At 45.9% G+C, this 57,218-nt stretch carries 59 protein-coding genes and 1 pseudogene (2 of these 60 cut by a window edge); 43 read left to right on the top strand and 17 right to left on the bottom strand.

Annotation, left to right across the window (positions count from 1 at the left end):
• The 3 genes in view from dxs to xseB are tightly spaced (at most 21 nt apart) and all read right to left on the bottom strand, a layout consistent with a single transcriptional unit that may run on beyond the window.
• On the bottom strand, positions 1–1,182 hold the 5' portion of the coding sequence (gene dxs / locus CDZ87_RS09075; RefSeq protein ID WP_100753257.1) for a 1-deoxy-D-xylulose-5-phosphate synthase. Its footprint begins 684 nt before the window's first position; the window shows 1,182 of its 1,866 coding nt (coding positions 1–1,182); the start codon lies at positions 1,180–1,182; its stop codon lies off the left edge, out of view.
• Between the two features lie 20 nt (positions 1,183–1,202).
• Positions 1,203–2,087: a (2E,6E)-farnesyl diphosphate synthase gene (gene ispA / locus CDZ87_RS09080; protein WP_100753315.1), complete on the bottom strand. Its 885-nt coding sequence runs from the start codon at positions 2,085–2,087 to the stop codon at positions 1,203–1,205.
• Positions 2,088–2,108: 21 nt separating this feature from the next.
• Entirely contained in the window at positions 2,109–2,351 is a 243-nt protein-coding gene (gene xseB / locus CDZ87_RS09085) for an exodeoxyribonuclease VII small subunit (RefSeq protein WP_100753258.1), read from the bottom strand.
• Between the two features lie 261 nt (positions 2,352–2,612).
• On the opposite strand from xseB, the gene pomA reads away from it, so the two are divergent.
• From pomA to rlmM, 7 genes are all read left to right on the top strand, one after another.
• Positions 2,613–3,377 carry a flagellar motor protein PomA gene (pomA, locus tag CDZ87_RS09090; protein WP_100753259.1) on the top strand — a complete coding sequence of 255 codons (765 nt, stop codon included), beginning with the start codon at positions 2,613–2,615 and terminating at the stop codon, positions 3,375–3,377.
• Positions 3,378–3,387: 10 nt separating this feature from the next.
• Positions 3,388–4,338 (top strand): flagellar motor protein MotB, encoded by a 951-nt coding sequence (locus CDZ87_RS09095; protein WP_100753260.1) that lies wholly within the window; start codon positions 3,388–3,390, stop codon positions 4,336–4,338.
• A gap of 166 nt (positions 4,339–4,504) precedes the next feature.
• Positions 4,505–5,953, top strand: a complete 1,449-nt coding sequence (gene thiI, locus CDZ87_RS09100) for a tRNA uracil 4-sulfurtransferase ThiI (protein WP_100753261.1) — start codon at positions 4,505–4,507, stop codon at positions 5,951–5,953.
• 418 nt (positions 5,954–6,371) lie between these two features.
• On the top strand, positions 6,372–7,280 hold the full coding sequence (locus CDZ87_RS09105) for a transcriptional regulator GcvA (protein ID WP_100753262.1): 909 nt from the start codon (positions 6,372–6,374) through the stop codon (positions 7,278–7,280).
• On the top strand, positions 7,273–7,902 hold the full coding sequence (locus CDZ87_RS09110; RefSeq protein WP_100753263.1) for an alpha/beta fold hydrolase: 630 nt from the start codon (positions 7,273–7,275) through the stop codon (positions 7,900–7,902). Before CDZ87_RS09105 ends, CDZ87_RS09110 begins: the two co-directional genes overlap by 8 nt.
• On the top strand, positions 7,892–8,290 hold the full coding sequence (locus CDZ87_RS09115) for a DUF423 domain-containing protein (RefSeq protein WP_100753264.1): 399 nt from the start codon (positions 7,892–7,894) through the stop codon (positions 8,288–8,290). Before CDZ87_RS09110 ends, CDZ87_RS09115 begins: the two co-directional genes overlap by 11 nt.
• On the top strand, positions 8,287–9,378 hold the full coding sequence (rlmM, locus tag CDZ87_RS09120; RefSeq protein ID WP_100753265.1) for a 23S rRNA (cytidine(2498)-2'-O)-methyltransferase RlmM: 1,092 nt from the start codon (positions 8,287–8,289) through the stop codon (positions 9,376–9,378). Before CDZ87_RS09115 ends, rlmM begins: the two co-directional genes overlap by 4 nt.
• A 107-nt stretch (positions 9,379–9,485) precedes the next feature.
• On the opposite strand, the gene xni is transcribed toward rlmM, so the two are convergent.
• The 5 genes from xni to queF form a co-directional block, all read right to left on the bottom strand.
• The gene (gene xni / locus CDZ87_RS09125) at positions 9,486–10,262 is read right to left on the bottom strand and encodes a flap endonuclease Xni (protein ID WP_100753266.1); all 777 of its coding nucleotides are present in this window, start codon (positions 10,260–10,262) and stop codon (positions 9,486–9,488) included.
• A 59-nt stretch (positions 10,263–10,321) separates the two neighbouring features.
• Positions 10,322–11,686, bottom strand: coding sequence for a nucleotide 5'-monophosphate nucleosidase PpnN (gene ppnN / locus CDZ87_RS09130; RefSeq protein WP_100753267.1), 1,365 nt, complete (start codon positions 11,684–11,686; stop codon positions 10,322–10,324).
• A 264-nt stretch (positions 11,687–11,950) separates the two neighbouring features.
• Complete coding sequence (locus CDZ87_RS09135; RefSeq protein WP_100753268.1) at positions 11,951–13,516, bottom strand: GGDEF domain-containing protein; 1,566 nt, start codon at positions 13,514–13,516, stop codon at positions 11,951–11,953.
• Positions 13,517–13,615: 99 nt separating this feature from the next.
• Positions 13,616–15,886, bottom strand: a complete 2,271-nt coding sequence (locus CDZ87_RS09140; RefSeq protein ID WP_100753269.1) for a tetratricopeptide repeat protein — start codon at positions 15,884–15,886, stop codon at positions 13,616–13,618.
• Between the two features lie 13 nt (positions 15,887–15,899).
• On the bottom strand, positions 15,900–16,745 hold the full coding sequence (gene queF, locus CDZ87_RS09145; protein ID WP_100753270.1) for an NADPH-dependent 7-cyano-7-deazaguanine reductase QueF: 846 nt from the start codon (positions 16,743–16,745) through the stop codon (positions 15,900–15,902).
• Positions 16,746–16,828: 83 nt separating this feature from the next.
• Here queF and syd point away from each other — a divergent pair, with 83 nt between their 5' ends.
• Entirely contained in the window at positions 16,829–17,377 is a 549-nt protein-coding gene (gene syd, locus CDZ87_RS09150) for a SecY-interacting protein (RefSeq protein ID WP_100753271.1), read from the top strand.
• On the top strand, positions 17,377–18,153 hold the full coding sequence (locus CDZ87_RS09155) for a Zn-ribbon-containing protein (protein WP_100753272.1): 777 nt from the start codon (positions 17,377–17,379) through the stop codon (positions 18,151–18,153). Before syd ends, CDZ87_RS09155 begins: the two co-directional genes overlap by 1 nt.
• A gap of 52 nt (positions 18,154–18,205) precedes the next feature.
• On the opposite strand, the gene CDZ87_RS09160 is transcribed toward CDZ87_RS09155, so the two are convergent.
• The 4 genes from CDZ87_RS09160 to CDZ87_RS09175 are packed head-to-tail and all read right to left on the bottom strand — an operon-like array spanning position 18,206 to position 20,577.
• Positions 18,206–18,385 carry a DUF2897 family protein gene (locus tag CDZ87_RS09160; protein WP_172953572.1) on the bottom strand — a complete coding sequence of 60 codons (180 nt, stop codon included), beginning with the start codon at positions 18,383–18,385 and terminating at the stop codon, positions 18,206–18,208.
• 11 nt (positions 18,386–18,396) lie between these two features.
• A complete protein-coding gene (locus CDZ87_RS09165; RefSeq protein WP_100753274.1) occupies positions 18,397–19,071 on the bottom strand; it encodes a M15 family metallopeptidase in 675 nt (224 codons plus the stop codon).
• Positions 19,071–20,207: a succinyl-diaminopimelate desuccinylase gene (gene dapE / locus CDZ87_RS09170; protein WP_100753275.1), complete on the bottom strand. Its 1,137-nt coding sequence runs from the start codon at positions 20,205–20,207 to the stop codon at positions 19,071–19,073. Before dapE ends, CDZ87_RS09165 begins: the two co-directional genes overlap by 1 nt.
• A 22-nt stretch (positions 20,208–20,229) precedes the next feature.
• A complete protein-coding gene (locus CDZ87_RS09175) occupies positions 20,230–20,577 on the bottom strand; it encodes an ArsC family reductase (RefSeq protein ID WP_100753276.1) in 348 nt (115 codons plus the stop codon).
• Positions 20,578–20,781: 204 nt separating this feature from the next.
• On the opposite strand from CDZ87_RS09175, the gene CDZ87_RS09180 reads away from it, so the two are divergent.
• Positions 20,782–21,069 (top strand): winged helix-turn-helix domain-containing protein, encoded by a 288-nt coding sequence (locus tag CDZ87_RS09180; RefSeq protein WP_100753277.1) that lies wholly within the window; start codon positions 20,782–20,784, stop codon positions 21,067–21,069.
• Between the two features lie 59 nt (positions 21,070–21,128).
• On the opposite strand, the gene CDZ87_RS09185 is transcribed toward CDZ87_RS09180, so the two are convergent.
• Both CDZ87_RS09185 and CDZ87_RS09190 read right to left on the bottom strand, forming a co-directional pair.
• Positions 21,129–21,476, bottom strand: coding sequence for a DUF4156 domain-containing protein (locus tag CDZ87_RS09185; RefSeq protein WP_100753278.1), 348 nt, complete (start codon positions 21,474–21,476; stop codon positions 21,129–21,131).
• A complete protein-coding gene (locus CDZ87_RS09190) occupies positions 21,460–21,801 on the bottom strand; it encodes a DUF2956 domain-containing protein (protein ID WP_100753279.1) in 342 nt (113 codons plus the stop codon). Before CDZ87_RS09190 ends, CDZ87_RS09185 begins: the two co-directional genes overlap by 17 nt.
• A 199-nt stretch (positions 21,802–22,000) precedes the next feature.
• On the opposite strand from CDZ87_RS09190, the gene CDZ87_RS09195 reads away from it, so the two are divergent.
• From CDZ87_RS09195 to flhB, 27 genes are all read left to right on the top strand, one after another.
• Complete coding sequence (locus CDZ87_RS09195; protein WP_100753280.1) at positions 22,001–22,459, top strand: DUF2919 domain-containing protein; 459 nt, start codon at positions 22,001–22,003, stop codon at positions 22,457–22,459.
• Between the two features lie 82 nt (positions 22,460–22,541).
• Positions 22,542–23,444: a Dyp-type peroxidase gene (locus CDZ87_RS09200; protein WP_100753281.1), complete on the top strand. Its 903-nt coding sequence runs from the start codon at positions 22,542–22,544 to the stop codon at positions 23,442–23,444.
• Positions 23,445–23,567: 123 nt separating this feature from the next.
• Positions 23,568–24,701, top strand: a complete 1,134-nt coding sequence (locus tag CDZ87_RS09205; RefSeq protein ID WP_100753282.1) for a flagellin — start codon at positions 23,568–23,570, stop codon at positions 24,699–24,701.
• Between the two features lie 244 nt (positions 24,702–24,945).
• Positions 24,946–26,079, top strand: coding sequence for a flagellin (locus CDZ87_RS09210; protein ID WP_100753283.1), 1,134 nt, complete (start codon positions 24,946–24,948; stop codon positions 26,077–26,079).
• A gap of 226 nt (positions 26,080–26,305) precedes the next feature.
• Positions 26,306–27,439, top strand: coding sequence for a flagellin (locus tag CDZ87_RS09215; RefSeq protein WP_100753284.1), 1,134 nt, complete (start codon positions 26,306–26,308; stop codon positions 27,437–27,439).
• 71 nt (positions 27,440–27,510) lie between these two features.
• Complete coding sequence (flaG, locus tag CDZ87_RS09220; RefSeq protein ID WP_038177103.1) at positions 27,511–27,939, top strand: flagellar protein FlaG; 429 nt, start codon at positions 27,511–27,513, stop codon at positions 27,937–27,939.
• A gap of 19 nt (positions 27,940–27,958) precedes the next feature.
• A complete protein-coding gene (gene fliD / locus CDZ87_RS09225) occupies positions 27,959–29,977 on the top strand; it encodes a flagellar filament capping protein FliD (RefSeq protein WP_100753285.1) in 2,019 nt (672 codons plus the stop codon).
• Positions 29,967–30,290 (top strand): flagellar protein FliT, encoded by a 324-nt coding sequence (gene fliT / locus CDZ87_RS09230; protein ID WP_100753286.1) that lies wholly within the window; start codon positions 29,967–29,969, stop codon positions 30,288–30,290. Before fliD ends, fliT begins: the two co-directional genes overlap by 11 nt.
• Before the next feature lie 15 nt (positions 30,291–30,305).
• Positions 30,306–30,716, top strand: coding sequence for a flagellar export chaperone FliS (gene fliS / locus CDZ87_RS09235; protein ID WP_038177100.1), 411 nt, complete (start codon positions 30,306–30,308; stop codon positions 30,714–30,716).
• Between the two features lie 266 nt (positions 30,717–30,982).
• On the top strand, positions 30,983–32,449 hold the full coding sequence (locus CDZ87_RS09240) for a sigma-54 dependent transcriptional regulator (RefSeq protein WP_100753287.1): 1,467 nt from the start codon (positions 30,983–30,985) through the stop codon (positions 32,447–32,449).
• 121 nt (positions 32,450–32,570) lie between these two features.
• Positions 32,571–33,629: a sensor histidine kinase gene (locus CDZ87_RS09245; protein WP_100753288.1), complete on the top strand. Its 1,059-nt coding sequence runs from the start codon at positions 32,571–32,573 to the stop codon at positions 33,627–33,629.
• A gap of 2 nt (positions 33,630–33,631) precedes the next feature.
• Positions 33,632–35,035 carry a sigma-54-dependent transcriptional regulator gene (locus tag CDZ87_RS09250; protein WP_100753289.1) on the top strand — a complete coding sequence of 468 codons (1,404 nt, stop codon included), beginning with the start codon at positions 33,632–33,634 and terminating at the stop codon, positions 35,033–35,035.
• Between the two features lie 97 nt (positions 35,036–35,132).
• Positions 35,133–35,444, top strand: a complete 312-nt coding sequence (gene fliE, locus CDZ87_RS09255; protein WP_100753290.1) for a flagellar hook-basal body complex protein FliE — start codon at positions 35,133–35,135, stop codon at positions 35,442–35,444.
• Positions 35,445–35,461: 17 nt separating this feature from the next.
• The gene (gene fliF, locus CDZ87_RS09260) at positions 35,462–37,207 is read left to right on the top strand and encodes a flagellar basal-body MS-ring/collar protein FliF (RefSeq protein WP_100753291.1); all 1,746 of its coding nucleotides are present in this window, start codon (positions 35,462–35,464) and stop codon (positions 37,205–37,207) included.
• A complete protein-coding gene (gene fliG, locus CDZ87_RS09265) occupies positions 37,200–38,255 on the top strand; it encodes a flagellar motor switch protein FliG (RefSeq protein WP_100753292.1) in 1,056 nt (351 codons plus the stop codon). Before fliF ends, fliG begins: the two co-directional genes overlap by 8 nt.
• A gap of 21 nt (positions 38,256–38,276) precedes the next feature.
• Positions 38,277–39,077: a flagellar assembly protein FliH gene (fliH, locus tag CDZ87_RS09270; protein ID WP_100753293.1), complete on the top strand. Its 801-nt coding sequence runs from the start codon at positions 38,277–38,279 to the stop codon at positions 39,075–39,077.
• Positions 39,077–40,399 (top strand): flagellar protein export ATPase FliI, encoded by a 1,323-nt coding sequence (gene fliI, locus CDZ87_RS09275; RefSeq protein ID WP_100753294.1) that lies wholly within the window; start codon positions 39,077–39,079, stop codon positions 40,397–40,399. Before fliH ends, fliI begins: the two co-directional genes overlap by 1 nt.
• Positions 40,400–40,405: 6 nt before the next feature.
• The gene (fliJ, locus tag CDZ87_RS09280) at positions 40,406–40,846 is read left to right on the top strand and encodes a flagellar export protein FliJ (protein ID WP_100753295.1); all 441 of its coding nucleotides are present in this window, start codon (positions 40,406–40,408) and stop codon (positions 40,844–40,846) included.
• Positions 40,847–41,044: 198 nt separating this feature from the next.
• Complete coding sequence (locus tag CDZ87_RS09285; RefSeq protein ID WP_100753296.1) at positions 41,045–43,021, top strand: flagellar hook-length control protein FliK; 1,977 nt, start codon at positions 41,045–41,047, stop codon at positions 43,019–43,021.
• A 34-nt stretch (positions 43,022–43,055) separates the two neighbouring features.
• Positions 43,056–43,556, top strand: a complete 501-nt coding sequence (fliL, locus tag CDZ87_RS09290) for a flagellar basal body-associated protein FliL (protein ID WP_100753297.1) — start codon at positions 43,056–43,058, stop codon at positions 43,554–43,556.
• 7 nt (positions 43,557–43,563) lie between these two features.
• Positions 43,564–44,613, top strand: a complete 1,050-nt coding sequence (fliM, locus tag CDZ87_RS09295; RefSeq protein WP_100753298.1) for a flagellar motor switch protein FliM — start codon at positions 43,564–43,566, stop codon at positions 44,611–44,613.
• A 20-nt stretch (positions 44,614–44,633) separates the two neighbouring features.
• Positions 44,634–45,044, top strand: a complete 411-nt coding sequence (fliN, locus tag CDZ87_RS09300; protein WP_100753299.1) for a flagellar motor switch protein FliN — start codon at positions 44,634–44,636, stop codon at positions 45,042–45,044.
• A gap of 13 nt (positions 45,045–45,057) precedes the next feature.
• The gene (gene fliO, locus CDZ87_RS09305; protein ID WP_100753300.1) at positions 45,058–45,462 is read left to right on the top strand and encodes a flagellar biosynthetic protein FliO; all 405 of its coding nucleotides are present in this window, start codon (positions 45,058–45,060) and stop codon (positions 45,460–45,462) included.
• A complete protein-coding gene (gene fliP / locus CDZ87_RS09310; protein WP_100753301.1) occupies positions 45,446–46,321 on the top strand; it encodes a flagellar type III secretion system pore protein FliP in 876 nt (291 codons plus the stop codon). The genes fliO and fliP overlap by 17 nt, the downstream gene beginning before the upstream one ends.
• 13 nt (positions 46,322–46,334) lie before the next feature.
• The gene (gene fliQ / locus CDZ87_RS09315) at positions 46,335–46,604 is read left to right on the top strand and encodes a flagellar biosynthesis protein FliQ (protein ID WP_100753302.1); all 270 of its coding nucleotides are present in this window, start codon (positions 46,335–46,337) and stop codon (positions 46,602–46,604) included.
• An 8-nt stretch (positions 46,605–46,612) separates the two neighbouring features.
• On the top strand, positions 46,613–47,395 hold the full coding sequence (gene fliR, locus CDZ87_RS09320) for a flagellar biosynthetic protein FliR (RefSeq protein WP_100753303.1): 783 nt from the start codon (positions 46,613–46,615) through the stop codon (positions 47,393–47,395).
• An 8-nt stretch (positions 47,396–47,403) separates the two neighbouring features.
• Entirely contained in the window at positions 47,404–48,534 is a 1,131-nt protein-coding gene (flhB, locus tag CDZ87_RS09325; protein ID WP_100753304.1) for a flagellar biosynthesis protein FlhB, read from the top strand.
• A 24-nt stretch (positions 48,535–48,558) separates the two neighbouring features.
• Here flhB and smrB read toward each other — a convergent pair whose 3' ends face one another.
• Complete coding sequence (smrB, locus tag CDZ87_RS09330; protein ID WP_100753305.1) at positions 48,559–49,089, bottom strand: endonuclease SmrB; 531 nt, start codon at positions 49,087–49,089, stop codon at positions 48,559–48,561.
• 63 nt (positions 49,090–49,152) lie between these two features.
• Here smrB and prmB point away from each other — a divergent pair, with 63 nt between their 5' ends.
• On the top strand, positions 49,153–50,085 hold the full coding sequence (prmB, locus tag CDZ87_RS09335; protein WP_100753306.1) for a 50S ribosomal protein L3 N(5)-glutamine methyltransferase: 933 nt from the start codon (positions 49,153–49,155) through the stop codon (positions 50,083–50,085).
• 190 nt (positions 50,086–50,275) lie between these two features.
• Complete coding sequence (gene aroC / locus CDZ87_RS09340) at positions 50,276–51,361, top strand: chorismate synthase (protein WP_100753307.1); 1,086 nt, start codon at positions 50,276–50,278, stop codon at positions 51,359–51,361.
• 53 nt (positions 51,362–51,414) lie between these two features.
• Here the strand turns inward: aroC and CDZ87_RS17020 are convergent.
• Positions 51,415–51,552, bottom strand: a pseudogene (locus CDZ87_RS17020) (trimeric intracellular cation channel family protein); the annotation flags it as partial.
• A 169-nt stretch (positions 51,553–51,721) separates the two neighbouring features.
• Here CDZ87_RS17020 and CDZ87_RS09350 point away from each other — a divergent pair.
• Both CDZ87_RS09350 and CDZ87_RS09355 read left to right on the top strand, forming a co-directional pair.
• On the top strand, positions 51,722–52,252 hold the full coding sequence (locus CDZ87_RS09350; protein WP_100753309.1) for an elongation factor P hydroxylase: 531 nt from the start codon (positions 51,722–51,724) through the stop codon (positions 52,250–52,252).
• Positions 52,253–52,422: 170 nt separating this feature from the next.
• Positions 52,423–52,686, top strand: coding sequence for a YfcL family protein (locus CDZ87_RS09355; RefSeq protein WP_100753310.1), 264 nt, complete (start codon positions 52,423–52,425; stop codon positions 52,684–52,686).
• Positions 52,687–52,745: 59 nt separating this feature from the next.
• Here CDZ87_RS09355 and mnmC read toward each other — a convergent pair whose 3' ends face one another.
• Positions 52,746–54,761 carry a bifunctional tRNA (5-methylaminomethyl-2-thiouridine)(34)-methyltransferase MnmC2/FAD-dependent 5-carboxymethylaminomethyl-2-thiouridine(34) oxidoreductase MnmC1 gene (gene mnmC, locus CDZ87_RS09360; RefSeq protein WP_100753311.1) on the bottom strand — a complete coding sequence of 672 codons (2,016 nt, stop codon included), beginning with the start codon at positions 54,759–54,761 and terminating at the stop codon, positions 52,746–52,748.
• A 128-nt stretch (positions 54,762–54,889) separates the two neighbouring features.
• Between mnmC and fabB the strand changes: the two genes are divergently transcribed.
• Both fabB and CDZ87_RS09370 read left to right on the top strand, forming a co-directional pair.
• Positions 54,890–56,101, top strand: a complete 1,212-nt coding sequence (gene fabB, locus CDZ87_RS09365) for a beta-ketoacyl-ACP synthase I (RefSeq protein WP_100753312.1) — start codon at positions 54,890–54,892, stop codon at positions 56,099–56,101.
• Positions 56,102–56,352: 251 nt separating this feature from the next.
• Positions 56,353–57,218: the 5' portion of a 4-phosphoerythronate dehydrogenase gene (locus CDZ87_RS09370; RefSeq protein WP_100753313.1), read on the top strand. 268 nt of this gene lie beyond the right edge of the window; 866 of the gene's 1,134 nt are visible here — the first part of the coding sequence; it begins with the start codon at positions 56,353–56,355; the stop codon falls past the right edge of the window.

Raw genomic sequence — 57,218 nt, forward strand, 5'->3', positions numbered from 1 at the left:
AGTCGAATAAATGGCGACAATGGGGTGGTTGCCGGAGATGGCCATTCCTGCCGCCAGTGTTACCGCGTGCTGTTCTGCAATCGCCACATCGAAGTATTGCTCTGGATATTCTTTGGAAAAACGCACCATTCCTGAGCCTTCGCGCATCGCTGGCGTAATCGCCATTAACTTTGGATCTTGCGCGGCCATATCACATAAGAAATCACCGAAGATTTTGGAGAAGCTTGGTTTTCCGCCGCTGCTTTTTGGCAGCGAATTATGGCTTGGATCGAATTTTGGCACGCCATGATAACCAATCGGATCTTTTTCCGCTGGCTCGTAGCCTTTACCTTTCTTGGTCATAATGTGCAAAAACTGCGGGCCTTTCAACTCACGCATGTTTTTGAGCGTTTTTACTAACTCATTGACATCATGTCCATCCACAGGACCAATATAGTTAAAGCCGAGCTCTTCAAATAATGTCCCCGGAACCACCATCCCTTTCAGATGTTCTTCGGTGCGACGAACTAATTCTTTAATTGGCGGAACGCCAGAAAGTACTTTCTTACTACCTTCACGAATAGAGGTGTATAGATGACCTGATAGCAATTGAGCAAGATGATTGTTCAGCGCGCCAACGTTCTCGGATATCGACATTTCATTGTCGTTCAAAATCACCAGCATATCAGGGTGAACATCACCAGCGTGGTTCATCGCTTCAAACGCCATACCTGCGGTTATCGCGCCATCGCCGATGACACTGACCACTTTACGACCTTGCGCTTCTTGTGCGGCACTAATCGCCATTCCAAGTGCGGCACTGATTGAGGTAGAAGAGTGACCAACTGATAAGGTGTCGTATTCACTCTCGCCACGCCAAGGAAAGGGGTGCAGTCCGCCTTTTTGACGAATAGTTGGCATCTGATCGCGACGACCAGTTAAAATTTTATGTGGGTACGCTTGGTGGCCGACATCCCACACCAACTGGTCAAAGGGTGTGTTATAGACGTAGTGTAGAGCGGCAGTTAGCTCTACGGTTCCTAAGCCTGAGGCTAGGTGACCACTTGACTGGCTAACTGAATTAAGTAGATAGGTGCGTAGCTCATCACACAGTTTAGGCAGTATCTCTCTTGGGAGGCTGCGCAGCTCCTCAGGGGTATCTGCTAGAGCCAGTGTTGGGTACTTTGAAATATCAAGAGTCATATAATTGCGCGCTTATAGTGTTAGTTCTTGCGCTCGATGACATATCGGGCGAACTCTTCGAGTAACTCTGTATTGTATGGGATTGCATTCAATGCTTGAAGTGCTTCATTTAACAGAGTGTGAGCTTTGTTAACAGCTCCGTCTAATCCAAGCAGAGCTGGATACGTGCTTTTATTGGCTTGTTGGTCAGAACCTTGCGGCTTGCCTAAGGTTTTTGTGTCACTAATAATATCCAGAATGTCATCTTGAACCTGAAATGCCAGGCCAATGGCGTCGGCATATTTGTCTAAGTGAGGCATCACCTCTACCCCTTTACTACCTGCGGCAAGGGCCCCCAAACGTATGGCGGCCTTCATAAGCGCCCCCGTTTTATTGCGATGAATTTCTTTGAGTTCATCTAAGGTGACTTGTCTGTTTTCTGCAGCAAGGTCGAGAGCTTGTCCCATACACATCCCATTAGCACCTGACGCTTGTGCGAGCACTTTTACCATTTTTATACGGTTAATTTCTGCTCGTGGGTTCAATGGCCCGTCAGCTAAAATAGTAAAGGCTAGCGTTTGCAGTGCATCACCAGTAAGAATCGCGGTCGCTTCATCAAATTTAATGTGGCATGTTGGTTGACCACGACGTAACTCGTCGTCGTCCATGGCTGGCAGATCGTCATGAATCAAAGAATAAGCATGAATACACTCTACTGCACTGGCAGGAGTGTCGAGCTCTTCGAGTTCACAACCGAGCATTTGGCCAGTAATGTAAACCAAAAATGGACGTGCACGCTTGCCTCCGAGTAGCAAACCGTAACGCATTGCCTCGATCAGAGGCAGGTTCTGATGAGGTAGAGATTGCAACCACTGCTCTAATTGAGCATTATTTCGTTGTTGAAGTAAGGACAAGGCCTCATGCATAACAGCCATAGGTGTAATTAATTAATCCGTCGTGGTGTCAAAGTCACTGAGAGCTGAGTCGTCATCATTTTGCAGTAGAATACTGACGCGTTGCTCGGCATCGTTGAGTTTAGCCTGACCTGCACGAGCAAGGGTAATCCCACGTTCAAATTTTTTCAGTGCGTCGTCTAGTGCTAAATCACCATTTTCAAGGTTTTCAACAATCACATCGAGTTCCTCAATGGTTGCCTCGAAAGTCATGTTTTCTGGTTTTTTGCTCGCCATAACGGTTCTACTTTGACAAAGATGGACGAAAGTTACCTTAGCCGATAATGATGGTCAAATTTAACCGAGTAAATTTGTTAGAAAAATCGAGATAAAGCGGTCTATGGTGTGTGTCGGTAAGTGATAACGCTAAAGTTTAGTTATGTGTTACGTGCCAAACAACTATAGTTATGTGAAAGCGGTATCAATAAAAGACTAAAGATCTGAAGATGTTGCCGATATAATTTGATAGAAGCTTATAGATAGCATGAGGATTGTTTTGTGGATTTAGCGACACTGCTGGGACTGATTGGCGGATTGGCTTTCGTTATCATGGCGATGGTGCTTGGCGGAAGCATCATGATGTTTGTCGACGTCACGTCGATTCTTATCGTGGTTGGCGGCTCGACGTTCGTGGTGCTGATGAAGTTCACTATTGGACAATTTTTTAGTGCCGCAAAGATCGCGGGAAAAGCCTTCATGTTCAAGTCTGACGAGCCAGAGGATTTGATCGCTAAAGTGGTTGAAATGGCCGATGCCGCGCGTAAGGGCGGCTTTCTTGCCCTAGAAGAGATGGAAATTACGAATAGTTTTATGCAAAAAGGTATCGATCTATTAGTGGATGGCCATGACGCTGATGTAGTACGTGCTGCCTTGCAAAAAGACATCTCTTTGACTGATGAACGTCACGAGTTTGGCGCTGCAGTGTTTCGTGCTTTTGGTGATGTAACTCCTGCTATGGGGATGATTGGTACTTTGGTCGGTCTTGTCGCCATGCTATCTAACATGGATGACCCTAAGGCTATTGGCCCGGCCATGGCGGTGGCTCTTTTGACAACCTTGTATGGTGCGATTTTGTCTAACATGGTGTTTTTCCCCATTGCTGACAAATTATCGTTACGCCGTGAACAAGAAAAACTCAATCGTCGTTTGATTATGGATGGTGTGCTTGCTATTCAAGATGGTCAAAACCCGCGTGTCATTGACAGTTATCTTAAGAATTATCTCAATGAAGGTAAGCGCGTACTTGACGTAGATAACGAGTAGGGAAATGACAATGGAAGAAGAGAATGAGTGCAAATGTCCGCCCCCAGGCCTGCCGTTATGGATGGGAACTTTTGCTGACTTGATGTCTCTGTTGATGTGTTTCTTTGTTCTTTTGTTATCGTTTTCTGAAATGGACGTGCTTAAGTTCAAGCAGATCGCAGGTTCGATGAAGTTTGCTTTTGGTGTGCAAAATCGCCTAGAGGTCAAAGATATTCCCAAAGGCACCAGTATTATTGCCCAAGAGTTTAGACCGGGCAGACCAGAGCCAACGCCGATTGATGTCATCATGCAACAGACCATTGATATTACTCAGCAAACCTTAGAATTTCATGAAGGCGAGTCAGATCGCGCTGGGGGCACCCAACGCGACCAAGGTACGTTAACTGGGGGGCAGTCGCCCGAGACATCGACCCAAAACAACCAAAATACTGAATCGGATAATCAACAGCAGCAAGCAGCGCAAATGTCTGAAGAGCTTGAAACGCTGGTCGAAAGTATTAAGAAAGCGCTTGAGCGCGAAATTGAACAAGGTGCCATTGAGGTGGAAAATCTTGGTCAGCAAATTGATATTCGTATTCGTGAAAAAGGAGCGTTCCCTGAAGGCTCTGCGTTCTTACAACCTAAATTCCGTCCATTGGTGCGCCAGATAGCCGATTTAGTCAAAGATATTCCGGGCGTAGTCCGAGTGTCTGGGCACACCGATAATCAGCGCCTAGACTCGCAGTTATACCGTTCGAACTGGGATCTGTCCGCACAGCGCGCCGTCTCCGTGGCGCAAGAGATGGAAAAAGTGCGCGGCTTTAATCACGAACGGCTGCAGGTTCGGGGTATGGCGGATACGGTGCCGTTAGGCCCGAATGATACCGAAGCACAACGCTCGCGTAATCGCCGAGTTGAAATCAGCATTATGCAAGGCGAAGCGTTACTCAGTGATGAGGTGCCGGCATTGCTACCTGAATAAAAGTAAATCAAACCAAAGACTAAGACGAGCTTTAAACGCTCGTCTTTTTTATGGCCATTGCTTCATGTATAATCTTGCGCCCTTAGCGGCAGCTTAGTGTTAAAACTAACTGCTACGCTCTCTAGAGCAGCAAAATCAGCGAAACAGTTAACTTGTGAAGTGAATTATGAAATTTATCGTCAAGCCCCATCCAGAAATTTTTGTAAAAAGTGAGTCTGTGCGTAAGCGCTTCACAAAGATTCTTGAATGTAATATCCGTAACATCATCAAGAGTCGTACAGAGTCTGTTGCTGTTTTTAACCGTCGTGATCACATTGAGGTGACATCAGAGTCTTCTCAATACCATCAAGAAGTGCTAGACGTTTTGACTCACACGTCTGGTATTCACCATGTGCTGGAAGTTCAGCAGTCTGAATTTACTGATTTGCATAATATTTTTGAGCAGGTTTTAGAGCTTAATCGTCCTCGCATCGAAGGTAAAACCTTTGTTGTTCGGGCTAAGCGCCGTGGTAAGCATGACTTTACCTCGATTGAACTTGAACGTTATGTCGGTGGTGGTATTAATCAATCGATTGAAAGCGCCAGCGTAAAACTGCGTCGCCCTGATGTAACGATTAATCTAGAAGTGGTCAATGAAAAGCTGAACCAAGTGATCGCACGTTATAAAGGTTTGGGCGGTTTCCCTTTAGGTACTCAAGAAGATGTACTTAGCCTTATTTCTGGCGGTTTTGACTCTGGCGTTTCTAGCTACTTGCACATCAAACGTGGTTCAAAAGTCCATTACTGTTTCTTTAATCTTGGGGGCCCAGCACATGAAATCGGCGTAAAGCAGGTCTCGCACTACCTTTGGAATAAATATGGTTCATCGGCCAAGGTACGTTTTATCTCGGTTGACTTTGAACCCGTTGTGGCTGAAATTTTAGAAAAAGTCGATGACGGTCAGATGGGTGTGGTATTAAAACGTATGTTTATGCGCGCCGCTGGCATGGTGGCAGATAAGTTTGGTATTCAAGCGTTAGTGACGGGTGAGGCGATTGGCCAAGTTTCAAGCCAGACACTGACCAACTTGCGTCATATCGATGGTGTCACCGATACATTAATCTTGCGCCCACTGATTAACTGGGACAAGGAAGACATCATTAATCTTGCGCGTGATATCGGTACTGAAGATTTCGCGAAAACCATGCCTGAATATTGTGGTGTCATTTCTAAAAAGCCAACGGTCAAAGCAGTAAAAGCGAAACTAGAAGCGGAAGAAGCCAAATTCGACTTTGCTCTGCTTGAGCAAGTGGTCAATGATGCGCGCGTGATGGATATTCGCGATATTGCCAAAGAGACAGAGCAAGCGGCGCCAGAGGTGGAGCAAGTTCAAGCGGTGGAACAAGATGCCATCGTGCTCGATATTCGCAGCGCTGAAGAGCAAGAAGATAACCCACTAGTGATTGATGATGTCGAAGTGAAACACTTGCCTTTCTTCAAGCTTGGCACTCAGTTTGGTGACCTAGACCAGTCTAAAATGTATCTGCTTTACTGTGATCGTGGGGTAATGAGTCGTCTGCAGGCGCTATATCTGCAAGAACAAGGCTTTAGTAACGTCAAAGTTTACCGCCCTTAAAACAAGACGTTAATCTGATTAGAAAGCGCAAATCGTTGATTCGATTTGTGCTTTTTTTTCAAAAAACAGGTGAGGTTATTGGATTTAGCGATCGGCAATAAATGGTATTATAACCTTAGCGGCATAAAAAAACACCGCCATAGAGGCGGTGCTAAAAAAATTGACAGACAGGTCAAAATAAATACAGGAAGTATATGTTTCGTTTCTGCTTGAAACAAAACTGGTAGAAACCTACCGAACTCGAAATACGAGTTTGCAAACACAACATCGCAAAGAGTAGTCAATTGATTCCCAAAGGAATCAAGCCGTTCTGACTTCTCTTTGCGGGGTGAAATATAGAATTTCTCTGGTCGTCAGGCAATGGACATTTTATAATGTTTCAGATAAAAAAAACTAATCCAATATATAGAAGGCCACCATGTCCAGAAGATTGCCTCCACTAAACTCTTTAAAAGTGTTTGAAGCTGCGGCGCGCCATTTGAGTTTTACTCGCGCAGCAGAGGAACTGTTTGTGACGCAAGCTGCGGTCAGTCATCAAATAAAAGCCCTAGAAGAATTTCTCAGTTTAAAGCTATTTCGCCGTCGAAATCGCTCCTTGTTATTAACCGAAGAAGGTCAAAGCTACTTTCTTGATATTAAAGATATTTTTTCATCACTGGCAGAAGCTACAGATAAAGTTCTAGAGCGTAGTGAAAAAGGGGCGCTAACGATAAGTTTGCCACCTAGTTTTGCTATCCAGTGGTTAGTGCCGCGGCTGGCGGACTTTAATCAGCAAGAGCCTGATATTGATGTGCGCATCAAGGCGGTTGATATGGATGAGGGATCATTAACCGATGATGTTGATGTGGCGATTTATTATGGCCGAGGCAATTGGCCGGGACTGCGCGCCGATAAGTTATACCAAGAATTTTTAATCCCACTTTGTTCACCTTCATTACTTTTAGGTAACAAACCATTAGAAACTCTAAGTGATTTGAAACAACATACCCTGCTGCACGACACCTCACGTAAAGACTGGAAACAGTTTGCCAAACAGACCGGAATCGAGGGGTTAAATGTCAATCATGGACCAATCTTCAGTCACTCAACCATGGTACTGCAGGCTGCAGCGCATGGTCAGGGTGTGGCGCTCGGTAACAATGTATTGGCTCAGCCAGAGTTAGAGGCGGGACGATTGATTGCACCGTTTGATGAAGTGCTGCTATCCAAGAATGCTTTTTACGTCGTGTGTCATGAGAAGCAAGCGGATATGGGACGCATTGCCACTTTCCGTGATTGGATGCTTGCTAAAGCGCAAAGCGAACAAGAGGATCTGCTTGATGAGTAGTTATCTGATAGAAGGTCAAGCAGGTAATCCGGTGTTTGTTTTTGCCCATGGCGCTGGAGCGGGTATGGATCACGCTTTTATGCAGGCGGTGGCAACCGGTTTAGTCGACAAGGGCATTCAAGTGGTGCGTTTTAATTTTCCGTATATGGTCAAACGTGCTGAAGATGGCAAAAAGCGCCCACCAGACAGAGCGCCAAAACTGCTTGAGGCGTTCCAAGCGGTGATCCAGGATGTCGCTAAAGGGCAGCCTGTGGTTATTGGTGGTAAATCGATGGGTGGACGCATGGCGAGTCTGCTTGCTGACGACGCCTTGGTTGCTGGTGTGGCCTGTCTCGGTTTTCCCTTCCACCCGCCTGGTAAGCCTGAGAACTACAAAGGTGATCATCTTGCTAAACTGAGCAAACCTTGCCTTATTTTGCAAGGTGAGCGAGATACGTTCGGTAAGCGCGAAGAATTTAGCGAGTTTGCCCTAGCGGAAAGTGTGACTACGACGTTTATTCCCGATGGTGATCACAGCTTTAAGCCACGTAAAGTCTCAGGTCATACTGAACTTGGCAACATCGCGCGGGCAGTCGATGTGTTGGCGGCGTTTATTTTTGAGGTTTATTTCGATGCAAAGTAGGCAATTACTCGCTATTGGCGGACTATTGAGTGGGCTAGGTGTTGCTCTGGGGGCCCTTGGTGCTCACGGATTAAAAACGCTGTTATCACCCTATCTCATAGAGGTGTTTAACACTGGTGTGTTGTATCAATTAATTCATGCGCTGGCGATTTTACTTTGTGGTCTGTTGCTCCAGCTAAAATTATCGTCTAAGTCACAAAAATATTTCGCCCTTGCGGCAATTTGCTTTATCATCGGCGTCTTTTGTTTTAGCGGCAGTCTCTACGCACTCGCGTTGACCAGTATTAAGTGGTTTGGGCCAATTACGCCATTAGGTGGTTTGAGCTTTATGCTGGGTTGGGGACTGTTTGTCTACGCAGCATTGCAAATTAAAGAGGTGAAACAGTGAAACAGTTAATGCTCTACTGCCGCAGTGGCTTTGAGAAAGAGTGTGCCGGTGAAATTCAAGATCGTGCCACTCAGCTAGAAGTATTTGGTTTCCCTCGCCTTAAAAAGAACAGTGGTTTTGTTATCTTTGAGTGCTATCAAGAGGGCGATGCGCAAAAATTGGTCAAAGAGATCGATTTTAAATCCTTAATTTTTGCCCGCCAAATGTTTGCCGTTGCAGTGGAAATTGATGATCTACCTCGTGAAGACCGTATTTCCCCTATCTTGCAGCAGCTCGCCAATATTGACGGATTGCCGCGCTGTGGGGATCTTCGCATTGAAACCCCGGATACTAACGAAGCGAAAGAGCTGCTTAAGTTCTGTCGTAAGTTCACTGTACCTATGCGTCAGGCACTTCGCGGTAAAGAGATTTTATTTACCAAAGATAGCCCGAAAAAGCCGGTTCTGCACCTTTGTTTTGTCGAACCAGGACATTGTTATATAGGTTACTCGCTGACGACAAATAACTCACAGTTTTTCATGGGCATTCCGCGTCTTAAATTTCCGTCTGATGCACCGAGTCGTTCGACGTTAAAGCTAGAAGAGGCTTTCCACGTCTTTATTCCTCGTGAAGAGTGGGATGAACGTTTAGCGCCAGGTATGTGGGGCGTTGACCTAGGTGCTTGTCCTGGTGGTTGGACTTATCAACTGGTGAAGCGTTCGATGTTTGTACACTCGGTCGATAACGGCATGATGGCCGACAGTTTGATGGAAACGGGTCAGGTTAAACACCATCAAGAAGATGGTTTTAAGTTTGAACCTGCGCGTAAGAATATCACTTGGCTGATATGTGACATGATTGAAAAGCCGTCACGTGTGGCTCAGTTGATGGGGGAATGGATCATTAGTGGTTGGGCAAAAGAAGCGATCTTTAACCTGAAACTGCCGATGAAAGGGCGCTATGACGAAGTGCTAGAAGATATTGATAACCTGAAAATTTTCCTTAAGGAAAACGGGGTTAAGTTTAAGCTACAAGCTAAACACCTTTATCACGACCGTGAGGAAATTACTGTGCACATTCAATGTCTGTCTAACATATCGCCGCACTAAACCGATAAATGTTGCGCTCTTGGAGACAAGAGCGCTGCTTACTACTAGGCATTTTACAATCTTATCAAAGCACGCGATCACAACTGGCAGCGATGCAAAGTTTCTTGTTACTCATTTGGCCCATTAAAGCGTAAATCTTGCAAATTGAAGCCGAGCTCTATGTCGGTCTTTAAGGCCGCTATTTGCTTACATCGCCGAGCTGAGTCGATGTGTTGTTCAAGTTTTTTCCGATATTTAGCGGCTAATTCATCACTCGCGTATGCCTGCTCAATATCGTTAAACTGAGTTAATATTTCTTTGGCTGCTTTAGGCCCAATTCCCACCACGCCAGGCACTTGACTAGAGCTAATGCCAGTGAGTCCCCAGTAATCAGACAATTGATGGGGTTTAACGCCAAACTCTTTGGCAATAAAGGGTTCATCTAGCCAACGATGCTGGAAGTAGTCACGGATCTGCAAAGTTGGTGACAATAACTGACAATAGCCTTTGTCGGTTGAGATAATAGTGACTTTCTCATGATGCTCTGCCACCTTGATGGCGAGTGTCGCAACTAAATCATCAGCCTCATCACCTTCAGAAAGCAGCGAGTCAATCCCCATTTTCCACCAGGCGTCTTGTATCGCTTCAAGGCCATTAAGCAGTGGCTCTGGCATAGGTTTACGGTTTTGTTTGTATTCAGGCAGGATCTCCGCTCGCCAGCCGCGCTCTTGCAGGTGATGATCGAATACGGCGATGATATGCGTCGGTTGCGCCTCATTAAGAATTCGCTGCAAGGTGCGCGAAGTCGTGGTGATCGTTCTGGCTATATCGGTCGGATCGGGTTGTGCTGAGTGAACTCGGCGAATCAGATTTAAAGCGTCAATAATGACCAAGTGAATAGACATAACAAGCAAAAAATAAGGGCATCAAGCCCTTATTGTATCGGATGAGTGATAGATTACCACTAGTTGCTGGTTTTGATTCGGTAGCAAGGGTCGTATGCCGTGCCGCCGGGCAGCTTCATTCTATCTTGGGCAACAAAATCTTTGAGCAATTTGTCCATCTTAGCCATTAAGCGAGGATCGCCATCTAATTGATACGGACCATGCTGTTCGATCTCTTGAATCCCCTCTGATTTTACGTTACCTGCAACAATGCCTGAGAAAGCACGTCGCAGCGCTGCTGCTAACGCTTCCGGTGGTTGATCGAGATGTAAGTCAAGGCTCGCCATATTAGCGTGGCTTGGTTCAAAGGGCATCTGGAATTCAGGTTCAATATTGAGCGACCAACTAAAGCTGTAGGCATCGCCATGGTCTTTGCGGTGTTGGCGTACATCGACCATTCCTTGCTTCATAATTTTGGCTACTTTTGCTGGATCATCGATGACAATTTGATAGTGTTTTTGCGCTTCACTGCCTAGTGTTTCACCAATGAACTGGTCAATCGAAAAGAAATACGCTTCACTTTCTTTTGGCCCGGTTAGAACAATTTTGAGTGGCTGTTCGGCATTCTCTGGGTGCATCATAATGCCGAGAATGTAGAGCAGCTCTTCGGCTGTACCTGCACCGCCAGGGAAGATGACTATACCGTGCGCCATACGAACAAACGCTTCGAGTCGCTTCTCAATATCGGGCATGATCACCAGTTCATTGACGATAGGGTTGGGCGGCTCAGCAGCAATGATGGATGGTTCGGTTAAGCCGAGATAACGTTGATCATAGTAGCGCTGCTTAGCGTGACCAATCGCGGCCCCTTTCATTGGCCCTTCCATTGCACCAGGTCCACAGCCGGTACAGATGTTCATTTCACGCAGCCCAAGCTCATTGCCGACTTCACGGGTGTATTGGTATTCGGTGGCGTTAATGGAGTGACCGCCCCAACAGACAACAAGATTGGGCTCAATCCTTGGTGTCAGGGCACCGGCATTGCGCAATATACCAAACACCAAGTTAGTGATATGGCTCGGGTTCGTTAAGTTAAGGCGTTGATTGTCGGCCAGATGCATATTGACGTAGACAATGTCACGCAAGACCGAAAAGAGGTGCTCTTGGATCCCTTTGATGATCTCTCCATCGACAAAAGCATGCTCAGGGGCATTGATGAGTTCTAATTTGATGCCACGTTCACGGCGCATCACATTGACATCAAAATCTTGATATTTGTCTAATAGTTCTTTGGAATTGTCAGTATGCGCACCAGAGTTGAGCACCGCGAGAGTACAGTTGCGGTAGAGTTGGTACAGATCACTGGTAGCGGTTTTTTTAAGACGCTCAACTTCAAGTTGAGAAAGTAAGTCCATACTACCCGCTGGACTGATATGAGTAATCATGGGGCCCCCTAGGCGATGAGCGCAATCGAGCTTCATCGCTGTTATCACTTATTGTTATCGTTTTGTATTGCTTTTATTCTTCTTTATTATTGTGACCGTTTGCATTGGTATTGTTTTACGTTGCTTAACGTGAGTATTCATCGAGCAAAGATAGCTTAAGCTTAGCAGCTAATCATAAATAATAAAGTTAAATTATTGATATATATAGAGCAATACAAAGAGAACGCAGAGAGGCGAAGTGTGGCGAGGTGGAATAAATGGCTCTTAACGCCAAACCAGTTGGCTGTTACCGAGTGTTTTCGCTTCGTTGAGACACAGATTCAAACGTTCGAGTATCTCTTCTGGCGTATCGGAGTCTTTAAAGGCGGTGCTTGCTGCCGAAAGAGTAATAGTAAGGTGGCGATCGCGGAACTTGAATGGCAGTTTAGCCACTTGTTTTTGAATGGCTTGAATGACATTAAACGCATCGCTATCACTGACCTCTGGGAGCAGTAAAATAAACTCTTCCCCAGAAAAACGAGCCACAGTATCGGTATCTTGCAGCTCTTTTTTAATCGTACGTGCAATAATCTTCAGCGCTTTGTCACCAGCGGTGTAACCAAAACTATCGTTAATCGATTTAAAACCATCAATGTCTAGTATCACAACGCGTAAAGGGTGTTGAGTACGAATCCAGCGTCGGTACTCTAGCTCTAAACGGTCGCTAAATGCGGCGCGGTTGTAAACCTTAGTCAGTGGATCCAACAACATGCGTTGCGCTTGATCTTCAAGACGACGGCGATAATCTTGGGTGACTTCAAATAGGGCTTCAAGTTGGTTTTTGCCATAACTCATCCGTTCAAGTAGGGATTGTTCACGTTGCTCTGCGTGCTTTAATCGCTCTGAAAGTGAATTCAGTTGAGTGAGTAAAGGATTCACTTCAGTTTTGAGTTCATCGAGTGTTGTGGCTTGCGTTACTTGTGATTGAGTGCTGTTAATTAGATCGGCGAGTTCGCCGCTCATCTCTTGTCTATGCTGAAAATAACTGTGCGACTGCTGTACGTTTTGCGTTGAGCTTTTTAAAGAAGAAGAGAGGCTTGCGTTGACTTGTTCTAAGAACTGCTCTGAGGTTTTACGCTCATAATTTGTGCCATCAATGACCAGTTTCAGCGTTTGTAGGGTTAATTCAAGCAGCACATGGCTATTAACTCCAATCAGAAGCTTGGCACGAATATCGGACAACAATTCTCCCGACTCACCTTCGAAATCCAGTTCGGTGATTAAATGCTGAAGTTCATCAGAAAGTCTTAGTAGTAATTCTCGATCTGAGCTATTTGCGATTTGATTGATGGTGTGTTCAGGGTTGGCAGTGATAATTTTAACAGAACGTTCATACAGGCTTAGTAAGCGCACGGCCTGTTCAGTCTTTGGGTGCTTAAGGCCATTAGAATAGCTCAGCAAATCGCGTAAATCGCGTTTGACCTTGGCCGGTAAACCCGTCAACCTCAATAAGGTTTCACCGCTGTGTTTTATTTGCGAGTCAAGATGATCGGTGTGTTTATCCATAGCCAAGCCTTGTTGTTTAAGCAAGCGCTCCAAAACGGCTAGTTTTGGAATTAGAGTACTGACGTCTTGCTGTTGCTCGATAGCTTGTTTTAGCTCAGTTAACCCTGCGTTTAAACGCGGGTTTTCAGTTTTATAGGCACAACTTAGTGACGCAATAATGCGCTGAAGAACCTTCTGTTCTCTTTTAAATTTGAACGAGGTGTCGCGCTGTGTCAATCGAACTTGTTCCAATTGAGATTTCAGCTTGTGCAGCTGTGACTGAAGATTTTGCTCAAGAACACCCATGAATAAACTTAAGTTGGATTCTAATGCTATTTATTAATCTGTCGATAATATCAAATAAATCAGGCCCGTCACGACTTAGTAAGTGCGATTGTCGAGCTTTTACTCATCTTTTAATAGTTTTTTGATACTGTCCTCATTCTTGAACGAAGAGTGGACTTTGATCAAGCCTTGATTTATCGAATGTTTACATGCTTTGCGGATATTTCCGGTGGCTAAACTGGCGGCTGGAGCGTTTTCAATCGCCCGTAAATAGACCCATTGACTGCAATGTTCTTTCATACTGAGTGTGCGTGCAGTGCTGGTTGACATAAGTAGCACATCAATCAGTTCCTTATCATTGACCGCGGTGTAAGCTCTTGGTAGGAATGGGTAATCCGCCATGCCGATCCGAATAATTCGATTGATGTGACGTTCAGGTTCAAACTCTAAGATCCATTGTTGGATTTTTTCAAACACTTGCTCAGGTTGTGTGTTCTGTTCACTGTTCGGTTCGATATAAAGCAAATTAGCATCTGAGAAGTGGTAGATTCGCGCCGGATGCGTCACTCGCTCTTTTAGAAAATCACCAAAAGCACGCTCCAGTTTTAGCCCTTCTTGATAGCCATGTTGCAAGTACATGTTGCGTAAGAAAGGGATATCGATCATCACAAAACGCAATCGATCGTTGAGCGGCTCATGAATAAGTTCACCCACATGCCACTTTTCAAACTTGTGATTACTCTCTTCGAGTGAAGCGGGCAAACGCGCGTTCAGCATGCGTAAGTTCTTTAAACCTGAACGCGAGTGGGTGTAAAGATCTTCATTGAGTGCGTCGAGTTCTTCATTTTGCAAACCGATGATATGGCCGCGTCTCATCAGGAAAAGAAATAAAATCGCACTGAGGATAAACAGCGTTAAGGTAATATTTTGAAACTTACGGTGATCGCTTTGTGTCTGCTCAAGTTCTTGTCTTTGACTATTTAAGTGCAGCGTTTGCTCGACAAACTCTTTCTGCTGACGAAAAGCATCTTCACTGATCAGATCGAGTTCTTGTTGCTCAATGGTTGCTAGTGAGTCGTACTGCTTTAGGCTCTCAAGAGCCAGTTGATACTGGTTGTCTAATTCATAGCCCAAGTAGAGCATCTTGTAGGCCATCTTTTCGAGGCTTACATCTTGCTCTTCGCGTGCAATATTAAGGGCTTGTTTGGCTCGGTCGATTGCTTGCTGTGGTTGGTTTTGATATTGGACTAACTCAGCTTCAAGTAATAGTGCATAACACTTTAAGCGTGGAATATTGGCAAATTGGAGTAGCTCTTGGGCTCGTTCCAGATATTGTTCGGCCAAGGGGTAGTTGACCAGCTTAAGGTAAGTGGAGGCAAGGGCGATATGCAATTCGATAATATTATCGATATTGTTATTGAGCCGGTCGTGATCCATGGCATTGAAGTAATGAACCAAAGCGAGATTGTATTTGCCTTGATGGTAATAAATGTCGCCCATACTTTTTAGTATTGGTGGCAGTGCCGGTGAGCCCTGGTAATTATCGTAGTAGTCGGCAGCTTGTGAGTAATGGCCATTGGCTTGGTCTAACACCTTGCGCTCGTAAAAAAGCTGACCGAGTAGGCGGTTGACTTGTGCTAGTTGAGTTGCGGAGTCTTTCTCTATCGCCTTCCAATAACTGATCAGTAATTCAGATAAAGCGCGGTTGTATTGTTTGTTCGCCAGTAGGTGTTGCCCGACCGTGGTGTGGTAGTCGATAAAGATAGCAGTGGTATCGGTACTATCAACATAGTCTTTGGCTTGTAAATAAAGATCGTCTGCCAAAGCGATATCGCCTTGTTTTGATGCAATGCGCGCTTTAAACATCAATATTCGATAGCCGAGTCCACGCAACAATTGTTGCGGATTTTCAATACTAGAGAAACTTTTTTCTATTTGAACCAATTTGTTACGTGCTTTATCACTATCGTGTTCGATAAGCCAAGTTAATTCGGTTTGCTGCAAATCGACACTAATAGACAGATATGGGAGATGATAATTTTCAGCGATATTGTGCGCTTCCCGTAAATGTTTCAGCGCTTGAAGGGGGTTGCCTAAGTTGTATTCTGCTTGAGCAAGAATGCGCAGAGCATCTATGGTACTGCTTGGAGTACGAATACGACTATCGGCTTCATCACGTGACATCGCTGAGGGGCTTTGTTCCGTATTATTCGATAAAGTACGCTGATCGAGGTAGTCGCTGACCAATTGTTTGGCCTGATGCGGCACGACATTAACCAAGTTGTTCGCTTCACTTAAGCGTGCTGATACGTAAATCTTATTGGCCATCAGCGGCCAAGAGAGCAGTAACAACAATGCGCCAATAATGCCTTTACAGCGTACTTTCATCATGGAGATGTGTTCCTTATTGACGAGCCATACGTTGGTTGTAATTAGGCTGACTGCTGATGTTTGAGCGATATGGATTAATATCGAGTCCACCACGACGTGTATAACGCGCATAAACGGTTAAGGATTGAGGCTGGCAAAACTGCACAATGTCCGTAAAAATGCGCTCTACACACTGTTCGTGGAATTCATTGTGTTCACGGAAAGAGACGATATAACGCAGTAGCGCTTCACGATCGATCTGTTGACCCGTGTAGTGAATCTCAACACTGCCCCAATCAGGCTGGTTAGTGATAAGACAGTTGGATTTTAACAGATGGCTATGAAGACTTTCTGTGACCCACTCACCGCTTGCGGCGCCCACTAATAGATTACGGTCAAAATCATAACTGGTGATTTCGATATCTTGAGCATCAATACAGTCACCATCCATCGTGACGATCACGCTATCGGTATAGTCGTCAACTGAGCGTAAAGTTACATCGACCGTTTCACCCGCGCAGGCTGACAGATCGTTGATCAGTCTGTTTTCAACATCATCCCAGCCTGAAAAACGAGTTTGGTTAAAACTGTTGAGGTAGAGCTTAAATGATTTTGATTCGATTAAGTTAGCGCTGGTGACTGGAATTGACACTTCACCAATCGCCACCTGTGGCAAACCTTTATCATTTAGCCAAGAGAGCTCATATAATGTCCAAATGTCGCAACCTACGAAAGGCAGATCTTGACCTAAATTGAGGTCGTCTCGGTTGAGGCTACGAGGTACAGGTTGCAGCAGGCTTGGGTCATATTGGTGTGCATATTCGGTTTTCTGCCCCAAGGTTAGGCCAGTTAACTCTTTCGCATCAGAATATTTGCTCATACTTTTTGTTCATTTTCTATTAGAATGTCGAGAATTTTACGCAATCCTGCCATTAAAAGCGACTACTCATGTTGGAGAATCTAATGACTGATAATGCCTTACAAGCGTTGCTCTCATTCAGTGCAAAATACCGCCAAGCACACTTAGATGCTTTGGGACACTTACCAAAAAGCGCAGAGTTGGTTGATCTTGTCTCTCCATGTGTGGAGAAAAAGACCGATCAAGCGGTCGAATGGCAAGCCTGTCAACGTGAGGTGGCAGCCGATTTTACCAACGTTGAAAACGGGATCGAGCTCGAGCTCCATGATGATATCAAACTCTTTTATGGCACCCAGTATAGCGCCGATATGGAAGCGACCTGGCAAGGTAATCCACTGTGGCTGTTGCAAGTATGGAGTGATGAGGACTTTGTTCGTTTGCAAGAGAACATTCTTGGTCACTTAGTGACTCAGCGTCGTTTGAAATTAAAACCGACGGTCTTTATCGCCGCAACAGATACAGATATGGATGTTATCTCTATCTGTAATTTAACTGGCAACGTTGTGTTGGAACGCCTTGGGACCGATAAGCGTGACCTATTAGCGGATAATCTCGGCCAGTTTATCAACCAACTTGACGTCGTGGTGCGGTAATGTACGTTGTTGAACTGCAATTTGAATGTTTCGATAACACCACCGTCTCTGCGGTAGATAAAGCGATCAACAGCTTGATGGACGCTTTACGTTATAACGGCCAGGTATTGGGACGTGAGTTTCCTATTGTCATGGGTGATGGTGAATTTTTTGTTCGCGTCGTGTGCCCCGAGCAAGATAGTCTTCACCCAAGTTATCACTCCGATTTTGTCAACGTATGCGTAAACCGCTTAGTCGATGCCAGTCTATTGGCACCTAAAATACGTTTGCTTGGGCGAGACCTCAATTCAGAAGAGGCCGCAGAGTCAACGTCGCCAAGTTGGCAAGTGTTGTATACCACGTATGTTCATACTTGCTCTCCGCTGCGCAGCGGTGAAACCTTATTACCGATACCACTGTATCGAAATGGACCGACGCTCAACGGGGATCACAAGGCGGTGATCAAATGGCAAACCGAGTGGCAAGCGTGTGATGAAATTCAGATGGCGGGCGGATGTCGCGCCGAGCATGCGGCGCTGCATGAAATTTGTGATGTCGACAGTGTACTTTTTAAACGAGGGTGGGATTTGCGTGGACGCATTGAGTACATAAGCCAGATCCCTACTTACTACTACCAGTATCGGGTCGGTGGCCAGAACTTAGCCGCTGAAAAAGCACGAAAGTGCCCTAAATGTGGTGGTGATTGGTTACTTGATGAGCCTGTCCACGATATCTTCTATTTTAAGTGCGAACCATGCCGAATTGTGTCGAATATTTCGTGGGATCACCTTAAGTAAGGCAGACGTCGCGATGGATTCCTGGTTTTCGCTGAGATAACAAAGACTCGCACTATTGCGAGTCTTTGTCGTTTTGGTCTGAGGAATTTTTGTCGTTATCTTGAGCCGGTGGCGTTTTTTTGTCGGTCTGACCAAATTTCATATTGGCGGTGTACTTTAAGGCGGCGATGTTGCCGATAACGACACTAAGGACAATCGCGATAATCACCCAAGGGTTGGTTAGAAAGTCCATCATGACGATACCTACTGGTCAATATTATGTATAAATTGATTGTAGATCGTTTCGAGCTTAGCTAATACCACTTGTTGACCTAAAATAGGCGAGCGCTGCAGAACTTGTCGCAAAAGCGGTAAAGTGAGCTGTTCTGAACAACCTTGGCTGACCTGCTTGTGGCTGATATGCCAAGGCTCGGGAGCGACGCCACCTAAATCTTGCGCATAGGGGAAAAAGAACCCGAATTTACTCAGGTGGGTCTGTAACCACAGATAAAACTCATGCTGATGGCCCGTTAAGTACTCCCATGGCTCAAGTTTAAGCGTGTCGCCTTTGGGCAAGCGATCCCGAGCAAAAATGTCGAAGTCCGTTCCCCAATGGTGGCGACTGGCTCCCGGAAGGGCTGACCAACGCAATATCGCCTCAATTTTCTGTTCGTCACTGAGGGTGTCATTTGCTAACGCTTGGCTGTCGCTGTCGAGTATCACACTGCGTCCAGCCATTTTATTATTCCAAATCGTCGCTTGACGTTCAAAATCGCGAAAGCCACTGGCGATATTAAGAGTAAAGCCAGCCTTGGCAGCGGCTTGTTTTAGCATCAGCAGATCTTGACTCACACTAGGGTGAACCAAAAATGCTTTTTGCCCCACCACAGTGTCAACTAAGTGGCTGGTGACTTGGCCGGTAAGCTGCTCAGGAGTCATTACTGCGCCAACAAGTTCTCAAGGGTTTTTTGGTACATAGCAGTGAGCTTCTCCAGATCGGCAACCTTAACGCACTCATTCACTTTATGGATGGTCGCGTTGACAGGTCCAAGTTCGACAACTTGCCCCCCCATACGAGCAATAAAGCGACCGTCAGACGTACCGCCGGTGGTCAGCAACGCAGGTTTGGTTTGGTTAACGTTATCGACTGCACCAACAACGGCATCAAGCAAGGCGCCAGTATCGGTTAAGAATGGGTCGCCATTAAAAGTCCAGTGCAGGTCATAGTCAAGATCGTGCTTAGCCAAAATGTCGTTGATACGCGCCATGATCGTCTCGTTATTGAGCTCGGTGCTAAATCGTAGGTTGAACTGAACCTTAAATTCGCCCGGTATCACGTTAGAGGCCCCCGTGCCAGCGTGCACGTTTGGAATTTGGAAACTGGTCGGCGGAAAATAATCGTTGCCTTGATCCCACTCGGTTGTTGCCAACTCATGCATCGCGAGCAGTGACTGATGAACCGGATTTTTTGCCAGATGCGGATAAGCGACATGACCCTGAATACCTTTCACGGTCAAATCACCTGTGATCGAACCTCGGCGGCCATTTTTGACAACATCACCAACCACTTCGGTACTGGAAGGTTCACCGACAATACACATGTCGATGTTTTCACCGCGTGCCATTAATGCTTCAACCACACGCACTGTGCCGTTGATAAATGGACCTTCTTCATCCGAGGTAATCAAAAAGCCAATCGAACCTTTGTGATTTGGGTGATAAGTAATGAACTGCTCTACCGCAACCACCATACTGGCTAATGAGCCTTTCATATCAGCGGCCCCACGTCCGTAGAGAAAACCATCGACAATGGTGGGCTCAAAAGGAGCGGTGTGCCAATGATCTAAGTTTCCAGCAGGCACCACATCGGTGTGACCTGCAAAAGCAAACAGTGGCGATTCGCTGCCGCGTCGTGCCCAAAAGTTGGTGGTATCTTCAAACACCATGACTTCTATCTCAAAGCCAAGCGCTTTCAATCGTTCAATCATCACCTGCTGACAACCCGCGTCTTCAGGGGTTACCGATTGGCGGCTAATTAAATCTTTTGCCAGAGCCAGAGTAGGGCTGTCTGTCATCCTTGAAATCCTTACGAAAAAGTTATGAAAAAAGAGCGGCGTATTGATCCGCTTTAAAACCAATATGGTACTCGTTACCTGATGCGATAATCGGGCGTTTGATCATTGCAGGTTGCTCAACCAAGAGCGCGATGACATTGTCTTGGTTAAGTTTGTCTTTTTGCTCTTGTGGCAGTTGGCGATAGGTTGTGCCGCGTTTGTTGAGTACGTTTTCCCAACCAAGCTGTTGGCAGAAAACTTCGACCATTTTAGTATCGATACCCTGTTTGCGGTAATCATGAAATTGGTAGTCGATGTTCTGCGCATTAAGCCATTTTTTGGCCTTTTTAATTGTGTCGCAGTTGGGAATACCGTACATGGTGATTGTCATAGTGAAACCTTTACAAGTGACTTTTTATGTCTGATTTTTGCATCCTAGCAGGAAGTGAACAACGAGACAAAAGTGTGATGTATATATTTCAACGAATAAAAAAAATCATTATCAAGCCATAGCGATCGTAGAGTTTTTGATCAAACGCAACACATAGCTGCGCAAAACAGAAATAATGACCCTAGAAATTTATAGGAGGTATCAATGGAATTGAGTCCTGTTTTTGCGAGGCGCTTGTATCTTGCACTGCTTGTTGAAAATTTAGAAAGACCGAATGTGCCAAAACTTATCGAGCAGACGGGTTGGCCCCGTCGCACGATTCAAGACGTGATCAAGGCCTTGCCGGGAATCGGTATTGAGCTGATGTTTGTTCAAGATGGTCGACGTCATAATGATGGCTACTATCAATTGTCAGATTGGGGACCTTTTGATAGCCAGTGGGTTATCGAGAGAAAAACCGTGATCGCTGCCAGTTTAGGCTTTAGCGCATAGTGCAAGGCAACGAACCATAAAACCTAGCGTTTATCGCTAGGTTTTTTATGCGCTCGGCTCTACTTAGTACTGCAAAGGTACGCATTGCCCATCACGGTGAATGAAGTGACAAAATCTTGTGGGTGGACCAAAAATACGGTATTGCCCCCCAGACTGTAGGCTTGATTTTTGATATCGTTAAATGCTCCACGTATCATCACATCATTAGGAAACAATAAATAGCTGTACCAATGGCCCTCGTTGCCAGTCACTTCGCCTAACCATTGGCAATCGTTAGCATCAAATTGAGCATCCATTCTGAGATGAACGTTAGTCGCGTCTGGGTCAACTTTGGTATAGGGTGACGTGCAGCCAACGAGACTGATGGTGATAGCGAGAGTCAATAGACGATTAACTTTGGCTAACATAAACGACAAATCCTATCCAACTTGTGATGAGTAGTATCCAAGGAAGAAGATACGTCTTGGTTGAACGTTCAACAACGGTGGAAGGCTCGTTGTTGATGTCAGTAGCGGTCTGCACCACGTACTTGCTCTTTTGTGCTTTTTTCTTTGCTTTATCAGTCAGCCTCGCGCGTTCTTTTTGCTGCTTTTTGTACAGCGCAATGCCTTTTTCGATTCCTTGGGCAATGAGTTTAGTTTGCTCTTTGGTTTGAGCTGGCTTTTGTGTCGCCTTGGCAATTTTCATCGCTTCTTGTTGAGTTTCAGGGGAGGAAACGACTTTGTTCTTCATAATAAAAAGTCTTGTTAAATCTCAGATACCACTATCCTAACATGATCTCAACGAGGCGATCACCTAGCTCTGTGTGTGCCATCCCTATCACTTTTATCGTTAGCAAGTCATAGTGGCAGACAAGATGACAATATTCTGGTAGAAATTGTGCTTATTGGGTTAAAGTAATGGATTGATAATAGACAGTAGTTAGATTTCAGTGCGTTACGCAATAGATCAATATGATAAGCATGGCTTTTTAAAAGCCCCAAAGCTACTTTGGTTAGGTTGGTTATTGTTAGCCAAAGCTTGGGTCGTTTTTGTCGTGGCAGGTGCCAGTCGAGCAAGTGGCAGTAAGATTCTTGCGATAGTCTATCCGGATCATACCATGCTATATCTCGGTTTAGCGATGGGCGTCCCCAGTATTTTACTGTTGTGGCTTTTGGGTCTGCGCAGCCCAGAGAGGCGCTGGGTAAACCGCATCGTGACGTGGGGAAAACCCATTACACTGGTCACTGCGTTAGCGCAACTCTCTCAATCTATCTATCACGTCTATTTGCTTCATGGTGCATTTAGTTGGACTAATGGCGTCGTGATGTTGCTCTTACTGTGGTTTATTCTTTATGTTGCCAATAGTCGTAGTGTGAAAGACAGTTTTGTTGCGCCCCCTACACAGTGATCAAAGCAGCGATGATCGGTGTCAATGCATGGTAAGTAAAACCTAATATACTGAGCCAAAGTAATAATAGTGAGGAGTAATCATGTTACAGTCTCAAAGCGCCATTCTTCCTGAATCGGGGCCTTTTTCGCAATGTACCTTACTTAAGGTCAAGCAAAATCCGCAAGCAGTGTTAGAGCAATTGCAAGCATTGCCAACCTTGGTCGAAGATCTTAATGCCCAGCAACCTGGCGCTCAACTCACGTTATCACTCGCGTTCAGTAAAACCTTTTGGCAGCAGCTCAATCAACCAATCCCAGATGAGTTGATTGATTTCCCAGCGTTAGGTGAAGGGGACGTCGTGGCACCAAGTACAGAAGTTGATGTGTTAATTCACTGTCACTCTAATCGTCATGACCTCCATTTCTATTTACTGCGTAAGCTGTTTGAACACATCAGCGACAACGTTACGGTTGTAGATGAAACTTATTGCTATCGTTATCTTGATTCTCGCGATATGACCGAGTTTGTCGATGGGACGGAAAACCCAAAAGCGGCGCAGCGTGAAGAAGTGGCGATCATTCCAGAAGGTGAATTTGCTGGTGGCAGCTATGTCATGGTGCAACGCTTTATTCATAACCTACCAGCGTGGAATCGGCTTAATGTATCAGCGCAAGAAAAAGTGATTGGCCGCACTAAGCCGGATTCGGTTGAATTAGACGATGTTCCGGCGGCGTCCCACGTGGGTCGTGTCGACATTAAACAAGACGGTAAGGGGCTGAAAATTCTTCGCCACAGCTTACCGTATGGCAGCGTATCAGGTGATCACGGTCTATTATTTATCGCTTACTGCAATCGACTGCAAAATTTTAAAACCATGCTTGAGAGTATGTATGGTGCCAGCGACGGTAAAACCGATCAGTTATTGCGCTTTACGCGAGCGGTGACGGGGGCGTATTTCTTTGCGCCGTCAAGTGAGATGCTGCGCGCTTTGCAAGTGAGTTAATCACGCGCGTCGTCAATGAACAAATAGCCAGCCGAGCCTAACCGCTCGGCTTTTTGGTTTTTCGACTAAAGAAATTCAGCTTGAGCCGATACAGAAAGCACCCCATGGAGGAAAGCATTTGTTATGGCCATTACTGTAAATACCAATGTTTCTGCAATGACTGCACAGCGTCATTTGACCAATGCGACCGATTTGTTGAACCAATCTTTGGAGAGACTCTCTTCAGGGAATCGCATTAATAGTGCCAAAGATGATGCTGCCGGGTTACAAATATCTAATCGGCTTGAGTCGCAAATGAGTGGTCTAGATGTTGCGATGAGAAATGCCAATGATGGTATTTCGATCATGCAGACCGCTGAAGGTGCGATGCATGAGAGCACAAATATCCTACAACGGATGCGTGATCTCTCGTTGCAATCGGCAAACGGCTCAAATAGTCGTGCTGAACGTAATGCTCTACAAGAAGAAATGACAGCTTTAAATGATGAATTGAACAGAATTGCTGAAACCACCTCTTTTGGTGGTCGAAAATTGCTCAATGGTTCATTTGCTTCCTCATCTTTTCAAATTGGGGCAAGTTCTGGCGAAGCGGTCCAAGTGGCGCTGAAAAACATGCGTTCAGACAGCGTTGCCATGGGTGGATTCAGTTATGTGGCGGCGGCTAAGACCGACAGCAATTGGCAGGTCACGCAGGGCAGTCATAAATTGGTGATGCAATACACCAATGCTCAGGGGCAGCAAGAGAGCATCAATATCACGGCCAAAATCGGCGACGATATTGAACAGTTGGCGACTTACATCAATGGCCAAACCGATAAAGTGTCGGCTTCGGTCAATGAAGAGGGACAGCTGCAACTGTTCATGGCTGGTGATCAAACCTCGGGCACGATTTCGTTTTCAGGCAACCTCGCCAACCAGTTAAATTTCAACCTATCAAGTTATGAAGCGGTTGATAACTTAGATATTTCTAAAGTCGGTGGAGCTCAGAGAGCGGTATCGGTTATAGATACCGCGCTCAAGTATGTTGATAGCCATCGCGCAGAACTGGGGGCGATGCAAAATCGCTTTAATCATGCGATCAATAATTTGTCGAACGTTAATGAGAATTTGTCGGCATCGAATAGTCGGATTAAAGATACTGATTATGCCAAGGAGACCACGCAAATGGTCAAGCAGCAAATTCTTCAGCAAGTCAGTACGTCTATTCTTGCGCAGGCCAAGCAGCAACCTAATTTAGCTTTGACCTTGTTGGGGTAACTCTCAAAAAGACGATAGCGTCGACAGAAAAAATAAATCTTTAGCGGAAAATACGCTTTTTTAAATGTTTTTCCTTGTTGGTCACGCTTTTTCTTCCAAACGACCTTTTTTTAAAAAATTCTCAAAAAATTACTCAAGGTTTCGTAAACCGTGCCGTTAATAAATGTAACTTTTGAGAGAACTACTTTGGTTTTCCGAGACGTCGGAAACCGGAAACATCGGAAAATCAAACGGAGAAATCACCATGGCAGTTAATGTAAATACAAACGTAGCAGCAATGACAGCACAACGTTACCTAAACGGTGCGAACAACGCTCAACAAGCATCAATGGAGCGTTTGTCATCAGGCTTCAAGATCAACAGTGCAAAAGACGATGCAGCGGGTCTACAAATTTCGAACCGCTTAAACGTACAAAGCCGTGGTCTTGACGTTGCAGTACGTAACGCGAACGATGGTATCTCTATCGCGCAAACTGCTGAAGGCGCGATGAACGAGACAACCAATATTCTTCAACGTATGCGTGACCTATCGCTACAATCTGCAAACGGTTCAAACTCTAAGTCTGAGCGTGTTGCGATTCAAGAAGAAGTCACGGCGCTAAATGATGAGCTTAACCGTATCGCCGAAACCACATCATTTGGTGGTAATAAGCTACTTAACGGTACGTTCACAACCAAGTCTATGCAAATTGGTGCTGACAACGGTGAAGCAGTCATGCTGACCCTGAATGACATGCGTTCAGACAACGTTGGCATGGGTGGGACTAGCTACCAAGCAACGGAAGGTAAAGATCAAAACTGGACCGTTGCAACAGGGGCAAACGACCTTGCCATCACTTTGACTGACAAAAGCGGTCAAGAGCAAACCATTAATATCAATGCAAAACAAGGCGATGATATTGAAGAGCTTGCCACTTACATCAATGGTCAAACAGATATGGTTAAAGCGTCTGTAAACGAAGATGGTCAGCTACAAGTGTTTGCTGGTGCAAACAAAGTTGACGGCGCCGTTTCTTTTGCTGGTGGCTTAGCGGGCGAGCTAAACATGGGTGAAGGGAAAGCTGTAACCGTTGATGTGATTGACGTAACCTCGGTTGGCGGCGCGCAAGAATCGGTAGCGATTGTTGATGCAGCACTACAATATGTAGATAGCCACCGTGCAGAGCTCGGTGCTTTCCAAAACCGCTTCAGCCACGCTATCAGCAACTTGGACAACATCAATGAGAACGTGAACGCTTCGAAGAGCCGTATCAAAGATACCGACTTCGCGAAAGAAACAACCGCGCTAACCAAAACGCAAATTCTTTCTCAAGCTTCAAGCTCTATTCTTGCTCAAGCGAAGCAGGCACCAAACTCGGCACTCAGCCTACTCGGTTAATTAACCGTCTATCGAAAAAATCCAGCTTCGGCTGGATTTTTTGTTTCTGCTAAATGATTGATTTTATTGTCCAAATATACATCAAGTCAAAAAAGGCGCAAAAAAGAACTATTTTTTTCTAAAGGTATTTTCTATAGGGCCGTTAAAGGATTGAGAGAAATGAGATGTGTTGAAGTGAGGTGAGAGACGCTGATACACATCGCCCTAATGCCTAAGGAGATCAAATATGGCAATTAACGTAAACACAAACGTGTCTGCGATGACTGCTCAGCGTTACCTTAACGGTGCGACTGATGGCATGCAGAAATCGATGGAGCGTCTATCCTCGGGGTACAAGATCAATAGTGCCCGAGATGACGCAGCTGGCCTTCAAATCTCAAATCGCTTGAACTCACAAAGCCGTGGTTTAGACATGGCGGTAAAAAATGCCAATGATGGTATTTCTATCGCTCAAACTGCTGAAGGTGCGATGAATGAGACCACCAACATACTGCAACGTATGCGTGATTTGGCGTTGCAATCTTCAAATGGTTCTAACTCTCGTTCTGAGCGTGTTGCTATCCAAGAGGAAGTGACGGCACTGAATGACGAATTAAACCGTATTGCGGAAACCACCTCTTTTGGTGGTAACAAGCTACTCAACGGGACCTTTGGTAGTCAGTCTTTCCAGATTGGTGCAAGCTCTGGTGAGGCGGTTCAGCTTTCAATGGGAAGTATGCGTTCTGACACCATGGATATGGGGGGTAAAGCGTATGTTGCTCAAGAAAGTAAAGCGGCGGATTGGGTGGTATCCGAAGGGACAACCGACTTAACTCTCAACTATACTGATGTTAATGGTGATGCCAAGGAGCTAACGATCAACGCTAAAGCTGGCGATGATATGGAGCAACTTGCCACTTATATTAACGGTCAAAGTGAGGACGTGAAAGCGTCTGTGGGTGAGGAAGGTAAATTGCAACTGTTTGCATCTACAAACAAGGTTGCAACAGATGTCACTATTGGTGGTGGATTAGGTGGTGAAATCGGTTTCGGCGCTGCGCAAGACAGAACCGTGGCGGATGTCGACGTTACTTCGGTTGCGGGCTCTCAGTTGGCAGTCTCTGTCATTGATGGCGCGCTGAAATCGGTGGATAGTCAGCGCGCAGAACTGGGTGCTTTCCAAAACCGTTTTGGTCATGCAATCAGTAACCTAGACAACATTAATGAAAATGTTAATGCGTCTCGTAGCCGGATTGTTGATACGGACTATGCCAAAGAAACGACGGCTATGACTAAGTCGCAGATTCTTCAGCAAGCGAGTACCTCTGTCCTAGCGCAAGCTAAGCAGTCTCCGTCGGCAGCTCTTAGCTTATTAGGTTAATCGATAGGTTCGATTGGAGCTTATTGGTACAACGTTATGTTGTGACCTGCTAAGGTGGAAGGGAGATCGTTATGGAAATACCATCCTACACATCGAACATCCAGCCTTATGGCTCAGAAAGTGGCACTAAACTTGCTTCAAAGTACGATGGTGTACAGCAAGTTTCCTCACCCAAGGAGCAAGTCTCTACCGCTGAGATAAGTGAGAAAACGAGTCAGTCGATAGAAAAAGCGATAGAAGCCTCGCAAGAGCGTGAAAAGCTAAATCGAGCTGAGCGTGAAAGGATTGTTCAACAGATGAATGATTTCATCTCGTCGATCAATAAAGGCTTGTCATTTCGTGTTGACGAAGAATCGGGCAGAGATGTTGTGACGATATACGAAGCGGATACTGGCGATATAATTCGTCAGATACCCGATGAGGAAATGTTGGAGATTTTACGGCGTTTAAGAGAGCAGACCGCTCGCTATTCGTCAGGTCTTGTAAACCAAATGGTGTAATCGTACTTGGAGTAGTTAGATGAGTTTTGGGCCTATAGGCATGAATTCTGGCATGGATATCAATTCTATGGTCAGCAAAATTGTTGATGCGGAGCGTGTTCCTAAACAGCAACGCATTGAGAATGAGCGGGCCGAGATTGATTCTAGTATCAGTGCCTATGGTCGACTCAGAGAGTCGCTAGATACGATGAAAAACTTGATGGCGAGCTTTCGTCAAGAGAAAGCATTCGCCGCAAGAACTGTGGATTCTACGGATGAAGCGGTTGTATCCGCGACGGCAACCACTGAAGCTATCGCTGGTCGATATGCTATCGATGTGTTGCAGCTTGCCCAAAGCCACAAAATTGCGTCGGATGTTCTTCCGCAAGACGCAAAATTTGGCCCGGGCAAGCTGCAGATTTCGCTGGGTGATAAAAACTTTTCCATCAACTTGCAGCAAGACTCGAAACTGGTTGATATCGTACGAGGTATCAACAACAGTAAATCCAATCCGGGAGTTCGCGCCGCCGTTATTAACGACGTCGAGGGTCCGCGTTTGATCGTGGCTTCCAATGTATCTGGAGGAGACAACGACATTTCTATGCGCGTCGAGGCGCAGCCTGGCGACTCACTCAAACAACTCGAATACAAAACTCTTGAGCAGCGAGTGAAGGATCTCGAACGCGCCCGTGCGGCCGCTCAAGAATTGATTTCACCGTTAAACCCGGCAGAAAAGAAAGTTGCCGATAAAATCGCGCAAACAATCATCGACGCGGCAAAAGTTGTCGATCAAGAGATTGCCGAAACCTCAAAACAGGCGGCGATTAATGCCGATCCTAACGCCGTTAAAGAGGCGACGCCCGGTAATGAACTGTCTAATGCAGCGACAGCGGCAGCAGCGAATGCGGGAATACAAGCCAATAAATACCTCAAGCCTGAAGAACGTATTCCGGGTTGGAGTGAGACCGCGTCGGGGACCTTACTCGACTCATACTGGGAACCAGACCCTGAGCTCGATAACAAGGCTTTGGAAAAATCATCTGATGTGCCTGGCTGGAGCAATACCGCTTCGGGAACGCTGACCGATTCTTACGTAACACCTAAAGAAGCCCAAGCTAAGTTGGAGGCTGCAAAAGCCAACCTTGAGCAGCAAGTCGCGGACGAAAAAGTGCGCTTGGCTCAACGAGTTGAAGCCGGTGAGCTTACGCCTGAACAGGCCAAGCAAATGGAGCGGGCTAAATTACCGCAAAAAGAACGTGAATATTTAGAGCGCATCGATCAAGCTCAGCGCGATCTCGACGCTGCTCAACAATCGTTTGATACCTATCGTGGTATGACCGAAGTTCAGTCAGCACAAGATGCCAAAGTGCTACTCGATGGGGTTGCTCAGTTATCGAGTAGCAATAATATTATTGAAGATGCTATTGATGGCGTCGACTTGACCCTCAAAGGTCGTTCTGAGCCGGGGAAAGCCCCATCAGAAATTGATATAGAATATGATCGTCAAGGTGTGCGAGAAGACATCGAACAGTTTGTTGCAGCCTATAATCAGTTTTATCGAGTGATAAAAGAGCTCTCGAGTGTCGACCCAACCACAGGGATGGCAGGACCGCTCTCGGGTGATAGCATTGTTCGTAGTGCTGATTCGCGTTTAAAATCGGTATTTTCTTCTCGCATTGAGCCTGCACCTGAAGACTTAAAGTCATTAACTGAGTTTGGAGTCACCACAACTCGACAGGGTGACTTAGAAATCAACTATCAGATGCTCGACAAACAGCTCAATAATAACTTCAGCAAGTTAGCCGATTTTTTTGGTGGCAACCAAGGTTTTGCTAAAAAGGTTGAAGATGCAATCCAAGGCCTTACTGGAGTAACGGGTTCGATCCGTAACCGTGAACGCAGCATGATTGAGCATAATTATCGACTTCAAGATGATCAGGCGGCATTGGATCGCCGTATGGAGAGCTTAGAAAATCGAACTCACGCCAAATTTTCGGCGATGCAAGACGCCACCAGTAAAATGCAGTCTCAGTTAGCAGGGATGATGAATGCCCTTTGATACCCAATGTACGCGTGATTTAGCCCTGCTTAGTGATGTTGATCACAAAATAAGCCAGGCTCTCGCCGATGAAGAACTAAGTGTTGAAGATATTGCACAACTTGTCGATACAAGGGAACAGATATTGCAAAGTTTACTTAGTGCAATTGAAGCTCAACCAGAGCTTAAAACATCACAACAGTGGCAAGATGCGGTAAAACGAACCGTCAATGTTGTGCAATTAATGCAAGATAAAACTGCTGAGTTTGGCCAAGCACTACAAAAATACCGTCGTGGTAAGCGCTCGGTTCAGCAGTATCAGAAGTTTTTATAAATAAAGAGGTTTGTTATGCGTGGTTCACTTCAGGCTTACAAGAAGGTATCGGTTGATAGCCAGCTCAGTGCGGCCTCCCCGCATAAAATTGTTCAAATGTTAATGGCTGGTGCTATTGAGCGTTTGATTCAAGGTAAAGCGGCGATGATGGCGGGAAATATTCCTGTCAAAGGTGAACGTTTTGGCAAAGCATTAGACATTATAATCAGCTTGCGTAGCTGTCTTTCAATGGATGATGGTGGAGATATTGCACAAAATCTCGATCAATTGTATGAATTTATGATCACTCAGATCACAGAAGCGAATCATCAAAATAATCCTCAACCGATTGATGATGTGATCGAGATCATCCGAGAAATTAAATCCGCGTGGGATCAGATTCCAAATGAATACCATAATTTGACCGCGGAAGATGTAGGTTTATAACCAATCGCCAATAAAGTGATTGATTAGTAAGCAATATACTAAGTGTGAGCCAAATTGCTTTGGGTTAATATCACATCAGGTAATTGCTTGGTTGCCATATTTTTTTTATCAAATAGAATAGAAGCCACTAACTAGCCTAGTGGCTTTTTTTGTTGCTGAAATTTCTACATTGTTTAGCAAGCTATCTGAACTATAGTTATCAATATCAATCGTTAGAAACAAAATCCAGCCACAACGTTTCATAATAAAGGCAAACATTCTCACCTATGCAAGGTTTAGCAAAACTACTCGTGATTGATGATGATGCGCAGGCGCGGACCAGTCTCAGTAATATTTTAGAATTTGTTGGAGAACAGTGTGAGGCGATATCTTCGCATCAGCTTGACGATCTAGATTGGTCTCAGGTGTGGGCTGGCTGTATTCTGGGCTCTTTGGACAGTAAGCAACTTTCTGCTGATCTGAGGTGTAAATTATCCCAAGCTAACCATATCCCGCTATTAACCGCCGGCAAGCATTCATACCCTGTTGATGAGTTGACTAACTATGTTGGTGAGCTCGAATACCCTCTTAACTATCCACAGTTGAGTGAGGCTCTACGTCACTGCAAAGATTTTTTAGGACGTAAAGGGGTCAATGTTGCTGCATCGTCACGTAAAAACACTCTGTTTAGAAGTTTAGTTGGCCAGAGTATGGGCATTAAAGATGTCCGTCATTTAATTGAGCAAGTCTCTGGAACTGAAGCTAATGTATTGATTTTAGGTGAGTCAGGTACAGGTAAAGAAGTCGTTGCACGTAATATTCACTATCATTCAGCGCGACGTAATGGTCCTTTTGTGCCGATCAATTGTGGGGCTATTCCCCCGGATCTGTTGGAAAGTGAGCTGTTTGGTCATGAGAAAGGCGCTTTCACTGGAGCGATAACCTCACGCAAGGGGCGTTTTGAATTGGCAGAAGGCGGCACACTTTTCTTGGACGAGATTGGTGACATGCCAATGCCGATGCAAGTTAAGCTTCTGCGCGTGTTGCAAGAGCGTAGTTTTGAGCGGGTGGGTGGCAATACCACGATTCACGTCAATGTGCGTGTAATCGCGGCAACCCACCGTAATTTAGAAACGATGATTGATGAGCAATCCTTCCGTGAAGACCTTTACTACCGTCTGAACGTGTTTCCGATTGAAATGCCCGCGCTGCGCGATCGTAAAGATGACATCCCATTGCTACTGCAGGAATTAATGACGCGTATGGAGGCGGAAGGGGCAATGCCGATCTGCTTTACTCCGCGTTCGATTAACTCGCTAATGGAACATGAATGGCACGGTAACGTGCGCGAGTTGGCTAACTTAGTCGAACGTATGATCATTCTTTATCCTAATAGTCTGGTTGATGTGAATCATTTACCGACTAAATATCGTTACAGTGATATTCCTGAGTTCCAACCGGAATACCATCACAGTTGCTCAGTCGAAGAGCAAGAACGCGATGCTCTACAAGATATTTTCTCAGAAGACTTCAGTATCGTATCCAACGATACCTTCCAGCAGCATAATAATGCGCCGCAAAGTTTGCCGCCAGAAGGAGTCAACTTGAAAGAGATGGTCGCGGACTTGGAAGTCAATATGATCAACCAAGCCTTGGACGCTCAGGGTGGCGTGGTTGCAAGAGCTGCAGATATGCTTGGTATGCGTCGTACCACGTTAGTAGAGAAGATGCGAAAGTACAATTTGCAACGATAAAGTGCTCAAATATTGACTGTCAATTTTTAGGCGATTTGATAAGCTTTTGAAAAGTAAGATAAATAGCCTGGCGTGTTTTTTGCATAACAAGCTATTGTAGTTTTTAAGGCAGAAATACGTCATGCATCCAACACCACCGATAGATAGCCCAAACCCGCTCGGCACACTTGAACAACAGGTCGTTCGTTATCAACAAGTGCTCGATGTGATGCCTGCAGGAGTAATACTGCTTGATACTCAAGGTATGGTGCAAGAAGCTAACCCAGAAGCGCGACGTTTACTTGAAGTGCCACTGGTCGGTGAAAAGTGGTTTGAGGTGATTCAACAAGCATTTTCACCACGCGAAGATGACGGCCATGAAATATCGCTGCGCAATGGTCGTAAAGTTCGTCTGGCGATTTCTGCGTCAGCAACAGGTCAGTTAATTTTAATCACAGACCTAACCGAAACGCGCTTATTGCAATCACGTATCAGTGACTTGCAACGTTTATCATCATTGGGTCGGATGGTGGCCTCGTTGGCACATCAGGTCAGAACTCCACTCTCTAGCGCGATGCTATATGCCTCTAACCTTGGCGCGCCGAACCTACCTCCTGCAACTAAAGACCGCTTTCAGACTAAGCTGATGGATCGTCTGCACGATTTAGAAAAGCAGGTCAATGATATGTTGTTGTTTGCCAAAGGTGGCGATAATAAAGTTGTTAAACCATTCACGATCGAAGACTTAATGGCAGAGTTCTCTCCGATGATTGAAACGGCGGTTAAAGCCAACCAAATTGATTACCATCTCGAAGTTGAGCAGCAACAGACTCAGTTATTGGGTAACGTTAATGCGATTGCATCTGCCCTGAGCAACCTCGCGTTAAATGCGATTCAAATTGCAGGTAAAGGTTCACAATTGGATATTTTCTGTCGTGCGGTTAATAGCGAATTAAAAATATCGGTGCAAGACAGTGGGCCAGGCGTTCCTGTTGAGCTACAAAACAAGATCATGGAACCTTTCTTCACCACGCGTTCGCAAGGTACTGGGCTAGGATTGGCTGTGGTACAGATGGTATGTCGCGCGCATGATGGGAGGTTAGAACTTATTTCACCGCAGGGGGAAGGGGCGTGCTTTACGATGTGTATTCCGCTTGAACGTCGCCCTGATGTTGACCAAAAACCAATGACTGGAGAATGACAATGGCTCAAAGCAAGGTCCTGATAGTAGAAGATGATGAAGGTCTACGCGAGGCTCTCGTCGATACGTTAGCGTTGGCAGGCTACGAGTGGCTCGAAGCAGATAGCGCAGAAGACGCTTTGGTCAAGCTTAAGTCAAATAGTGTCGATATTGTGGTATCTGATGTACAAATGGCCGGTATGGGTGGTTTAGTCTTACTGCGTAATATTAAACAGCACTGGCCAAATCTTCCGGTGCTGCTAATGACAGCGTATGCCAATATTGAAGATGCGGTGTCGGCGATGAAAGATGGGGCGATTGATTACATGGCTAAGCCTTTTGCGCCTGAAGTCTTGCTCAATATGGTCAGCCGCTATGCTCCGGTTAAGTCGGACGATAATGGCGATGCAGTTGTCGCTGATGAAAAAAGTATTAAGTTACTTGCTCTTGCAGAGAAAGTGGCCAAAACCGATGCCAGTGTCATGGTGCTTGGGCCGAGTGGTTCAGGTAAAGAGGTGATGTCTCGCTATATTCACAATGCATCTAATCGTAAAGATGGACCATTTGTCGCAATTAACTGTGCGGCGATTCCTGACAACATGTTAGAAGCGACCTTGTTTGGTTATGAAAAAGGTGCTTTTACCGGAGCGGTACAAGGGTGTCCAGGTAAGTTTGAACAGGCGCAAGGTGGAACCATTTTGCTTGATGAAATCAGTGAGATGGATTTGAATCTGCAAGCTAAACTCCTGCGCGTATTGCAAGAGCGCGAAGTGGAACGTCTTGGCAGTCGCAAGAGTATTAAATTAGATGTTCGCGTACTCGCGACCAGTAACCGTGACCTAAAACAGTACGTCAATCAGGGTAACTTTCGCGAAGATTTATACTACCGCCTTAATGTATTTCCAATTGCTTGGCCTGCACTTTGCGAGCGCCAAGGCGATATTGAACCGCTGGCAAATCATCTAGTTGAACGCCATTGTCAAAAACTGGGAATGCCAGTACCAAGCGTGTCGGCTCAGGCCGTGAACAAACTTTTGTCTTACTCTTGGCCTGGTAATGTCCGTGAGCTGGATAACGTGATACAACGCGCGTTAATTTTAAGTGAAAATGACAACATTGGTGGCGAGCATATTTTGCTCGAAGGGCTAGATTGGCAAGATGCCTCAAGTTTACAAGTTGCGGTTGAAAGCAGTGATAGTATGGTGGCTCCTGACATTAAGCCTATTGCCGAAATGACAAAAAATTTGACATCGAGTGTCGGTTTAGGTGGAGAGCTTAGAGATCAAGAGTTTGCGATTATTCTTGACACGTTGGAAGAATGTCACGGTCGTCGCAAAGAGATGGCGGAAAAATTGGGCATAAGTCCACGTACTTTACGCTACAAGCTAGCAAAAATGCGTGATGCTGGGATTGATATTCCCAACTAACGTGTTAATTTTCCTGTAACGAGCGACGTGGCACAAGGATTGCAGCGTTATAATTCCAGCACATGTTTATGTCAAAGAGTTGACAACCGAGGTTTTGATGAAAGTTGATGGTTTTCAAGGCGAAATGCAAGCGATGATGTTCGAAGCTACGGGAACCAAACCTGGAGCAACAGGTCAAGCTGTTGGCGCAGATTTTGGGCAGTTACTCAACAGCGCCATCAATAACGTTAATAGTCTCTCTAAAGCATCGGGTAATATGCAGGTGCGCTTTGATCGCGGTGATGCCGATGTCTCTCTTTCTGATGTAATGATCGCCCGAAACAAATCCAGCGTCGCTTTTGAAGCAACAATTCAAGTACGTAACAAGTTAGTTGAAGCGTATAAAGAATTGATGAATATGCCGGTTTAAGTAGTTAGGTACAGTCTGTGGCAGAGCAAAATCAATCAACGGATCTGGCAATTGCAGATGGCGGCGCAGACAACGCAATGCTAGCAGAAACCGATCTCGATACCAGTTCGCAAAATCCTGATTTGGATGAGAAGAGCAGTTCAAAATTTGATATGGCAGTCGGTGACCTCGATTTGCTGCGCCAGGTGGTGTTAGTCCTGTCCATTTCTATTTGTGTTGCCTTGATTGTCATGCTGTTTTTCTGGGTCAAAGAGCCAGAAATGCGTCCCTTAGGCGCATATGAAACCGAAGAGCTTATTCCGGTTCTAGATTACCTCGATCAGCAAAAACTCGATTATAAACTTGATGGTAATACAATCCTTGTACCAGCAAATGAATACAATAGCTTAAAGCTCAATATGGTCCGCGCTGGTCTCAATCAAGAGAAACAAGCAGGCGATGAGATTTTATTGCAAGACATGGGCTTTGGTGTTTCTCAACGTCTTGAGCTAGAGCGCTTAAAACTGAGCCGTGAGCGTCAGTTATCTAAAGCTATCGAAGAGATGAAACAAGTGCGCAAAGCACGTGTGTTGTTGGCATTACCAAAGCAGAGCGTGTTTGTCCGACATAACCAAGAGGCGTCAGCATCGGTTTTCTTGACTGTAAAAACGGGTGCCAATCTAAAGCAAGAAGAGGTCGACGCTGTCGTTGACATGGTCGCCAGTGCCGTGCCAGGCATGAAGCCAAACCGCATTACGGTAACGGACCAGCATGGCCGCTTGTTGAGCTCTGGATCTCAAGATCCCGCTTCTACAGCACGCCGTAAAGAGCATGAGCTTGAACGTAAGCAAGAACAAGCACTGCGTGAAAAAATTGATTCTGTCCTTATCCCTATTTTGGGCTTTGGTAATTATACGGCCCAAGTCGATATCGAACTCGATTTCAGCGCTATTGAGCAGACACGCAAAAGCTTTGATCCTAACACCCCTGCGACTCGCAGTGAATATACGCTCGAAGATTACAACAATGGTAATGTTGTTGCTGGCGTTCCCGGTGCGTTAAGTAATCAACCACCAGCGGATGCTTCGATTCCACAGGATGTTGCGCAGATGAAAGACGGCAGTCTATTAGGCCAAGGCTCTGTGCACAAAGAAGCAACACGAAACTTTGAAATTGATACCACCATCAGTCATGAACGTCGACAAACCGGCGTTGTCAATCGTCAGACGGTGGCAGTGGCGGTGAAAAATCGTGCGATAGTTAATCCAGAGACTGGAGAAACCAGTTACGAGCCAATTTCTGATGCTGAGCTAAACTCTATTAAACAGATGTTGATCGCGACGGTTGGCTTTAGCGAAGCACGTGGTGATTTACTCAATGTCTTAAGTATGCAGTTTGCTACTCCTGAAATGGAAGTTGTTGCCGACGTCCCTATTTGGGAACATCCGAACTTCAACGATTGGATTCGTTGGTTTGCCGGTGCGTTGGTTATCATTGTCGTGGTTCTGGTATTGGTACGTCCAGCCATGAAGAAACTACTCAACCCTGCATCGGATGATGAAGATCAGTTGTATGGTCCAGATGGTTTGCCAATCGGTGCTGATGGTGAAACAAGCTTAATTGGTGGTGATTTAGATGGCGGTGAGTTATTTGAGTTTGGCTCAAGTATTGACTTACCTAACTTACACAAAGACGAAGATGTGCTGAAAGCGGTTCGTGCACTGGTGGCTAACGAACCTGAGCTGGCAGCACAAGTTGTGAAGAATTGGATGCAGGATGCCTAACGAAATAGTTCCTCAAGGAGAGGGCGGTGAGGTAGTAGAGAACACCGTGGATATATCAACCATTCCGGGCGAAGAGCGCGCGGCTATTCTTCTCCTTAGTTTGAATGAAGAAGATGCCGCAGGCATTATTCGCCATCTTGAACCTAAACAGGTTCAACGTGTGGGCAGCGCCATGGCGCGGGCTACCGACTTAAGTCAAGATAAAGTCGGCGCAGTACATCGAGCCTTCTTAGAAGACATTCAGAAGTACACCAATATTGGTATGGGCAGTGAAGACTTTATGCGCAACGCCTTGGTTGCTGCTCTGGGTGAAGACAAAGCAGGTAACCTTGTTGATCAAATCCTATTGGGAACCGGTTCTAAAGGCCTCGACTCGCTCAAATGGATGGACCCTCGACAAGTCGCCAGCATTATTATCAACGAGCACCCCCAGATTCAAACCATCGTACTTTCATACCTTGAGCCTGACCAATCGGCAGAGATTTTATCTCAGTTTGCTGAGCGTGACCGCCTTGATTTGGTGATGCGTATTGCGAACCTAGAAGAAGTTCAACCTTCTGCATTAGCAGAGTTGAATGAAATTATGGAGAAACAGTTCGCGGGTCAAGCGGGGGCACAAGCGGCCAAGATTGGTGGCCTGAAAGCGGCGGCCGAAATTATGAACTATATGGACAACAACGTCGAAGGTATCTTGATGGAGCAAATTCGCGATCAAGACGAAGATATGGCGACACAGATCCAAGATCTTATGTTTGTGTTCGAGAACCTTATTGAAGTAGACGATCAAGGCATTCAAAAACTGTTACGCGATGTTCCACAAGATGCCTTACAACGTGCCTTGAAAGGGGCCGATGATGCATTACGTGACAAGATCTTCAAGAACATGTCTAAACGTGCTGCTGAAATGATGCGCGATGACCTTGAAGCGATGCCGCCGATTAAGGTTTCTGACGTAGAAGCTGCGCAAAAAGAAGTCTTGGCAATTGCAAGACGCATGGCGGACTCTGGTGAGTTGATGCTGGCTGGCGGCGCTGACGAATTCCTATAAGTCAATTAAATAAAGGTGCTTATGTCTGGGGAAAGAAAACGCGGTTTTTTGCGTCTTGACGATGATGAACTGGTCGAAAAGCCAGAGCGTTGGGGGATGCCTGATTACACGGCGGAGAGCCACAAGCAGGCAAAAGAAACGGCGCTGAACTACGACCCAAGTTGGATTCCTGTCGCGGAACCTGTTAAGGAAGAAGCGCCTAAAGAACTGACTAAAGAAGAAACCGAGCTGATCAAGCAGCAAGCGCATCAGGAAGGTTTGCATCAAGGTCAGGAAGCGGGCTTTAAGCAAGGCTACGAAAAAGGCAAACAACAAGGTCTAGAAGAAGGTCATACTGAGGGGCTGGAAGCGGGTAAAGTCGAAGGCATTGCCGCTGGACAAGAGTTTATCCAGCACCAAGTACAAACCTTTATCAATTTAGCCAATCAATTTGCTCAACCACTTGAGTTGATGAATGCTCAGGTTGAAAAACAGCTCGTTGACATGGTACTGACTTTGGTCAAAGAGGTGGTGCATGTCGAAGTTCAAACCAACCCTCAAGTCATCCTTGACACCATCAAACAATCGGTAGAATCGCTGCCTATTTCAGGCCATGCCATCACTTTGAAACTTCATCCTGATGATGTTGAGATCATTCGTTCTTCTTATGGTGAAGAACAACTGGATTTTCGTAACTGGACCTTGATGAGTGAGCCGGCATTAAACCGTGGTGATGTTCAGATTGAAGCGGGTGAGTCGAGCGTCAACTACCGTATGGAAGATCGCATTCGTAGTGTCATTCAGAGTTTTTGTGGGGTGAATCGTCACCAGGGTGATGAATAGTGCTTGCTTTAGCACAACGCCTCACACAATACAAAACCCAAGGGCTGACGTGCCGTCCCGTCGCATCTGGCAAGTTAGTCCGTGTTGTTGGTTTGACACTTGAAGCAACAGGATGTCGAGCGCCAATCGGTAGCTTGTGCAGTGTTGAAACCATGCAAGGCGAAATGGAAGCTGAAGTGGTCGGTTTCTCTGGTGACAATCTTTACCTAATGCCAAGTGAACAGATCACGGGTGTATTACCTGGCGCCAAAGTGACGCCATTGACCAGTGAAACGGGTTTAGCGGTTGGGATGGAGTTACTGGGCCGTGTGATTGATGGTGTTGGTAACCCGCTTGATGGACTCGGTACTATTTATACCGACCAGCGTGCTCCGTTTAATGTAGAGCCTATTAACCCACTTGCACGTAAACCGATATCTGAACCACTTGATGTTGGCATCAAAGCGATTAATGGCCTACTAACGGTGGGCAAAGGCCAACGTATTGGTTTATTTGCAGGATCTGGTGTCGGTAAATCGGTCACCTTAGGAATGATGACGCGAGGTACAACGGCTCAAGTTGTGGTCGTCGGGCTGATTGGTGAGCGTGGCCGTGAGGTCAAAGAATTTATTGAAGAGATCTTAGGTGTCGATGGCCGTCAGCGTTCGGTTGTAGTTGCGGCGCCTGCTGACTCTTCGCCTCTAATGCGCTTAAAAGGGTGTCAAACCGCTCTGACCGTCGCAGAATATTTTCGCGATCAAGGGCTTGATGTACTGCTGTTAATGGACTCTTTAACTCGTTTTGCTCAAGCACAACGTGAAATTGCGTTGTCGGTCGGTGAGCCTCCAGCAACCAAAGGTTATCCACCTTCAGTGTTTGCCAAACTGCCTGCACTCGTAGAGCGTGCGGGGAATGGCAGCTCAGAACAAGGTTCAATTACGGCCTTCTTTACTGTATTGACAGAGGGTGACGATTTACAAGATCCGATAGCCGATGCATCACGTGCGATTCTTGATGGACATGTGGTGTTGTCGCGCGAAATGGCCGATGCTGGTCACTACCCTGCGATTGACGTAGAAAAATCGGTCAGCCGTGTCATGCCGCAAATTACTTCAGATGAACATATATTGATGTCTAAAGCGGTTCGTCAGGTATTGTCGATTTGCCGTAAGAATCAAGATTTAGTCTCAATTGGGGCTTATAAGCCCGGAACCGATGCTGCGATTGATGGTGCTTTTACCCTCAAACCTAAACTTGACACATACTTGCAACAGAGTATGAAAGAGACCGTGCCTTACGATATGTGCGTCAACATGCTACGTCATTTATTACAAGGGGAATAACCTACGATGGAAAATGCATTAGAGTTTCTATTAGAACAAGCGAAAGAGCGCGAAAACCAAGCGGCTTTAGCGCTTGGCCAAGCTCGTAGTGAGCTTGATGGTTATTACCAGCAGCTCGAACAAATCGAAAAATATCGGCTTGATTATTGTCATCAGTTAGTAGACCGTGGTCAAAATGGGTTAAATGCCAGTCAATACGCCCATTTGAATCGCTTCTTGACCACGCTCGACGAAACGCTTTCTAAGCAAAAGCAAGCTGAGTCACACTTCAAAGATCAGGTGGCTAATTGCGAACAAAACTGGTTTGATAGTCGCAAAAATCGCCGTTCATACGAATGGTTGATTGAAAAGAAACAAAATGAAAAGCAACGCGCACAAAATCAACGTGAGCAAAAGCAGATGGACGAATTTTCCACACTGCAATTTAATCGTCATCGTTTCAATTAATTTCATTTCGCATCGTTTGTGTTGCGAGCCTCACTTTCATTTTGGCTTATTTCTTGCACCTTATCTTATAAACCGGTATTTGCAGTCATAAGATTGCATGTAACAGTAAGAAACGACATAGCACGCAATAGAAATCAACAGCGTTGGTTATTAGCCATCTATCGCCTAACAGTGCGTATTACAGTGAGTGAAGCTCGTATGAATATTAACTTGTCATCGGTATCTGACAGCCAAAAAGTGACCCAGTCCACCCCCGAGGGTGGTGAAGCGGCGACGGAAGCTTCTGAGTCAGGTGGTTTTTTTGCCAAGCTTACGGCGCTAATCAAAGGCGAAACGGGTAAGGAAGTGAGTGGTGAGAAAGCCACGTCCGTCACGTCTGACGTCGATATTGAAGTGACCGGAGAAGGCGAAGTCGAGCCCGAAGCCGTTAAGCAAGCCAGTGGTAACCAATCGACCGATAGTTTGCTTGAAGAGAGCGAGGCTGAAGGCAGTGAGGCTAAAGCTGTTGGCAAAAGTGATGAATCGTCCCCCGCGCCTGATGCATCGAAAATTGTTTCTGACAGTGATCAAGTATTGCAGCGTTTAGATGAATCGAATAAAGCGTTACAACTAAAAGACGGCAAAGAATTGCCACGACAACCGATAGCGTTTGAAGAAGATAGTGCCAAGTCGGTTTCGAGTGAGCAACTCACGGATGACAAGCCAGTAGTCAGTGAGAATGCTCAGACTAGCAAACCTCTTTCGGACACTGAGCTTGGCACGGGAGCAGAGCAAAAGTTGACGCCCCAAGAAGCTGAAGCGTTAATGGTTAATAGTCAACAGAACGTGGGCGAGACATCAACCACTGAAAGCGACCAGCCGGTGATTCCACTATCGGCGCAGCGTTTTATTCAGCAAAGTCAAAGTGAGAGTGAATCTTCAGCGTCGCAACCGATAACGGAACAAGCGATCGTTGCCGCAGCTACAATCAAACACAATCAGAGTGAAAACCAAGCCATTGACGCGCAGTCGCAAAAATTAGCTGCCGCTTCAACGCAGCAACTTAGCGCAGAGAATGAGGCCAAAACGGTTGTCGCTCAAGGTGAAGATGCCATTATTGAAGACCCACTCAGTGAGGAGGCCGCTGCCGTGGCATTGACGGCCACAGCTAATCTTGCCACTCAAACCGATAAAGAGGCCGCTGAAGCAGTGCCGGCACCAGTAACAGCCACCATTGGTAGCATTAAGATCGAAGGTCAAGAGCTTGCTGATGCCTCCCCAGATGTTACCTCGGCCACTGTGTCTGCGGCGATACCATGGGGGGCTTCTGAGCAAGTCATCACTGATGAAGGAAAAATCAAACTTGAACACCAACCAAAATCGCAACAAGCGGCAGTAGCGCAATCAGTCCATCAGGCATTGGTTAATCAGCAGTCTCAAGCGCAAATGGTTCAACAAGCTCAGCAAGCATCAAATACTCAAGTTACTTCAATGTCTAATGAATTAGCCGCGAGTCAGTTACAACAACTCGCGGCAGCAACCACGACACCAATAAATCAAGACCAAGCGTTATTAAAAGCAACTCTGGGTGCTAAGGCGCTAGGCACGCTCGGTAAATTGGCTTCAGGCAGTAAAGAGGGAGCGCAGCCAGGCAGTGAAAATAGCAGCAGTGGTTTTGCTCAGCAACTTTCTCAGGCCGCAGGTCAACAAGGGATGAACTCACTGACTCAAGCACGTGCAGAGCAAGCAGCGCAAGCTCCACTACAACTCAACCGAGAACTTGCGGGTGAGCAGATGGCAGAGCGTGTACAAATGATGATGTCGAAGAACTTAAAGAACATTGATATCCGCCTTGATCCACCAGAGTTAGGTCGAATGCAGATTCGGATGAGCATCAATGGTGATGGCGCAACGGTGCACTTTACCGTGGCGAATCAGCAAGCTCGAGACGTGATTGAACAATCAATGCCAAGATTGCGCGAAATGCTTGCTCAGCAAGGTGTACAATTAGGGGACAGTTCGGTTCAGCAACAAGCCTCAGGTCAGCAGCAAAAGCGCTATGCTGACAGTGGACAGGGAAATTCTGCTCAAGGAGGCAGCGGTCGTGGCTTCCAAGGTGAAGAAAACCTTGAACCAGACATCAATCTTGATTTGAATGTCGCGGCAAAGCGTGATGGAATTAGTTATTATGCTTAAACTATAAAAATGAACAAATAGAGAGCGTTAAGCTATGGCAGTTGAAGATATCGAAACAGAAGAAGCCCCCAAGGGAAAAAGCAAATTACTGATCATCATTATTGCGGTGGTGGTGTTGCTCGTCGGTGGTGGTGGCGCTGCCTTTTTCTTGCTCGGGTCGGATGACTCGTCGCAGGGCGAACAAACAGCGTCACAACAATCGGCGACACCGGTCGATCCTGTTGCGTATGTCAATATTCCACAGCCGTTTCTGTTTAACGTTGCTGGCGATAAGAACGACCGCTTAGTCCAGGTTAAAGTGCAGCTCATGGTTCGAGGAAGTGAAAATGAAAACCTTGCTCGTTACCACTCGCCATTGATTGAAAGTTCGTTACTGAGCACGTTTGCTTCGGCCAGTGTTGAGCAGTTAAGAACAGCCAATGGTCGTGTTGAATTACGTAATAAGGCGACTGACGACATAAAGTCCAGCTTGAATCGTGCCGTTGGTCAACCAGTGATCGAACGTGTTTTGTTTACTGATTTTGTAATGCAATAGGTGACCTGTGACTGATCTACTAAGCCAAGACGAAATCGATGCCCTGTTGCACGGTGTTGATGATGTTGATGAGGTAGAAGACGATGATGTTGGCACAGACACCAGTGCCGTTGAGTTTGACTTTTCATCCCAAGATCGGATTGTCCGTGGCCGGATGCCAACGCTCGAACTTATCAACGAGCGTTTCGCGCGTCATTTACGCATCAGCTTATTCAATATGCTGCGAAAAACCGCTGAAGTATCGATTAACGGCGTACAGATGATGAAGTTTGGTGAATACCAAAATACCCTCTACGTGCCAACCAGTTTGAATATGGTGCGCTTTCGACCGTTAAAAGGAACCGCCCTTGTCACGATGGAGGCGCGTTTGGTCTTCATCTTGGTGGAAAATTTCTTTGGTGGGGATGGTCGGTTTCACGCCCGTATCGAGGGGCGTGAGTTTACTCCGACTGAACGGCGAATTGTACAGTTGCTACTGAAAATTGTATTTGAAGATTATAAAGAAGCTTGGTCTCCGGTGATGGGGGTTGAGTTTGAGTACTTAGACTCCGAAGTAAACCCGAGTATGGCCAACATTGTTAGCCCGACAGAGGTTATCGTTGTCAGCTCATTCCACATCGAAGTCGACGGTGGAGGCGGCGACTTTCACGTGGTGATGCCCTACTCAATGGTTGAACCCATTCGTGAACTGTTGGATGCCGGTGTTCAATCAGACAAGATGGAAACCGATGTCCGTTGGAGTTCGGCGTTGCGTGAAGAGATCATGGATGTGCCAGTAAACTTTCGAGTCGATTTACTTGAACAAGATATTTCGTTGCGAGATTTGATGGAATTGCGTCCAGGAGACATTATTCCCGTTGATATGCCAGAGCATGCGGTAATGTTTGTCGAAGAGCTGCCGACCTACCGAGTGAAAATGGGGCGTTCGGGAGAAAAACTCGCTGTGCAAGTTTCTGAAAAGATTAAGCGTCCTGACGTAGTTAAAACCGATATTGCTTTCCTCGGTAAAGATGTGATTTCTGAGCTCGAAGAAGATGAAGGTGATATGGATGAATAAAACAAAAATAGGTAACTGGTATGGAACCGAGTGACGACCAAAAATTAGCGGATGAATGGGCTGCAGCTCTTGGCGAAGACCCATCAGCGCCAGAGATTGATGTTGATGAAGTGATGTCGGCGCAACTTGATGAATTACAAGATACTGGATCGCCAATTACTGATGATGAGCGTCGTAAACTTGATACGATTTTGGATATCCCGGTCACCATTTCGATGGAGGTTGGCCGTTCGAAAATTAGTATCCGTAACTTACTACAACTCAACCAAGGTTCAGTGGTCGAGCTTGAGCGTTTAGCGGGTGAGTCGCTTGACGTATTGGTTAATGGAACCTTGATTGCTCACGGTGAAGTGGTGGTGGTCAACGATAAGTTTGGTATTCGTCTTACGGATGTGATCAGTCAAACTGAGCGGATTAAGAAACTCAGATAAAATAAGGTTTTGTATGACTTTAAAAGTTAGGAAGCACTTACCTTTAGCGCTTTTCCTACTTTCACCAACCGCAATGGCTACCTCGACAGGTAGCCAGTTAGACTGGGCGACCACTTTTGGGTCGCTCTTGTTCGTTATTGCCTTTATTTTGTTTTTAGCTTGGTTGCTTAAGCGGATGCGCTTGCCAACTTTGATCAATCAGAAAGGGCTACATGTTGTTCGTCAAATGCCAGTTGGGCATCGAGAAAGAATCATGATTGTTCAGGCGGGGGAAGAGCAGTTCTTAGTCGGAGTCACTACCCAGTCGATTCAACTGATTTCAAAGCTGGAAAAACCACTGTCTCAGGAGGAACTGGCTGCCAGTCCGTTTTCAAGTCAACTGACTCAGCTGTTAAAGAAGAATGATAAAAACAACTAATCTTGTCGCGCTATTGCTAGCGTTAGTCTTCGCTCTGTTTGCAACCATGCCATCGGCGCAGCAAGAGTTAGAGACGCCTGTCCCGGAAAATATGACTCCGGCTGAGTCGGTAACGGTCGCAGCGATGGAACGCGATCAAGGTGCTTCAAGAACTATTTCGACCAGTGCTTTTGCTGGAAATGGTGCTGGCATTCCTGCGTTTACCATGACGACAAACTCTGACGGTAGCGAAGATTATTCGATAAACCTTCAGATCCTAGCACTAATGACCATGCTAGGCTTTTTGCCTGCCATGGTTATTTTAATGACGTCATTTACACGGATTGTGGTCGTGATGTCTATACTGCGTCAAGCAATGGGTTTACAACAAACCCCGTCTAATCAGGTTATTATTGGTATCGCAATTTTCTTAACCTTTTTCATTATGTCGCCAGTATTGGGCAAAATAAATGATGAAGCGATTCAACCGTATCTCAATGAGCAAATAAGTGCTAGACAGGCTTTTGATGTTGCTCAAGTTCCGATGAAGGACTTTATGCTCAAGCAGACTCGAGTCAAAGACCTCGAGACCTTTGTCAATATTTCTGGATCAGTCGCCACGGCACCAGAAGATGTCTCAATGGCGGTCTTAATTCCGGCCTTTATTACTTCGGAGCTAAAAACGGCTTTCCAGATTGGCTTTATGCTGTTTTTACCGTTTTTGATTATCGATTTGGTGGTGGCATCGATCTTGATGGCAATGGGTATGATGATGCTGTCACCGATGATCGTTTCATTACCTTTTAAACTGATGTTGTTTGTTTTGGTCGATGGTTGGAACTTAATATTGTCGACCTTAGCCGGCAGTTTTGCTTTGTGACAGGAGAACATCAATGACTCCTGAGATGTTTGTTGAGTTATTTCGTGAAGCACTATGGATAGTGCTGATCATGGTTTGCGCGACGATAGTCCCTAGTCTTTTAATCGGTCTTGTGGTGGCGATTTTCCAAGCTGCAACTTCTATTAATGAACAAACACTGAGTTTTTTACCGCGTTTGATCATTACTCTGTTAGCCTTAATGTTACTTGGACACTGGATGGCGCAAATGTTGATGGAGTTTTTCTTTAGTATGGTCGAACGCATGCCTCAGGTCCTTTACTAGGTCTTATTATGGAGTATCCTGCCAGTGTAGTACTCGACTGGATAGCCAACTATTTTTGGCCTTACACTCGTATAGCTGCGATGTTGATGGTGATGTCAGTAACAGGAGCGCGTTTTGTTTCAACGCGGGTACGGCTCTACCTTGGTCTCGCTATTACCCTTGCGGTTATGCCTGCTATTCCAGCAGTTCCTGATACGATAGAATTACTCTCTTTTACCGGTTTTATGACTTTGCTTGAGCAAATCATCATTGGCGTTGCGATGGGGACAGTGACCCAGTTTATGATTCAAACCTTTGTTATTTTAGGGCAGATACTTGGTATGCAAGCCAGCTTGGGTTTTGCCTCTATGGTCGACCCGGCTAATGGTCAGAACACGCCATTGCTCGGCCAACTGTTTATGTTCTTGGCGACGATGTTTTTTCTTGCCACCGACGGCCATCTAAAAATGATCATGTTGGTAGTGATGAGTTTCAAATCGCTACCGATCGGTTCGGGCTCGCTAACAACCGTTGATTTTCGCGAGTTAGCGCTTTGGCTTGGAATCATGTTTAAAGTTGCGCTCAGCATGTCTTTATCTGGCATTATTGCATTATTGACTATTAATCTCTCGTTCGGTGTTATGACTCGTGCTGCGCCGCAGTTAAATATTTTCTCGCTCGGTTTCGCATTTGCACTTATCGTTGGCTTATTGATTTGTTGGTATATCATTAGCGGACTATATGGTCATTATGAGCTGCTGTGGCTACAAGGTGAGCAACAGATTTGCCGCTTAATCAGGCTTAACTGTTAGGAGGGCCAATGTCAGAATCCGATGGTCAAGAACGCACCGAAGACGCAACGCCCAAGCGCTTGCAACAAGCTCGTGAAAAAGGGCAGGTTGCAAGGTCTAAGGAACTCGCGTCGGTGTCGGTATTAGTGGTTGGTTCTATTGCTTTAATGTGGCTTGGTGAGGGACTAGCGCGCGCACTTTTTTCGTCCATGGGGCGACTATTTAGTCTATCACGCGAGGAAATTTTTGATCAGGTTAAGTTGTATGATATTGCTCTAGGCTCGTTAGGGAGCTTACTGTTACCGTTGCTTCTGATTCTGATTACTTTGTTTGTTGCGGCGCTGGTTGGGGCGGCGGGGGTTGGGGGTATAAGCTTTTCAGCCGAGGCAGCCATGCCTAAATGGTCAAAGATGAATCCACTTAGTGGTCTTAAACGTATGCTAGGACTACAAAGTTGGGTAGAACTACTCAAATCGATCCTTAAAGTTGCCTTAGTCTCTGGCATGGCGTTCTATTTGATAAATGCTGCTAAAGAAGATCTGTTTCAGCTCAGCATGGATGTCTACCCACAAAACATTTTTCATGCCCTTGATATTTTGCTCGATTTCATTTTATTGATTAGTTGTACCTTGTTGATTGTTGCGGCCATCGATATTCCATTTCAGATCTGGCAACACGCGGATCAGTTAAAAATGACCAAACAAGAGCTCAAAGACGAATACAAAGAGACCGAAGGTAAGCCTGAAGTCAAAGGGCGTATCCGTATGTTGCAGCGTGAAGCTGCGCAGCGCCGGATGATGGCGGAAGTCCCACAAGCTGACGTTGTTGTGACCAACCCAGAGCACTTTTCGGTTGCCCTTCGTTATAAGCAAGACAGTGATCGTGCGCCGATTGTGGTCGCCAAAGGTACGGATCATATGGCACTTAAAATCCGTGAAGTTGCTCGTGAGCACGATATCTACATCGTTCCGGCGCCACCATTAGCTCGAGCGCTATACCACTCAACTGAACTCGAACAAGAGATTCCAGATGGTCTCTTTACTGCCGTCGCACAGATTCTTGCCTATGTTTTCCAGCTTAAGCAATATCGCAAGCGCGGTGGACAACGGCCAAATCTGAAAACGTCAGAGCTACCGATTCCGCCAGATTTTCGCCGTTAGATTATAACCTGTCTGGTTGGTGCTTTATTTGTCTGGAATAGACAGTAAGACCAATAAAGCACCGTTGCCACCATATTCTAACGGCGCTTGGTGAAAGGCCATTACATCAGGGTGTTGGGCCAGCCATAGTGGCGCTTTTTGCTTAAGAATATGTTTACCAATGCCGTGCTGTACGCAAGCACAACTGACTTCGTTTTTAATGCAGTAAGCGATCATTGCCCCGAGTTCACGCTTGGCTTCTTGCTGAGTCATGCCGTGCATATCTAAAAACACATCAGGAATATAAACACCGCGACGTAGGCGTTTGACTTCATAATGAGAGACACCGTCACGCGCATAACGTGTTGGCCCATCTTGGCTGAGCAATGGCACAAACTCATCAGAAAAATAGAACTCTGTATCGCTTGCTTCACGGGCGTCGCGGCGAATTTCTTTTTGCTTACTGTTTCTTTTTGGTTGTCGGACTATGGTATCCTGTGCCAACTTTTTAACGCCTTGTACTGCATCCCTAAACAGGGCGAAGTCATCATTCATCTCGGTGTCTTTTTTGCTCATGGGATTATTGATTAATATCGAACAATATAATAAGCAGTATTGTAGCGCTTTTCGGAGGCAATTTTGGATAAGATTTTTGTAGAAGAAGCAGTTTCAGAACTTCACACGCTTCAAGATATGATTCGTTGGACCGTGAGCCGTTTCAACGCCGCGAACCTTTTTTACGGCCATGGTACGGATAACTCTTGGGATGAAGCCATTCAACTGGTACTGCCAACGCTATACCTTCCAATCGATGTGCCTCCACATGTATTGAATTCTCGTCTGACAACCAGCGAGCGTATGCGTATTGTTGAGCGCGTTGTTAAGCGTATTAATGATCGCACTCCCGTCGCTTACTTGACCAACCGCGCTTGGTTTTGCGGTCTTGAGTTTTTTGTCGATGAACGTGTTTTGGTGCCACGTTCACCGATTGGTGAAATGATTCAAGCCGAATTTCAACCTTGGCTAGTCGAAGAACCGACACGAATTATGGATCTTTGTACCGGTAGTGGCTGTATTGCGATTGCTTGTGCTTACGCGTTCCCTGAGGCGGAAGTCGATGCGATTGATATCTCTACCGACGCACTGCAAGTTGCCGAGCAAAATGTTCAAGACCACGGAATGGAACAGCAAGTTTTCCCTATTCGTTCAGATCTGTTCCGTGATCTACCTAAAGAGAAATACAACCTGATCGTATCGAACCCACCTTATGTGGATCAAGAAGATATGAACAGTTTGCCCGACGAGTTCACTCATGAACCTGAACTCGGTTTGGCGGCAGGTACGGATGGTCTGAAACTGGTACGCCGTATTTTAGCCAATGCCCCTGATTATCTGACTGACAACGGTATTCTAATTTGTGAAGTGGGCAACTCTATGGTGCATATGATAGAGCAGTACCCACAGATTCCATTTACTTGGATTGAGTTTGAAAATGGCGGGCATGGCGTATTCATGTTGACCCGAGAGCAGCTGATTGAATATAAAAATGAGTTCTCTTTGTACATAGACTAGGGTCTCTCAATGTATAGATAATCGCCAAGCCCGACTCGACGTTGGGCTTGGCTTTTTTATGCGAGTAAAATGGTGTTTAGGGGTTTACATCAAACCGCAATAAAGCGACTATGAATTTACCAATAATTGAAGTGTAAAGCTCTGTATACATGTTATAGGTATGCATGAGCGAACAAAGTTTGAGGAAGTAATGGCAGGAAACAGTATCGGACAACATTTTCGGGTGACGACATTCGGAGAAAGTCATGGTATCGCACTAGGATGTATTGTCGACGGATGTCCTCCGGGTCTTGAAATCACCGCTGAAGATATTCAAATCGATCTTGATCGCCGTCGTCCGGGTACTTCTCGTTATACCACTGCGCGTCGCGAACCCGATGAGGTAAAAATTCTCTCAGGGGTATTCGAAGGGAAAACCACCGGAACTTCTATTGGATTGTTGATTGAAAATACCGATCAACGTTCAAAAGATTACTCAGAAATAAAAGATAAATTCCGTCCAGGTCATGCTGACTACACCTATCACCAGAAGTATGGTGTCCGTGATTATCGAGGTGGAGGCCGCTCTTCTGCTCGTGAAACGGCGATGCGTGTTGCGGCGGGGTCGATTGCTAAGAAATATCTCAAGCAAGAGTTTGGTGTTGAAATACGCGCTTATTTGTCACAAATGGGCGACGTAGCGATTGATAAAGTCGATTGGAATGAAATCGAGAACAACCCGTTTTTCTGTCCAGATGTCGACAAAGTGGATGCCTTTGATCAACTGATTCGTGACTTGAAAAAACAAGGTGATTCAGTTGGCGCTAAACTGCAAGTGGTGGCGACTCAAGTACCTGTCGGCTTAGGTGAGCCTGTATTCGATCGCCTGGATGCCGACATTGCTCATGCATTGATGAGTATTAACGCCGTTAAAGGCGTTGAAATTGGCGATGGGTTTGATGTTGTGAGCCAAAAAGGTAGCCAACATCGTGATGAGCTGACACCAGATGGTTTCGCTAGCAATCACGCTGGTGGTATTTTGGGTGGCATTTCAACCGGCCAAGACATTGTGGCTAACATTGCGTTAAAACCGACATCCAGTATCACAGTGCCAGGTGACACCATTACTCGACAAGGTGAGCCAACTCAATTGATCACAAAAGGTCGCCATGATCCCTGTGTCGGTATTCGTGCGGTGCCAATTGCAGAAGCGATGCTGGCTATTGTTGTGCTCGATCATTTGTTGCGTCATCGCGGTCAAAATCATGGCGTGACAACAGAAACACCGCACATTTAATCGTAATCGGTGATGTAAAATCAAACGGCTTCCCATCGTAAGCCGTTTTGTATTCAGTGGACGGAACTTTCTGCCTCTAACTGGAACGAAGGAAGTTGCCATTTGAAGCGCACGGCGGACATGCGTAGTAGATCGCCGAAAGTTAGTGTTGAAACCGTCGCGGTTACATCGTTGATACCTAGTTCTAGCAAAGCTGAGCCCCGACGAGGCAAGTGTGACCTGTGACGAATGAGATGTTGAGGAGACGAAAACGTTTGTTGGATAATAATATCTAATGTCAATACAGACTGTATGAATTTGCAAATGAGAGTAAAAATGCGAGAATGCCGAGCGCGATATTTCACTCTCAACGAATTGACCATGATCCACGCATATCAAGATTTAATTGGTATTTTTAATCATACCTTCTATTCGGACTACAATACCAAGTTAGAGCTTGGTGCTGATGAGCCTATTTATCTGCCGGCTGATGACAACGTCGACCATCATCGAATTATTTTTGCTCGTGGATTTTACGCTTCGGCGTTACATGAGATCAGTCATTGGTGTGTTGCCGGGCCCGAGCGCCGTTTATTGGAAGATTTTGGCTATTGGTATCAGCCAGATGGCCGTACCGAAGTCGTTCAAGCGCAATTTGAACAGGTTGAGGTGCGACCTCAAGCGTATGAGTGGATTTTATCCATGAGTGCGGGCTTTGCGTTTACGGTCAGTTGCGACAATCTCAATGGAGATTTTGAACCGGATCGTTTGGCCTTTATGACTAAGGTTCATCAAGAAGTTGGCACTATTTTAGCAAAGGGACTTCCTCTCCGCGTTGCGATGTTATCGCAGGCATTAAGGGAATATTATCAAACACCTGAGCTCGAATACTCAATGTTTGAAGTTAAGTAAAACAACAAAACTGGTTACAGTTACGCACAATACGCACGTTTATTATCTTGATGAATGACTTTGTATGATATGCATCTACCCCTTGTTGTTACAGGGTTTGCGTTGCTTTTCTCGATGTGAGAAGCTTGGCTTTCTTTTTGAGATGCAAACTGATTAGGCACTAACGCAACATGATTATTGAATTTGAAGAACAGCTACTTGAACTAATTGATGCACGGATTGAAGCCGCATCGGATGATGAGTTATTTGCAGGTGGCTATTTACGTGGTCATATCTCTCTTTCTGCTGCCGCATGTGAAGAAGAAGGCGTCAATGATATTGAACAGTTTAAAGCGCGTATTCAGCACAGCTTAGATGTCGCTCGTTCGGAGCTAACGCCTGCCGATCGCACCATCGTCAATGATTTATGGTTAGAGTTAGTCAATAACGTCTAAGAACAAACAGCGTTATCGCAAAGAAAAGGGTTGCTTCGGCAACCCTTTTTTCGATTTGGTTATTGAGTGATCGCTTTGCCTTTGCGCAGTTTACGTACCCACATTCTACTTGGGTGTAGGGTTTCTAAAACATCGGTCGGCAGCGGCAGCGGGTCATTGCAAATCTGCGATGCCAATAACTCTGCTGCGAGCGGAGCAGAGCTTAAACCCCGAGAGCCTAACCCTAGCAAGCAAAACAGGTTCGGATAGCTAGGCACTTGCTCAGCGTCTTCGGCGCGAGTCTTCTGCAGCGATTGATAGACCACTTTTGTTTTGGCCAAGTCGCCAACACTGCCGATGAAAGGCAGATGATCGCGACTGACACAGCGTACTCCTTGGCGTGATTGATTCGTCGAAGTATCGACTTGCTTTGGCCATGCTTGGTTGGCAACACAGCGACGAAGTCTGTCACCATTTTCTTGTTGAGCATTGGCATCAAAATGATTATCGATGTTGTTCCTGTCGTAGCTCGCACCGATGCAGTGATGCTGGTTATTTGGGTTGACTGGCGTCATATAGCCATCGTAACACAGTACCGTTTTGAGCTTTTCGAGCTCGCTAGTGGTCTGAATATGGCTGACTTGGCCTTTTACTTGCCCCAGCGGAACATCAGCACACTGAGCGAGTTCGGCGAACTGATGACCATTGGCAACAATGACCGCATCATGGACAAAGGTGTCATTGGCGCTATGCAGCGTCCAGTGTTTTTCACTTTCATTCCAGCTAAGGCGTTCAATCTTAGTCGAAAATTTGGCGCTAAACCCTTCATGTTCACTCAATGTCGAGATTAACCCTTGAGTTAACTGAGCAGGACAGATCCAGCCGCCAAGCGGGTAGTGGACACTGGCCATATCAAGCGGTAATCCAATGACGTTACTGGTTTGCTGGGCATCCAAACGATGAATTAACTGCGGGTCAAAATTGCCTTTCAGCATTCTGTCGAGTTTAGTTTGTGCGTCTTGATTCCACATCAGTTGGGTCACGCCACACCAATCATGATCGAACTCGACGTGCTGTGCGATTTGATCGGCAAACTGACGAGCAAACAAAAACGCCGGAGCGAATAGGCGTGATATGCCGCTATTTTCGCTGTTGAGTAATGGATACACTGCGCCTTGACGATTACCCGATGCCCCTTGGGCTGCTTGTTCATCTTGGCAGTATAGCGTGACTTTCTTTTGGCGATTTCGCAGCGCTTTGGCCAGTGCGGCGCTGGCGATGCCGCCACCAATAATCGCGATCGATTCACTCGACTGACTCGCCGGGCGGTAGAACCATGGCACGATATTGCTGTAGGCTTGTTTATCATCGAGTGAGCCAGCAATCATCTCGCGTTTGGTACCAAAGCCTTTGACCTTTTTCATACTAAAGCCTGCTTCTATCAGTCCTCGACGAACAAAGCCAGCAGCCGTGAAAGTGGCGCAAGTGCACTCTTGTTTGGCTAATTGAGCCATACCATTGAACAGATCTTGATTCCACATTTCAGGGTTTTTGCTTGGCGCGAAGCCATCTAAAAACCATGCATCGACGAAGCCCTGCTCAGTGACAGGCACCTTGGGCAGACAATCTTTAATGTCACCAAACCATAAATCTAAGGTAATGGCACCGTCTGCTAAAATAATCCGATGACACTCAGGGACGGCAATAGGGTAGTATTGCTGTAGTTTATCAGCATAGTCAGCCAACTCGGGCCACGCTTGATGCGCTTTGATCAAGTCCTCTTTACTCAGTGGGTACTTTTCAAAGCTCACGAAATGAAGCTCTTTTAGTGGCGCTTCGGGGTGTTGCTGCCTAAATTGATCAAACCATTGCCATGCAGCTAGGAAATTGAGACCGGTTCCAAACCCTGTTTCAGCGATGACAAAACGTCTATGGTCATAATGTTGCCACCTTTGTGGCAGATGATTTTGCTCAAGAAACACATAACGTGTCTCTTCGAGGCCGTTAACGTTAGAGAAATAAACGTCATCGAACTGGTCAGAAACAGGGGTACCTGCTTCATTCCAGCCTAGTTGGGCATTGGTTATCGAGGTCATAGTGTCGGATTTGTGTGTAAAGAAACGATATTATGATTGCAATTGTACGGATTTAAAGGAAAGCTGACCACTTTTCCCCGTTATCTTCGTTATCATCTAGCGGATTTTTGAATTATAGGAATGTCATAATGAAACGAGTCGTAATCACCGGTATGGGTATTGTTTCAAGTATCGGTAACAACGTCGAAGAAGTTTTAGCGTCTCTAAAAGCAGGTAAATCTGGTATTACTGCCTCTGAGCAGTTTAAAGAACACGGTCTTCGTTCACAGGTTTGGGGTGATCTAAAGATTAACCCAGCAGAGCACATTGACCGTAAACAGATGCGCTTTATGGGTGATGCGGCCGCTTATGCATACCTATCGATGCAGCAAGCGATTAAAGATGCAGGTCTGGCTGAAGACCAAGTTTCAAACGATCGCACAGGTATTGTTGCAGGCTCTGGTGGTGCATCAGCATTAAACCAAACCGTAGCAACTGATACGATGCGTGCGAAAGGGGTAAAACGTGTCGGTCCTTACATGGTGCCACGTACTATGTCTTCAACGGTCTCTGCGTGTCTGGCAACACCATTTAAAATTCGTGGCGTGAACTACTCAATGAGTTCAGCTTGTGCGACTTCTGCGCACTGTATCGGCCATGCGATGGAACTTATCCAATTGGGTAAACAAGACATCGTATTTGCAGGTGGTGGTGAAGAGCTTGATTGGTCTCAAACCATGATGTTTGATGCAATGGGCGCGCTATCAACCAAATACAACGAAACCCCAGAAAAAGCATCACGCACTTATGATGCGGCTCGTGACGGTTTTGTCATCTCTGGTGGTGGCGGTATGTTAGTGGTCGAAGAGCTTGAGCATGCGCTTGCCCGTGGTGCAAAAATTTACGGCGAAATCGTTGGCTATGGCGCAACGTCTGATGGCTACGACATGGTTGCTCCTTCAGGTGAAGGCGCGGTGCGTTGTATGAAGATGGCAATGCAAAATGTTGATGGCGTTGATTACGTGAACACTCACGGTACTTCAACACCTGTCGGTGATGTTAAAGAGCTTGGTGCGATTCAAGAAGTCTTTGGTGGTAACAGCCCGGCAATTTCTGCGACGAAAGCGATGACAGGTCACGCATTAGGTGCGGCCGGTGTTCACGAAGCAATTTACTCAACCCTCATGCTAGAGAACAACTTTGTTGCCCCAAGTATTAACGTTGAAAACCTCGACGAAGCGGCGCAAGGTCTTGATATTGTGACTGAAATGCGCGATGCCGAGTTAACGACTGTTATGTCAAACAGTTTTGGCTTTGGTGGCACAAACGCCACGCTTGTGATCAAAAAATACCAAGGCTAATGGATTATGCCGTGTTCAACGAACGCTGCAGTCCCGTTTTCCAGAGCTGATTGATCTTTAGTATTAAAGAACAATCAAACAGACGCAGACTTTAACTCCTGGAGAGCGGGTTAAGATCCTTTTGTTCTGGACTATTGCCCGGCGCTATGTCGGGCATTTTTCTAACTGCGCTGAGCAAGGCAGATTAGTCCTCGACACCCAGTGCGCTTTTCTGCACAATCAAACCAATTCAAACTCAAGCCGATATTGTGATGAAAATCCTGATAGATGAAAACATGCCGTATGCTGAGCAGCTTTTCAGCCAGCTCGGTGAGGTGATTTTAAAATCTGGTCGTACATTAACCGCCGATGACCTTATTGATGTTGATGCGTTAATGATTCGCTCAGTAACCAAAGTGAATGCGCAACTAATATCCAAAGCCAACAAACTCAAATTTGTTGGTACCGCGACAGCGGGTATGGATCATGTTGACCAAACTTTAATGGCGCAAAAAGGCATCTATTTCACCGCGGCCCCGGGCTGCAATAAGGTCGGTGTGGCTGAATACGTATTTAGCGTGATGATGGTGTTGGCGCAGCAGCATGGGTTTTCTGTATTTGATAAAACAGTGGGCATTATCGGCGCAGGTCAGGTGGGCAGTTATCTGCAAAAGTGTTTGCAAGGTATCGGCATTAAGGTGTTGATTAATGATCCACCTAAGCAAGCTCAAGGTGACAAACGAAGTTTTACTCCGCTGAATGAACTTCTTTCACAAGCGGATATTATTACTTTGCATACCCCAATCACGCAAGATGGTGAGTATCCAACCCATCACTTAGTGGACGAAAAGGTTCTGAATACGTTACGCGGTGACCAAATATTAATCAATGCGGCTCGTGGGCCGATTGTTGATAATCAGGCGTTAAAAGCTCGATTGGCGAAAAACGATGGCTTTACCGCCGCGCTCGATGTGTTTGAATTTGAACCAGAGGTTGATATGGAGCTGTTGCCTCTGCTAGCATTCGCCACCCCTCATGTTGCAGGCTATGGTCTCGAGGGTAAAGCGCGCGGGACGACGATGATATTTAATCATTACTGCGAGTTTTTAGATAAAGATTTATTTGCGCATGCCAGTAA

Source organism: Vibrio salilacus (genome assembly GCF_002811245.1).
GTDB classification, from domain to species: domain Bacteria; phylum Pseudomonadota; class Gammaproteobacteria; order Enterobacterales; family Vibrionaceae; genus Vibrio; species Vibrio salilacus.

Bases quoted from the DNA above. Each gene is read 5' to 3' on its own strand.
- ispA (WP_100753315.1), bottom strand. From the start codon at position 2,087: ATGCATGAGGCCTTGTCCTTACTTCAACAACGAAATAATGCTCAATTA.
- xseB (WP_100753258.1), bottom strand. From the start codon at position 2,351: ATGGCGAGCAAAAAACCAGAAAACATGACTTTCGAGGCAACCATTGAG.
- CDZ87_RS09095 (WP_100753260.1), top strand. From the start codon at position 3,388: ATGGAAGAAGAGAATGAGTGCAAATGTCCGCCCCCAGGCCTGCCGTTA.
- thiI (WP_100753261.1), top strand. From the start codon at position 4,505: ATGAAATTTATCGTCAAGCCCCATCCAGAAATTTTTGTAAAAAGTGAG.
- CDZ87_RS09105 (WP_100753262.1), top strand. From the start codon at position 6,372: ATGTCCAGAAGATTGCCTCCACTAAACTCTTTAAAAGTGTTTGAAGCT.
- CDZ87_RS09110 (WP_100753263.1), top strand. From the start codon at position 7,273: ATGAGTAGTTATCTGATAGAAGGTCAAGCAGGTAATCCGGTGTTTGTT.
- CDZ87_RS09115 (WP_100753264.1), top strand. From the start codon at position 7,892: ATGCAAAGTAGGCAATTACTCGCTATTGGCGGACTATTGAGTGGGCTA.
- xni (WP_100753266.1), bottom strand. From the start codon at position 10,262: ATGTCTATTCACTTGGTCATTATTGACGCTTTAAATCTGATTCGCCGA.
- ppnN (WP_100753267.1), bottom strand. From the start codon at position 11,686: ATGATTACTCATATCAGTCCAGCGGGTAGTATGGACTTACTTTCTCAA.
- CDZ87_RS09135 (WP_100753268.1), bottom strand. From the start codon at position 13,516: ATGGGTGTTCTTGAGCAAAATCTTCAGTCACAGCTGCACAAGCTGAAA.
- CDZ87_RS09140 (WP_100753269.1), bottom strand. From the start codon at position 15,886: ATGATGAAAGTACGCTGTAAAGGCATTATTGGCGCATTGTTGTTACTG.
- queF (WP_100753270.1), bottom strand. From the start codon at position 16,745: ATGAGCAAATATTCTGATGCGAAAGAGTTAACTGGCCTAACCTTGGGG.
- syd (WP_100753271.1), top strand. From the start codon at position 16,829: ATGACTGATAATGCCTTACAAGCGTTGCTCTCATTCAGTGCAAAATAC.
- CDZ87_RS09155 (WP_100753272.1), top strand. From the start codon at position 17,377: ATGTACGTTGTTGAACTGCAATTTGAATGTTTCGATAACACCACCGTC.
- CDZ87_RS09160 (WP_172953572.1), bottom strand. From the start codon at position 18,385: ATGGACTTTCTAACCAACCCTTGGGTGATTATCGCGATTGTCCTTAGT.
- CDZ87_RS09165 (WP_100753274.1), bottom strand. From the start codon at position 19,071: ATGACTCCTGAGCAGCTTACCGGCCAAGTCACCAGCCACTTAGTTGAC.
- dapE (WP_100753275.1), bottom strand. From the start codon at position 20,207: ATGACAGACAGCCCTACTCTGGCTCTGGCAAAAGATTTAATTAGCCGC.
- CDZ87_RS09175 (WP_100753276.1), bottom strand. From the start codon at position 20,577: ATGACAATCACCATGTACGGTATTCCCAACTGCGACACAATTAAAAAG.
- CDZ87_RS09180 (WP_100753277.1), top strand. From the start codon at position 20,782: ATGGAATTGAGTCCTGTTTTTGCGAGGCGCTTGTATCTTGCACTGCTT.
- CDZ87_RS09185 (WP_100753278.1), bottom strand. From the start codon at position 21,476: ATGTTAGCCAAAGTTAATCGTCTATTGACTCTCGCTATCACCATCAGT.
- CDZ87_RS09190 (WP_100753279.1), bottom strand. From the start codon at position 21,801: ATGAAGAACAAAGTCGTTTCCTCCCCTGAAACTCAACAAGAAGCGATG.
- CDZ87_RS09200 (WP_100753281.1), top strand. From the start codon at position 22,542: ATGTTACAGTCTCAAAGCGCCATTCTTCCTGAATCGGGGCCTTTTTCG.
- CDZ87_RS09205 (WP_100753282.1), top strand. From the start codon at position 23,568: ATGGCCATTACTGTAAATACCAATGTTTCTGCAATGACTGCACAGCGT.
- CDZ87_RS09210 (WP_100753283.1), top strand. From the start codon at position 24,946: ATGGCAGTTAATGTAAATACAAACGTAGCAGCAATGACAGCACAACGT.
- CDZ87_RS09215 (WP_100753284.1), top strand. From the start codon at position 26,306: ATGGCAATTAACGTAAACACAAACGTGTCTGCGATGACTGCTCAGCGT.
- flaG (WP_038177103.1), top strand. From the start codon at position 27,511: ATGGAAATACCATCCTACACATCGAACATCCAGCCTTATGGCTCAGAA.
- fliD (WP_100753285.1), top strand. From the start codon at position 27,959: ATGAGTTTTGGGCCTATAGGCATGAATTCTGGCATGGATATCAATTCT.
- fliT (WP_100753286.1), top strand. From the start codon at position 29,967: ATGCCCTTTGATACCCAATGTACGCGTGATTTAGCCCTGCTTAGTGAT.
- fliS (WP_038177100.1), top strand. From the start codon at position 30,306: ATGCGTGGTTCACTTCAGGCTTACAAGAAGGTATCGGTTGATAGCCAG.
- CDZ87_RS09240 (WP_100753287.1), top strand. From the start codon at position 30,983: ATGCAAGGTTTAGCAAAACTACTCGTGATTGATGATGATGCGCAGGCG.
- CDZ87_RS09245 (WP_100753288.1), top strand. From the start codon at position 32,571: ATGCATCCAACACCACCGATAGATAGCCCAAACCCGCTCGGCACACTT.
- CDZ87_RS09250 (WP_100753289.1), top strand. From the start codon at position 33,632: ATGGCTCAAAGCAAGGTCCTGATAGTAGAAGATGATGAAGGTCTACGC.
- fliE (WP_100753290.1), top strand. From the start codon at position 35,133: ATGAAAGTTGATGGTTTTCAAGGCGAAATGCAAGCGATGATGTTCGAA.
- fliG (WP_100753292.1), top strand. From the start codon at position 37,200: ATGCCTAACGAAATAGTTCCTCAAGGAGAGGGCGGTGAGGTAGTAGAG.
- fliH (WP_100753293.1), top strand. From the start codon at position 38,277: ATGTCTGGGGAAAGAAAACGCGGTTTTTTGCGTCTTGACGATGATGAA.
- fliJ (WP_100753295.1), top strand. From the start codon at position 40,406: ATGGAAAATGCATTAGAGTTTCTATTAGAACAAGCGAAAGAGCGCGAA.
- CDZ87_RS09285 (WP_100753296.1), top strand. From the start codon at position 41,045: ATGAATATTAACTTGTCATCGGTATCTGACAGCCAAAAAGTGACCCAG.
- fliL (WP_100753297.1), top strand. From the start codon at position 43,056: ATGGCAGTTGAAGATATCGAAACAGAAGAAGCCCCCAAGGGAAAAAGC.
- fliN (WP_100753299.1), top strand. From the start codon at position 44,634: ATGGAACCGAGTGACGACCAAAAATTAGCGGATGAATGGGCTGCAGCT.
- fliO (WP_100753300.1), top strand. From the start codon at position 45,058: ATGACTTTAAAAGTTAGGAAGCACTTACCTTTAGCGCTTTTCCTACTT.
- fliP (WP_100753301.1), top strand. From the start codon at position 45,446: ATGATAAAAACAACTAATCTTGTCGCGCTATTGCTAGCGTTAGTCTTC.
- fliQ (WP_100753302.1), top strand. From the start codon at position 46,335: ATGACTCCTGAGATGTTTGTTGAGTTATTTCGTGAAGCACTATGGATA.
- fliR (WP_100753303.1), top strand. From the start codon at position 46,613: ATGGAGTATCCTGCCAGTGTAGTACTCGACTGGATAGCCAACTATTTT.
- flhB (WP_100753304.1), top strand. From the start codon at position 47,404: ATGTCAGAATCCGATGGTCAAGAACGCACCGAAGACGCAACGCCCAAG.
- smrB (WP_100753305.1), bottom strand. From the start codon at position 49,089: ATGAGCAAAAAAGACACCGAGATGAATGATGACTTCGCCCTGTTTAGG.
- aroC (WP_100753307.1), top strand. From the start codon at position 50,276: ATGGCAGGAAACAGTATCGGACAACATTTTCGGGTGACGACATTCGGA.
- CDZ87_RS09350 (WP_100753309.1), top strand. From the start codon at position 51,722: ATGATCCACGCATATCAAGATTTAATTGGTATTTTTAATCATACCTTC.
- CDZ87_RS09355 (WP_100753310.1), top strand. From the start codon at position 52,423: ATGATTATTGAATTTGAAGAACAGCTACTTGAACTAATTGATGCACGG.
- mnmC (WP_100753311.1), bottom strand. From the start codon at position 54,761: ATGACCTCGATAACCAATGCCCAACTAGGCTGGAATGAAGCAGGTACC.
- fabB (WP_100753312.1), top strand. From the start codon at position 54,890: ATGAAACGAGTCGTAATCACCGGTATGGGTATTGTTTCAAGTATCGGT.